The following is a 54,511-nucleotide window of genomic DNA, read 5'->3' on the forward strand; positions in this document are numbered from 1 at the left end:
TCTGTTCGTCTGTGAAACGGCTGCGCTTCATTCCCTGGTCCTCTCAATGGGCCAGAGCTTACTTCAAAATGGATTATTTCAACGGGGCAAGGTCAAAAGCTCCTCAGCTATTCAACGAAAAATACAGGTTGGACTAGATATCTCGCGGATGAAAGCCGTCCGCGACACGCTTGGGTAGCTTGGCGTCTCGTGGCAATACCAGCGGTATTCGCGTCGTTGACCGATCCCTCCTCTTGGCCTGCTGACGAACTTCGAACATCGTGCTGGGATCGAAGACCTTGAGTACGGTCATGAACGCCGACTTTTGGCCTTCCAGGATCAGAGCTTCAGCCCTGATCGCCTCAAGCCGCGCCTCCAATTCGGCCAGCTTGCCTTTCAATTCCTCGACGACCGACACCATACAAACCAACTCCGACAGAGTTGGAGGTAACAATTTTAACGAGAAATGGGCCGTCGTGACCTCTGCTCGCTTTGAGGCTGCGGCGGCTGGCCTTAGCCTAGTCACCCTGGAACCAAAATAAGCTTCATTTTGTTCGGCTTCTGTTAGAAGAGCAGGAGTTGATTGATGGTTGGCAGGCAAGCAGGCCTCGTCGTTCTGAGCGACGCGGATAGAAATTTCCTGTAATCTCAGGTGCGCCGGCATAAAGCGCCGCGCTCCTTGTCGGATCGATGCCGGATGGTCTTGTTGTGTGCGCAGGGTCTGCAAAGCAAAGACGTTGCCGAGCGTCTCGGGGTCCACGAGCATACGGTTGGCAAGTGGCGCCGCCGGTTCCTACAAGATGGTATTGAAGGGCTGACAGATGAATATCGTGCCGGTCGACCACGAACTGTCTCTGATGCCCAGGTTGCTCAGGTCGTCGAGCGTACATTGAACACCACTCCCAAGGATGCCACGCACTGGTCCATCCGTTCGATGGCAGCCTCCAGTGGACTTTCGCATACCACCATCCGTCGGATCTGGACAGCATTTGGCCTGCAGCCGCATCGCGCCGGGACATTCAAGCTTTCCTCTGATCTGCTCTTCGTCGATAAGGTGCAGGACATCGTCGGACTTTACATGTCGCCTCCGGACCGGGCGGTCGTGCTTTGCGTGGATGAGAAGTCACAAATCCAAGCCCTGGATCGCGAGCAGCCTGTGCTGCCTATGGCGCCGGGCGTCGCCGAACGGCGCACTCATACCTATGTCCGCAATGGCACGACCGCCCTGTTCGCGCTCGACGTCGCGACTGGCGCCGTGATCGGTCATTGCTACAAGCGTCACCGAGCGACCGAATTCCTCGACTTTTTGAAGCGGATTGACGCCGAAATGCCCAATGGGCCGGCTGATCTGTTCCCGGCGAGGGAGGCCATGACCTCTTTTGGATCCGCGTGAGTTCAATCAGCGCCCGTCTCCTGGGAAGACGAGCATTCTTTGTCCCCATCGCATAGGCCCGCGCATCACCGCGCTCGATAAGGGCTTTGGCAAGATCGCGCCTTTTGCGGACGATCGTTCAGCTTTTCGATGTCGATGTTATTGAAAACTTTGAGAAGCCCATACGCTCGGTAGCGATTCTGATAAATTCTACAAGACGGCTCTTTTCGGCCCGATGCCTAGAGCGCATTTCCGCCGCGGCATTCACGATTTCATCTCGTCTCGCTTTGGGAACGAGAACCTCCACCCCTACGATGTCTGATGCTCCTCCCGTCTCTCGGTACTTATTGATGCGATGATCCATCAAAGGCATGCCGGCAACTCCCACACACAGCAAATTATCCGGGATACGCATCAGGCTTCTGATGGTTGGCTTTATCTTGGTTGATTTCGCCAGCTCAAAAGCCATCGGTTCTGTTGGGCACCCCTTGCTTGTCGTGACGGTAATTCGCAGAAAGACGTTCATCCCCGCGACCAGCAAACAGGCTTCAGCGACATCAGGGGAAACAGTGGTTGGGGGAAGGCTCGAGAGGGGTCCGGAGCCTTCCCTAACGCCAATGCGCCTGTTTTCGGGAAACAAGCCTAACGAGTGTATCGTTAGATCGTTGCCATGGATACTGACACAATGTGAGTAGTCCATAGCCCCAGAAGGAGCCCTGCCTCAACAAGAGCAGACGGAGCAGCTAGGCGGCTAGTTCGAGGAATAACGGAGAAGTGCGCACCCGTTCTTCCGGCGCCAAACAAAACAAGTGGGTTCTGTTCCATGGTTATAAAATAGCCCTGCGTTAGGGCGGGCCAGAGATCCTGGCGATGCCACCCAAAGGGTTGCTCAAAACCCTTATGTATTCATCCTGAAGTTCGTGCTCATTGTTCCGTTGCGGTCTTTTAACACACTTGCCCATCTCCGGAGCCATCATCAGGGCATTCGAAGGTCGCCTCAATGAAAGATGTCGATAAACGGTTGGTCATGATCGAAATTTCCGTTGCTGGCGGCGTCGTATGAATTGATACTCCGGCCGCCGCCCCGCGTTCCGAAGGCCGTCAGCTGGACCAGGATCGCGCGAGCACGTTCTACTGCGGCCTTTTCATCGACGTTGGCGCAATCGCAAACAAGGACCGTCACTGCGTCGCCATCATGACTTCGAAACTCGATCCTCCAGCCGTTGTTCTCATGGGCAACCCTGGTGTCTGTCAGATGCATCCCATCACCCCGCTTTTCGGCCCTTGAGATCAGCTTCGACACTCTTCCGCAGAGCTTCCATGATGTTGACGACGTTCGATTTCAGTGCGGTTTCGGCCGTTTTTCCCTTTGCCGTCTTCCTCGGCTTCAGCGCTTTTTTCTTTGTCTCTATGAGCTTCAACAGGCTGGTCTGGATCGGGTCGCTGGCCATATCCGGCGACCAATGAGCCGACTTCTGTTTGATGAGCTTCTGAACGAGAGGGACAAGGTCAGGATCCGCTTTGGCGGCGATATCCTCGAAATAGCTTTCTTCCGGTCTTACTTCATCGCCGAACCGAAGCGACCAAAGCACAATGCCGTCCCCTCGGGGCTCGAGGATGACGGCGCGCTCGCGGCGGCCCATCACCAGTTTCGAGACACCCACGACCTTGTCGGCCTTCATGGCATCTCGGATGACGGCAAAGGCCTCGTTACCAACAGCGTCATCCGGCATCAGGTAGTGCGGCTTTTCCAGATAGACCCATTCGATGGTGTGGGCCGGAACGAATTTCTCGATATCGATGGTTTTCACGGTATCTAGCGCGACGCGATCGAGATCGTCGTCGGTGAGAATGACGTAGTCGTTCTCACCGCGGGCATAACCCTTGGCTTCGTTCTCATCTTTCACGGGCTTCCCGGTCACGGAGTCAACGTACTGGGAGACCACCCGGTTTCCCGTATCCTTGTTCAGCGTATGAAAGCGGACCTTCTCGCTCTCGCTCGTGGCCGGGGTCATTGCCACCGGGCAGGTGACCAGTGACAGCTTGAGGTAGCCTTTCCAATAATGACGCGGTGCCATGCCTCGATCTCCTTAACCAGTCTTGCGAAGCGCAGAAGCACCGGAAGTGGCAGTTTTTGGAGCCGACTCGCGTGTCGCGCGCTGTCGACCCGGACCTCGATTGGCGTTGGCTGCGGAGCGTTTCGGCTTGTCGGCGGCGGCAGCCTTCATCATTCCTGCGCTTTCCCGGAGGGCGGCCAGCAGGTCGTTCGGCTTCGACACCTCCACCTTCTTCGGTTTCGGGAGCGACCGGCCTTCCATCTTGGCTTTCACGAGATCGGCGAGGGCAGCCTCATAGCGATCGTCGAAAGTCGCCGGGTCGAATTCGCCCTTCTTCGTCGCGATTATGTGCTTGGCAAGATCGAGCATCTCGCCCTCAATCTTCAACCTGGGTATTTCCTCGAATGCTTTCTTGCTGGAGCGGACTTCATAGTCGTAATTGAGGGTAGTGGCGATCAGACCCTTGCCGTGTGGGCGTATAAGAACGGTCCGCATCCGACGGAAGAGGACAGCTCTGGCGATTGCTGCGACCTCAGAGTTTTTCATGGCATCGCGCAGGGCGACAAAGGCGTCCCCGCCCAACTTGTCGGGCGCGAGATAGTAGGGCTTGTCGAAATAAACATCGTCCACGTCGGAGCAGGGGATGAAACAGCCGACCTCCAGGGTCTTGTTGCTCTCGGGGATCGTGGCAGCCACCTCCTCGGGATCGATGATGAGGTATTGGCCGTTTTCGATCTCGAACCCCTTGGTCTGCTTCTCCTTTGGCACCGGGTCTTCCGTCTCGCTGTCGATGAAGATTCGGTTGACCCGGTTCCCGGATACCTTGTTGATCGTGTTGAAACTTATGCGCTCTGACGTGCTGGCCGCCGTGTAAAGCGCAACGCCGCAGCTCACTTCGCCAAATTTGAGGAAGCCCTTCCACTGGGCACGATGACCCGCTGCCATACGCTCTACTCCGAATCTCTCGACAGCGACTCAAAGCCCGTCCAAGGGATTCGTTCCGATTGGAAACGAATCATTTTCAATGTGTTATGGAGATCTCTTCAAATTTTGATTCCAGGGGCCGCGTGCGATTTGACCGAACTCGTATGTGCTATCAGCCGGAGATGCGGCCGGGGGGCACGCCTGCACCCTCCACCGCTCCCTCCGAGGTCCGCCGCCTGCGCTCAATAAGGCGTCGGTGACCATAGGCGCAAATCTACGCAAGGGGAATCCGCAACAGGAGATCTGCCGTCACGTCTTGTCGGATTGTAAGTGATCCACAGGGCGGCCACTCGGTCGGAATTCCGGGATAGGAGCGTAGATTTACAGTGTGGATAACCTGTGGGCAGGCGGTGGACGATGTGTGAAAACGTGGGCTGGCGAGATGGGTCGTTCGTGATGGGGATCTTGCGGAGCATATGCGAATCCGCTGAAATGCGTTTTGTCGGACCACGGCCTCCGCCGCAACGCTGCCGTTTACGACCTAAGGGCGCTCCGACTTGAGTTCGAGTAGCGCCCTTTTCTTTCGCTTATTCATCTGTTTCAAGGGGCATTGGCTACCCAGGGCGAATGTCTGTTCCTAATCCCGCGCGCCTTCTGCAAGGGTAAGCAACCTCTGAGGATCTCGGACCGTCATCTTTTGGCCTCCGCCTTCAACGATCCCCTTCGATCCCCACGCGCTCAGGATTCGGGAGACCGTATGGAGCGTCGTGCCGGTCGTTTCGGCAATATCCTGTCGCGAGATGGGAAAGTCGATGTGAATTCCCGGCCGCTGTCGGATCGCCCGCCGATGAACTGGGCGCCGGTAACTGTCATCATCTTCCTTTTGAAACTGCGGCGGGCACGTCTCGGCACGAGGCCAGACGGACGTTCCTCTCGCCTTGAAGGTCTGCGGCCAATACGGAGCGACCAGTACGACCTGTCTTAAGGGGAGAGCGACAAAAAGTATTACTTTTGTCGCTGTCGTGAACGCGATATCGGGCCCTTATGAGACGCGTACCAAAAGCTTGCCGAAATTGCTGCCCTTGAGCATTCCGATGAAGGCCTCAGGAGCGTTGTCGAGGCCGTCAACCACATCCTCGCGGTACTTTATTTCACCCACGGCGACGAGCGGACCAAGCTCCTGTTGAAACGCTTCATAGTGCGTGGGGACGAACTCGGTGTTGATGAAGCCCCTCAACAGGAGACTACGTCGCAGGATCGCCGACATCGTCGCAGGAAGTCGGTCCTGCTCGCCAACAACAGATCCATTGTACTGGGCGATCAACCCGCAGACGGGCACCCGGGCATAGAGGTTCAGCAGCGGAAATACAGCATCCCAGACGTGGCCGCCGACGTTTTCGAAGTAGACGTCTATGCCATTGGAGCAGTTTGCTGCCAGCTCCGAGGCGAAATCCGGCGAGCGGTGGTCGACCACGGCGTCGAAGCCGAGTTCGGTCTTGACGTAGTCGCATTTATCGCGGCCACCTGCGATACCGACGGCTCGCGCCCCGACACGCATGGCAAGTTGGCCGACAAGCGAGCCCACCGGACCGGAAGCGGCGGCAACCACAACGGTCTCGCCCGATTTGGGCTGGCCGATCACCTTCATCCCGCCATACGCGGTGAAGCCTGGCATACCTAGAACACCAAGCGCTGTGGAGGCCGGTGCTCCGTAGGTGTTTACCCGTTTGACGCGTCTCGCATCGATGACTGCATGGGTACGCCAGCCTGTCATCGCCCGGACAATGTCGCCCTCCCTGAACTCCGCGCTCCTAGACTGCATGACTTCGCAAACGGTCTCGCCTTCCATGACGCCGCCGACGGGCACCGGCTCGGCGTAGGATTTGGCGTCGCTCATGCGACCACGCATATAGGGGTCCAGCGAGAGGTAGAGCACGCGAAGGGAGACCTGGCCGTCGAGCGGTGCTCCAACGTCGATCTCCTCGGTCCGGAAGTTTTCTGGTCCGGGTGTGCCAGTGGGCCGGCTGGCCAAGACGATAGCTGTCGATTTCATGGAGTTGTCCTTTCGATGCAACGTGGCCATGCCGGCCCTTACGAAGTCGCTTATGCTCGAGCTGCGGTGAGGTAGCGCTGTGCGGGTTTGTTCAAGGAAATCTTGGGGATCAGATTCCGCCGCGCGGTGTCGTAGGCGTCCCACTCGGAAACATCCGGCAAGGACGGCAACGTGATCAATTCACCGAGATCGAGGCCGGCAAGGGCCGCATCGACGGCGTCTTCGGCGTGCATGACCGCTCGTTCCGGCAGATGGTCGAGTGATCCTCCGGATGCCTTCCAGAACGCGGTAGCGATTGCCCCCGGAAGCACCGCCTGGAAGCGAAGTCCACTCCCTGAAAGCTCCTTATCCAGGGATTGCGTCAATGCGACCACGAATGCTTTCGACGCTCCGTAAACACCGTTGAACATGCCAGGAGCCAACGCGAGAGCGGACGCGAGATTTATGACTGTGCCGCGCTTGCGTTCGACGAAAGCCGGGACGGCCGCATAGACCAAACGGGTCAAGGCCACGATGTTGATCTCGATCATTCGCTCCATGTCGTCGACGTTCGCTTTCAAAAGCGGTTCGACAGAACCTACGCCCGCATTGTTGACGAGCATGGTGATCGAGGAGTTGTCCTTCAAGACAGCCTCGACACGACGGAGGTCCTCGGGGCTACCCAGGTCGGCCTGAACGGTCGCGACCGATCGACCCGTTGCGTCGACGATTGTCCCGGCGACGGTGGCCAGGGCTTCCTTTCCCCTGGCCACCAGGATGAGGTCGAAGCCTCGCCGAGCGAGCCTGTCGGCGTAGATCGCCCCGAGGCCGGAGGAAGCGCCAGTAATCAGCGCTGTACCGTTTGCGGAAGTCATTGCACGCACTCCTTGCTGGTTCGGCCGCTCGGCCGAGATGTTTCTGTTTGAGTTGCGTTCAAACGAGCTTGATCGTGACGGCGATGTTTCCGCGCGTAGCCCTGGAATAAGGGCAAATCTGATGAGCCTCTTCGATCAGTGATTGGGCGACGTCACGCTCCACGCCGGGGATGCCAACATGCAGGCGAGCGGTCAGCGAATACCCGTCGGTGTCGGACAGATTGAGATCGACTTCTGCGTCAATCGTCACATCGCCACCGAGCGTGATGCGCTTCTTCTGCACGATGAGCCCGATGGCGCTCTCGAAGCAGGCCGACCAGCCTGCCGCGAAGAGCTGTTCCGGGTTGGTCCCTATACGCGCCGTCCCCGGTACCCCCAACCGGACATCGAGACGCCCGTCGGAACTCCGCGCGACGCCATGTTCGCGTCCGCCGGTAACGTGGGTCTTTGCAGTGTAGAGAACTTTGGAATTCGCTTTCTGGTCCATGATGCACTCCTGTTTGCTTTCGTTGCGTATGAGGGGCGAGGTTGGCTTTATTGATCCGGCGTCAGCGACGTCGATGATCGTTTTGGCGAATGCGGATGGCGCTTCCTGAGGCAGGTTATGACCGATGCCTCCACTCCTTCGTCGCGGGGTCGCCGGCCCTTTGGGAGATGGCAGAGGGCGGACGTGCCGCCCTCTGGCGCGTTTGACTATGCGGCCGGTGCCACAGTCGCCATGGCAGCGAAGGCTTTGAGGATTTCCTCCGTCGTCACGATGGCGCTGGCGTAGTTCGGCATGTTGATTTCCAGGGCCGCGTGCATCATTTCGTCGGAGTAGTCGGCGACAGCGTCCTTCACGACGGTGACGTCGTATCCGAGTTCGGCCGCGAAACGGACGGTCGCTTCGATGCAGGTGTGGGCGATGAGCCCGATGACGATCAGCCTGTGGATGCCCCGCCTTTTGAGCTGGTTGTCGAGGTCGGTGTTGGCGAAGCCGCTGGAGCACCAATGCTCTGAAGCCACAACCTCGCCCTTGGCGGGCACGAACTCCGCCCTGAACTCACCGCCCCAGGTCCCGTATTCGAACGACCGCCGGTTCCATGCCATTTTCTGGATGGGGGCAATGTACTTCCAGTTTTCGTAGTCGCCTTCGCGGTACCTGTGGTGCATCGCGAAGAACACCGGGACTTTCACCTGCCGGGCCGCCTTGAGGATTTGCTCCATGTGCGGGACGCAGTTGTTGGCTTCGGCGACATCCTTGATGCGTGGCCAGATTTTGCCGCCCTCGGAGATGAAGTCGTTGTACGGATCAACCACCAGGAGACCAGTGATGCCGTGTTCGTAGGAGAGTTCGGACATTGTTTCCTCCGCTCGCCCTCAGGCGGCCTTCGACGCTTGCTGGCTGCGAAGCGCGTGGCGTTCGATGCTGGCTGCGAACAGCGGCGTCTCGCCCTTGTTGTGGGCGATCGACATCGGCTGGCGCTGTGTGCGGAAGATTTCGAAAGGGATGCCCTGCCGATCGAGGGATGCGAGCATTTCCTGGGTCGCAAAGGACTGCACCCGGTTGGTGAATTCGCAGCGATCCTTGTCGATTGCCTTGACGCTTAGTTCCCAGGTCACGTGAATGGTTACCCGGCCCGTCGGCGTGAACACATCTGAGTCGGAATCAAGGATCAGATGATCCTTTTCGCCGAGCGTTTCGACGTAGTGCTGTACCATCAGGCTGCCGCCGATCGTTTCGACGTTGATCGACATGCGCGTTCCGTCCGGCGCGGTCGTGAAGCCGGCAGCGATATGGGCGGGCGAGCAGCCCTGGTATTCCTTCTCGGGCAGCGTGAAGCACCAGGTTGGAATATCGATCTTCTCGATCGGCGCGTTGATGATCGCGGTGAAGCTGGAATCGACGATCTGGTTGTCTGACATTGTCTTTCTCCTTCATGCATGGGGGTTGGAATGCTGAATTGACTGCGGCGCGGGGGAACGCCGCAGATCTGGTCAGATCGATTTGCGGAGCGGCTTGAAGGCGGCGCGCAGATCGGCCGTGAGAAGCATCGGCTGCTCCCAGGCTGCGAAGTGGCCACCCTTGGGAGGCCGGTTGTAGAAGATGAGCTTCGGGTAGGCCTTCTCGGCCCAGCTCTGGGGGGCCTGGTAAATTTCGTCAGGGAAGGCACTGACCGCCACCGGAAGCTTGATGCCGCGCGGGTCGAAGAAGCCACCAGACGGGAAGTGCGCGTTGTCCCAGTAGAGACGGGCGGAAGAGATCGCCGTGTTGGTCAGCCAGTAGAGCGTGACGTTGTCGAGAACATCGTCCTTGGTCAGCCCTTCTGTTTTACCGTCGAAAACGCGAGCGATCATGTCATAGCTGCGGATGTCATGGTCGAGCATCCATGAGGCAAGCCCGATCGGTGAGTCGACGATGCCGTAAAGCGTCTGCGGCCGGTTATTCATCTCGATGGCGTAGCCAAGACCATTCTTGTAGAAATCGTCGAGCTGATCCCATGCACGTTTTTCATCAGGCGAAAGGCCGGTGGGCTGGCTGCCGGCGGATAGTGCCTTGGATATGTCGGCGGGAACGGTTGCCGCCATGTTGGTATGGATGCCGAGCAATCCCGGAGGTTCCTGCACAGCCATCAGTTCGGTAACCGCATTGCCCCAGTCGCCGCCCTGCGCGACGTACTTTGCGTAGCCGAGGCGTTGCATCAGCACCGCCCAGGCCTTGGCGATACGTGGTGGATTCCATCCGGGCTCCGTCGGCTTGCCGGAGAAGCCGTAGCCGGGAAGCGATGGGATGACGACATGGAAGGCGTCTTCGGCACTGCCGCCGTGCGCGGTCGGATCGGTCAGGGGCTCGATGATTTTGAGCTGTTCGATGATGGAACCGGGCCATCCATGGGTAACAAGGATCGGCAGGGCGTTCGTGTGCTTGGATTTCACATGGATGAAGTGAATCTCCAACCCGTCGATCTTCGTGGTGAATTGCGGGTAGGAGTTCAGTTTCGTTTCGATTTTGCGCCAGTCGTAGTGCTTGGCCCAGTGGTCGGCGAGCTTCTTGATGGTAGCGAGCTGGACGCCCTGCGAGTGATCCTTGACCGTCTCAGCATCCGGCCAACGCGTGGCGAGGACGCGGCGATGAAGGTCCTTCAGCGTCTCGTCGGAGAAATGTACGTGGAATGGCGTGATTGTGTCGCCGCTTTGAGAGGCCGCGAGCAAATGAGAAGGTAGAAGAGCACCGGTGCTAGCAACTGCGACGCCGAGCGAAGCGGCAGCGAGGAACTTGCGGCGATCCTGATCGACTTCTTCGATAACCTTCGTATGCATGGTCGTCTCCTGTGTGTCCGTTTCGGCTGCACCTTTGTGCTGTCCAAAACCTACGGCAGGAGGCGGGGAAACGCCCGTTATGCGTTATTAGATGTTGTTAGGCCCGAACTCGCAGCGTGCTAACAGTTAGCTGTGTTCGCCGCATACGGTGTCTCGTAGTTTTCTATACCTTCGCGTAGTGGCGGAGCGCGACCCGGTGGACTAATGTCCGCCGGGCGTTGGAGCGTCGGCTTGAGGGATTGGTCATGGCGGCCGCAGTCGGGGATAGCACAGGAGTCCGCTTTGGGCCGTTCAAACTGGCGGTAAACGAGCGGATGCTGACCAGGGAGGGAATCCCGGTGGAACTGGGTGGACGCGCCCTCGAGATTCTCATAGCGCTGGCGACGTCTCCGAACGAAGTCCTCAGCAAGAAGGAGCTGATGGACAGGGTCTGGCCGGATGCCATCGTTGAGGAGGGAAGTCTTCGGTTCCATATGGCCGGCCTGCGCAAGGCGCTTGGAGACGGCCAGGATGGAGCGCGCTACATCGCCACGCTTGCCGGGAGAGGCTACTGTTTTGTCGCTCCCACCGAACGGGCGCTCCCCGACGAAAACGACACCTCCACGCCCAAAGAGTCGTTTCCTCATGCCAACCTTCCTCAGCGGCTCGGCCGCATGGTGGGCCGTGATGTCGACGTCATCAAACTAGGCGCGCAACTGGTGGGCTCACGGCTCGTCACGATTGTTGGCCCGGGAGGTGTCGGAAAAACGACGGTTGCAATTGCCGCTGCGCATCAGGCGGCGGACGCTTTCGCCGGACATGTGCTGTTCGTAGATTTGGGCGTTATTTCCGATCCGAAACTCGCGGCGACGACAATTGCCGCAATGCTCGGACTTCCGGTCCAAGCCGAAGACGCGACACCCGATGTCATCAGGTTTCTCAGAGAAAAACGCCTTCTTCTGATCCTCGATACCTGTGAGCACCTCGTGGAGACGATCGCCACCATTGTGTCGTCCATCCTCGACGCAGCGCCGCACGTTCACATTGTCGCGACGAGTCGGGAAGCATTGCGGATCGACAATGAACGCATCTATCGGCTGGATACGCTGGCTTGTCCGCCCGAAGCCACCGCAGCCATCGCGGAGTATCCGGCGGTCCAGCTATTCGTCGAACGTGCGATAGCGGGCGGTGCCCAACTGAATGGAAACGAGGCGGAAGCGGCGATCGTAGCCGATATTTGCCGGAAGCTTGACGGGGTAGCGCTGGCCATCGAACTGGCCGCCAGACGCGTCGAGACATATGGTCTTGAGCAGACGGCCGCCTTACTCGATCAAAGGCTGACGCACCTTTGGCAGGGATTGCGCACGGCACCGCCTCGCCATCAAACGCTGCAGGCGACGCTCGACTGGAGCTACGGACTTTTGTCCAAACCCGAGCGGGCGGTTCTGCGCAGGCTCGCAGTATTCGTAGGCAATTTCCCGCTCGATGCCGCCCTGGACGTGGTAGCGGACGAAACTCTCGAGCGCGCCTCCGTTTTTGCCGCCATCGACAGTCTGGTGGAAAAGTCGATGGTGGCCGCCCGTCCGATCGGCGCGATGATGCGTTATCGCCTTCTCGATACCACACGCGCCTATGTGATCGAACTCAGCGAGGAAGACGAGCGGGAGGAACTGGCGAGGCGGCATGCCGCCTACTGCCGCCTGTGGTTCGATCAGAACGGCAACGAATGGACATCGCTCTTGACCCCGATGGAGCGCGCGCCACACTTCAACGCTGTCAACAACGTCCGCAGTGCCTTGGAATGGTGCTTCGGAGGAAAAGGCGATGTATCGTTAGGGGTTGGCCTGGTTGCTTCGGTCGCTCCAGTCTTTCGTGCCATGGGCCTGCTTCCCGAATGCCAGCGTTGGACCGAGCGCGCCCTACAGTCGTTGGACGACACGACGCGCGGCAGCGTCGAGGAAATGCAGCTTCAGGCGACGTTCGGCGTCTCGGTTATGTTCATGAGAGGCCACAACGAAGTATCGTCTTCGGCGCTGAAGAGAAGTCTGGAGATCGCCCAAGCGCGAGGCGACCTGTTGAATGCCGCTCGGCTGCACGGCCCGATCTACTTCTTCCACTTGCGGAGCGGGGAGTTCCGCCGGTGTCTGGAATACGCCGAACGTTGCTCCGCAATTGCGAGCCAGTTCGACGATCCGGCAGCAACCATGCTTTCCAAGGCGCTACTCGGTCTCTCCTATTGTCTGGTTGGACGCCTTGAGGAGGCCCACGCGACCTTGGCACCGATTGTCGGACCAGGTTTGCCGGCAGCCAGCAAACAGATGCACTATGGTTTCGATCATTATACGTGGGCGAGGATTGGATGGTCTACGAACCTCTGGCTCCAGGGCAATGTCGATCAGGCGCGCGCGGTGATCCGACAATGCTTCAAGGATGCGGAGACAATGCGTCATCCCGTCTCGTTCGCTATCTCCCTAAGTTCGATCGCCACACTCCTCTGGATCGGTGATCTCGATGTCGCCGAAGAGCATTTGATACCTTTCATCGCCCGTGCGAAGACGCAGGCTTTCGGCCCTTATCTCTCCATAGGACACGCCTATCAGGCTGAGATTGCGATCCGCCGCGGCGACGCCGAGGCTGGGGTCGCGGCGCTACAAGAGCAGCTCGAAATTCTCCATACACAACGCTTCGAACTCTTCACGGTACGGTTCCAATTCGTCATCATTACGGGGTTGGTGGCTCTGGGACGATTTGCTGATGCCTGGTCGCTTTCGAAGGAAAGCGAACAACTGATCGAAGAGAAGGGCTATTACTCCTACCTACCGGAGCTTTTGCGGCTCAGGGGGCAAATCGTTTTCAGGGCACCCGAGTTGAGCAACATGGATACGGAGACCTACCTCGCGAAGTCGTTGGAACTAAGCCGTAGCCAAGGCGCTGGAGCCTGGGAGTTGAGGGCGGCAACTGACATGGCCACGATTTGGCAACAGCAGGGTCGCGCCGCGGAGGCTGAGGGCCTGCTCAGACCAATCTACGAACGTATGAAAGGGGGCAGGGAAGCTCCAGCCCACCGCGCGGCCGCGGCGTTGATCCAAGACCGCTTCTGATCACCTACTCCTTGCACGGAACCGTCGGTGCGACAGCGGTAGCATGGAACGTCAGATAAAGATTAAGGGACTGGTCAGCCTCAGAAGCCAGCGAGTGTTGTCGCCACTGACGACATTGCGACAGCAACTCTTCACCGCACCATCGACGGCGAAGTCAACATCCGGACGTGAAGACTGCTATCGGCACTGTCATTGAGTTTCAGTACTCTGCGATCCGATGGTGTTGGTGGTCGACGGCATGCCTCTCAAACGATACTTGTCGTCGTTCCGTCAGGAATGTCGGGAGAAATGAGAAACTGCCCAACGAAGCAAGAACTGACCCCTCGTGTCAAACGAGGAGAGTTGGATGACGAGCGAGATTTTATTGCATCTCCATTGTCGCGAACGATGCAGGGCGGGGATATGCTTCAGGTTGAGTTGGTGGCAATGTTGCGACTACATGTTCTTGGTTGGGTGCCAAGCGGCTGTCCAAGGAATTTGCGTGCGCGCGCAACACGGTTCGCCGATATTTGCGGGAAGGCGGCGTGTCGCTTTTCAAGAAACCTGTTCGGCGCAGTTCGTTTGACGGGCTGGACGATTGGTTGCGAGAACGCTTTTTCCGTCATGACGGCAATGCGGATGTAATACGCCAGGAGTTGGCGATCGAGCACGGGATTGTCATCGGCCTGCGTTCTGTAGAGCTTCGAGTTCGGCAGTGGCGACGGAAGTTGTAGGCTCAGAAGCGTGCGACAGTTCGGTTCGAAATTCCACCAGGTCGCCAGTTGCAAATCGACTTTGGCCAGACGTGCGTATGGGTCGCCGGTGAGCGGCTTCGGGTGTACGTGTTTGTCGCAGCGTTGTGTTACTCGAGACGCATACATATCCGAGCCTCGTTGCGAGAGGGGCAAACCGACCGGTTCGAAGGACTGGAAGGTGCGTTCCTTCGATTTGGTGGCGTTCCCAACGAGGTGTTGCTGGATAATGCGAAGCCGCTGGTCGAGCACCACGATGCGGTCAGCCGGGAAGTGCGGTTCAATGCGCGATTGCAAACTCCAGACACCTTGAGGACTTCCGAACGGTCCGCCATTACCATTCGGTATCGCCGATACCATCGTTCAAGTGCAATGGCGCCGGGCGACGCGCATACTCCGGCTCGTGCAGCATTCGACTGCCGAACATTGAGCGAGGAGCCGACAGATGAAGATTTTGATGGTTTTTACATCACACGACATTCTAGGAAGCACCGGCCGGAAGACGGGTTTCTGGCTGGAGGAGGGTGCTGCCCCCTACTTTGTATTCCGCGACGCGGGGATCGACCTGACCCTTGTTTCGCCTAAAGGCGGACAGCCTCCCGTCGATCCGAAGAGCGATCTTCCGGAAAACCAGACACCAGCGATGGCGCGATTCAAGAAGGATCCAGCCGCGCAACAGGTTTTCGCGACGACGAAGTTGCTGAAGGACGCGCGTTCCGATGGATTCGACGCCGTATTCTACCCGGGCGGCCACGGTCCAATGTGGGATCTGGCCGAAGATCCTGACTCAATCAAGCTAATCGAGTCCTTCTACGACTCCGGCAAGCCCGTCGCCGCCGTCTGCCACGCACCCGGTGTGCTCCACCATGTTACCTATCGGGGCGAGCCGATCGTGAAGGGAAAGCGCGTTACGGGTTTCACCAACACCGAGGAAGAAGAGGTTCAGCTCACTCACGTCGTGCCTTTCCTCGTAGAGGACGAACTGAGACGTCTGGGCGGAATCTATGAAAAAAAACCCAACTGGGAACCCTTTGCGATCACGGATGGACGTCTGATTACGGGCCAGAACCCTGCGTCATCGACTGCCGGCGCTCAAGCGTTGGTGAAGCTCCTTTCCAGCGGTGTGTCCACAGCGACATGAGCCCGTGGTGACGGATTGTGGTCGCAACATCCGAGCTTGCGGCCATTTAAATTACGTGAACCTGGAGGTTTTCACATAATAGAAGAAATTCAGACACTTATTGCCCCGCACGAGCGAGAAAACCACCATTGCAATTACCAGATAAATTTCACCGCACCGCTCTTCACCGAGGACTCCCGGGAGATGTTGTTGAACGAAGCGGCACACGCCTCTTTCAAGGCATCGACCCTGGCTGCCAAGCCGAGCGGTTGTCTTCTGAGGGATCGCGGGCTCTCTGACTGATGACCTGCAACGGGGCGATGGTTGCTACAGCATGCACGTGTTCGACGTCCTGGACAACGCAAAGGCGAGTGACCTCAAGGGCGGAGCGTTGCGACATAATGCGGACCTTCGATATCGACCGCTCTCTGAGCAAGGAATCCCACTCACTCCGGCTCGGGAGGGCTACATGCGGGGACCGCCAATTCTATTCACGGCTCTTGTCAGCTTGGCGGCGTCGAGTATTGGCGCTGACCTTCCCCCATTTCACACGTCAATCTTCTCGGCGGATTGTCTCGGTTGCCTTGTCGGTGCGATCCGTCACCGCGTTTCGGTCTCGGGAATATGACCGTGATGTCACTATCAGGCTGACCGAGCGGCTGAGTAACGGCAGGACCATTTTTATCGATCATGGAAATCATGACGCGCGGGTCAAGTGTCTGCCCGGGAAGGTTTTCGTGGGTGGCAAGGAGTACCTTCCGCTGCCAAGTCAGGCGACTCTCGACTGGAAAGAGGACCTCGTAGAATCGCTATGCACCCGCCAGGTGTCCTAGTCGGCTAACTCAAACCGACGGACCTTCGCGCCAATTAGCTGTCTTCGTCGCGCCCGGGCCGGTTTTCAGCGGCCCGGGCGCACTATTTACTTGACCTGCGTGACGGTCAGCTTGCCATCAACGCGCTCGGCAACGAACTCGATGTTCTGGCCCGCCTTGAGTTTCTCAAGTATGGCCGCATCCTTGACCCGAAAAACCATTGTCATGGCGGGCATGTCGAGGTTCTTCAGGTCCTCATGCTTTATGGTGATCTTCTGCCCTTTCGCGTCGACTTTGTTGACGACGCCCTTGGTGAACTCCTGCGCGAATGCTCCAGCAGCGGCGCTGACGGAGAGCAGGAAGGCCAAAGCGAGTTTGATTGCGATCTTCATGTTAGTCTCCTTTTTTGGGGGGCGCTTACTTGGCGGCGACGGTGACGTCGCCGTGCATGCCAGCCTCGTAGTGGCCGGGGATGAGGCAGGCAAACTTGAAGTCGCCGCCTGTGGTGAACTTCCAGATGATCTCGCCAGACTCACCCGCCGCCAGGCGAATTGCGTTGGGGTCGGCGTGCTCCATCTCAGGGAACTTCTCCATCACCTTCTTGTGCTCCAGGATTTTACCTTCTTGGTCGAGCACGAACTCGTGGTCGGTTTCCCCAGCATTCTTGATGGAGATTTTCACCGTCTGGTCCTTGCGAACCTTAATGACAGCAGGCTGGAACAGCATCTTGCCGTCTTCGGTCTCTTTCATTGTAAAGCGGATGGTCTGCGTGACCTTCGCCTTATCGCCGGGTTCACCAACCGCCATCTTTTCCCCATGCCCACCAGCGTGGTTGCCGGAGGCCAGTGCGGGGGAGGTGACGGCGGCGAGAGCCAGTGCAAGTGCGTAAATTTTCATGTCAGGTCCTTCGTTGCTGAGGATGTGCGTCAACCGTGTTTCATCGGCTTCGGCGTGATGGTGGTGTTTGCGTCTGTGGCCTCGGGAGCGTCCGGCAGTTCGCCGGTCCACTCCCAGGCTTGGGTCCCGGGCGGGTTTTCGTACCAACCCGGATCGGAGTAATCGTCGGCCGAGATGCCCTCACGGACTTTCACGACCGAGAACATGCCCCCCATCTCGATGGGCCCGTGGGGACCCCAACCGGTCATCATGGGAATGGTGTTCTCGGGGATGGGCATTTCCATTTCGCCCATGTCAGCCATGCCTTTGGTTCCCATCGGCATGTAATCGGGCTGCAGCTTGCGGATTTTTTCGGCTACCTTCGACTTGTCGGCACCAATGAAGGTCGGGATGTCGTGGCCCATTGCGTTCATGGTGTGATGCGACTTGTGGCAATGGATCGCCCAGTCCCCGAGGTACTTGGCATCGAATTCGTAAGCCCGCATCGCCCCGACGGGGATGTCGATGCTGACCTCCGGCCACCGCGCTTCCGGCCGCACCCAGCCTCCATCCGTACAGGTGACCTCAAAGTCATAGCCGTGCATGTGGATCGGGTGGTTGGTCATCGTCAGGTTGCCGACGCGGACACGCACGCGGTCGTTCTTGGAAACGACAAGCGGGCTGATGTCGGGGAAAATGCGACTGTTCCAGCACCACATGTTGAAGTCGGTCATTTCCATGACCTTGGGCACATAGGTGCCGGGATCGATGTCATAGGCGTTGAGCAGGAACACAAAGTCCCGGTCGACCCGCATGAACTTTGGGTCCTTGGGGTGGATGACGAAGAAGCCCATCATGCCCATCGCCATCTGGACCATCTCGTCCGAGTGCGGGTGGTACATGAAGGTGCCGGACTTCACGAGATCGAACTCGTAGACAAATGTCTTGCCGACCGGGATGTGCGGCTGCGTGAGACCGCCAACGCCGTCCATACCCGATGGCAGGATCATGCCGTGCCAGTGGATCGTCGTATGCTCCGGCAGTTTGTTGGTGACGAAGATACGAACACGGTCACCTTCGACGGCCTCGATGGTCGGTCCTGGAGATTGTCCGTTGTAGCCCCAGAGGTAGGCGGTCATGCCATCCGCCATCTCTCGTTCCACCGGCTCGGCGACAAGGTGAAATTCCTTGACGCCATTGTTCATCCGATGGGGAAGTGTCCAGCCGTTGAGGGTGACAACCGGCTGATAGTCAGGGCCCGAGGTCGGGTGCAGTGGAGGCTGCATATCCGCCGACGCCATTGCCGGAGCGTCCGGTAGGCCCATCGCGGACGTCTTGGTCCAGGCTCCGGCTGCCACCAGGGCTGCACCAGCGCCAAAAAGTTGTCGTCTATTGAACATCTGAGTGCCCTTTCTCAATGAGCGCCGCCGCCGCTTTCGGAGGCCGAAGCAACCTCGGTCTCGGCTGCCGCCGCAGACGAGCCGCCGCCATAGACAGCGGGGGCAAGGTTCGCGTCGGCCAGCCAAAAATCTCGCTTGGCGTTGACGGAAAGCAGGATGGAATTGATCTTGTCCCGAGTGTCGGTGAGCAATTCGAAGGTGTTGGTGATCATCCCGTTGTAGGTGAGCAGGGACTCTTCCTCGACCTTGGTACGCAGCGGCACGACGTTGTTGCGGTAGTGCCGGGCGATGTCGTAGTTGGAGCGGTAGGCCTCGTAGGCCGATCTTGCCTCCGAACGGACATTGACGGCCTTCTCCGCCAATTGGTTCGCGGCCCGCATGTAGCCAAGCTCGGCCTTGCGCATCCTTGCCTTGCCGGTGTCGAAGATGGGGATTGAGAACTCCAGCTCGCCAGCGGCAGTGGTTTCCCACTTCTTCTTCCCGTCCTCGACTTCGCGTTCGGCTTCGAAGCCTGCGAGGATTTCCAGGTCCGTGACGTAGCGGGTGGCCTCGGTCAGGCCATAGGATCGCGCGGTGGCCTCCAGCTCCAGGCGGGCGACCTGAAGGTCAATACGATTTCTGAGGGCTTCGGTCTCTATTGCGTCGCGCTTGGCAAGCGACCGTGGCAGTGCCGGGAGACTGTTTGGAACCTGGTAATCGACATCTGTGCCCCATAGGCCCATCAGTCTCGTGAGTTCCTCCTTGGCAAGACGAGCCGTCAGTCGAGCCTTCGCCGTTTCGCCAGCCAGCTCGGCAACGAAGACATGCTCACGGGCTTGGCCGCTTTTGGTCATAGCGCCTGTTTCTCCGAGCTTTTCGGCGAGTTCCGACGCTGCGTCGGCGGCTGCTTGTGCTCGTTGCAGCTGACCGACGTTTTCCCATGCGGCGACGGCGTTGATCCAGGCACGACGGGTTTCCGCTGCGAGCTGCAGGGTCCTAACGGCAGCGTTCAACTGAGCCTGCCTGAAACGGGTGTCGGCGATTTCGATGTCCCGTTTCTTCGTCATCAAGGCGAGAAGGTTTGTGGTGATCGCCCCCTCGATTGTACGAAATGCCTCAAGTTCCGGCGCACCGACCCCCGAGAAGCCTACAGAAACCGTCGGGTTCAGCAGCATCGTCGACTGCCAGGCATCTGCCGCGCTGTCGCCGAGGTCGGCGTAGGCTGCCTGCAGGCCCTTGTTGTTGATGAGCGCGACCTGAACGGCTGTCTCGGCGTCCAGCACCTTGTTCCTGCCAAGGATGGCCCTCACGCGAGAGGACGTTGCCTGTGCCTGCTGTTGGTTTTGCACCCAGACAGTCTGTTTAGACGTGACACCACCGACTTTGGCAGAGACCGTGGAAAAGCCCGCTTCCTTTCCGGCGTATTCGGCACTGCTGACGCAACCGGCCAGAACCAGTGGAATAGCTGTCAGGACTACCGCTCTCCTGATCGCGATCATGATTGGTCTCCGGTCTTCGGAGACAGCTGCTCGTTTTGTTGCCGCCACGGCTTGGGATCGACAGGCTGGCGGGCAACGAAGCCAGAGATTGGCGAACGGTATCGAATAGGACGCACCGAGTACGTCTGCTGGACGTCCGCCGACGCAATAACATCGGGAGGGGTGGATGCGCAGCCGCCAATCAAAAGGGGCAGCCCCACCACAAAAAGGGAAGGTTTCATTTTGAAAAATCCGAATAGCAGAAGTCGACCGGCAGGCGCGGCTGTCGCCACGGCATGCCTTCCGGACCCGTCAGGACGGGCTAATCGCTATTCAGATATTAGGCGGTCGATACAGAGGCGGCAGCTCGCCAACGAGACTTTGATCGTTGACGAACTGCCGGATCGAAGACACGACGGGTCCGCCGACGTCGTGAGCTTCACAAACAATGCCAAAGCCGCCGCAGAAATCCTTGCAGCACTGCTGTTTGGAGAACTGGTCGTGATCGCCCGTGGATGACCCGTGATCATGCTGCTGGGAAACATCTTGAGCCGCCGCCTGATCACCGGACATCGAATGATCGTGACCGGACATGCCGTGATGATCGTGAGACATGGCACTATGGTCGTGCCCGCTCGCGGCAATTGGTGACGGCAATTCGGGGAAAGCCGATCCATGCATGGCGGCATTTGCGTTGGACAAGGTGTATCCTGCCAGCGATACGATGATCACCAGCCGCACGAATATGAGCAGTCTGCTCAGTGCGATTCGATACATTTTGCCCATTCCCAAGAGCTACAGCCAAAGCGGCCTCGCTTCAATTGCGCTCCCGAACGTTTCAAAGATTCGCGACCATTGTGAGGCAGTCATGGGGGCGTGTACGGCTTGCCACCGTTGGAAGGTCAACATCTATTTTGCTGAACCGCCTGCAATTTCGGACGGCAACGAGTTTGAGGGAGGCGACCCCGGCTTTTTGCAAACCACCCCTCCGCTGTGGCCTCCCACTATCCTCCCAGCAGAAGAGGATAGGAAGAGACTAGGACTAACCGCTCCCCTCGCCATCGGACTTGGGTCCAACAATGCGGTTAGCGTCTGACCTGACGGTTCAGGTAACCGGCTCGTCTGTGCGGGGAAGGATTATCCGGTCGATTGTAGCGTCTCGCTTGATCAACGTATGCCAGGCAGCAGCGGTGAAGTGGATCGCGACCATCATCAGGATCACATTCGATCCGATGGCATGAAGCGGGGCGACGGAGAAGGTCAAATAGCTGGCGACGAAACCAAGTGCGGCTTGACCGATGATCGCTGTATAGAAGGCAATGTGGAGGGCTGTCGCGAGCAGGTCGGCGCGTGTTAGCGGCGTTGCTTTTGTAGGCGGCTGCATAATCCTCAGGAGAAGCCGCAGGACCATCAACCCGCCGATGACAAGCCCTGCATAGTTGTGGATCAGATGCTGCAGAACGTCGGTCGCCGACGGCTGCACGCCCATGTGCACCGCATGATGGGTCCGCTCAATACTACCTCCAGTGAGGTACTGTATCGGCAGTAGTCCAGCGATAACCCAGTGCAAGGCGATCTGGTAACCCCTGTAGCCTTTGCGCATTCGATCCCCTCCAATTGCCGTGGAGAGTGCCGTGACTCTGTAAAAATTGGGTATCCACTTCGCGCTCCTTGGTTGCTTTCCAAGCTTCCCAGCCCATATCGCCCTCAGGAACAAAATTCTGCTTTCGCAGTGGAAGCGAAAGGGAAATTCGCAGTGAGCCGTATTCGTAGCAAAATGGCCCATGCCATAATCGCCCTGGCGTTGAGCTTGATGGTGATCGCGGCGATGGCCCCGTCGGTGAACGCTGGTTCGCTGGGCGGGCAGTGCGTGCATGCCTACTCAGGCTCACATGATGAAAAGCCGGATACGATACATGTAGGCGCATGCTGCACTGACATGCATTGCTGTCCGCTTATGCCGATCGTCGTGCTCTCCGGTGCGTCGCTGCGGTTGGGAGGCATCGTTTTCCCGGGACACGCGGCAGCAAGCCCGCTCCTGTTGATCAGGCCAATCGATCCGCCGCCGAGAGACGTCGCGGTCTGACGTTTCGATCAACCCAATCTTTGGAGATTTCCGATGAAAACGAAGTACCTTTTGACGGCTTTCGCCGCGTCTTGCCTGTCATTTGCAGTGCAGCCTTCTATCGCCCAGGAAATGACCCTTCCCGAAAAATGCAAGGGGATGGACATGGCCAACATGGGCACGGCGTCCGGCGGCGGGATGAAGATGGACATGTCTTCTGGCGGTGACGTGAAGATGGATATGCCCATGGATAAAATGGGCGATTACCAGAAGGCCGTGATGGACGGCATGAAGTCGATGCACGACGACATGATGACGGGAATGATGCAGAAAGACCCCGATGTGGCTTTCGTCTGCGGGATGATCGCCCACCACATGGGCGCAATCGCCATGTCCGAGGCCGAACTGAAGTACGGCGATAACAAAGCGGCGAAGGACATGGCGAAGAAGGTCATCGCTGCGCAAAAGAAGGAGATCGCGTACATGACCAAGTGGGTCGAGAAGGAAGCCAAGTAGGAGCCGGTCATGCACCACCAATCGGAACAAATGAAGCGTTGCATCGAGACCTGCCTGGCTTGCTACCAGGAGTGCCTATCGATGGCGATGACCCACTGTTTGGAAATGGGTGGCGAACATACGAAGCCTGACCATTTCCGTCTCATGATGGCTTGCTCGGAAATGTGCCGTACATCGGCGCATTTCATGTTGCTCGGCACACCGCATCATAAGCACACCTGCCGTGAATGCGCGGAAATCTGCCGGGAATGCGCTGCTGACTGCGAGCGCATCGGCGACATGGAAAGCTGCGTTGATGCTTGCCGACGCTGCGCGGACAGCTGTGAGAAGATGGCCGCCTGAGGCCGTCGGGAGGGCCGGGTGACCGGCCTTCCATTCAGGTTCTTTTCGGAGACTGTGGGAAGTGATTGCCCGCCTCCGACGTCATTTTTGATACGCACCACCTGGCGTACGCTTTTGCCGGAACTCCGCCCAGCCAGCTACCCACCGGGCTGAGGGAATGCGAGTATTGAATTTTGACGATTACCGGGTGCCTTCCGAGATCGGCCTGATGACGAAGTCCATAGGAGTCGATGACGAGGAACTTCGGACGGCCGAGCGTTTGCCACGGCTTCCGCCACGGTGGGTGCCATTCGGTGATGATCTCCTAGACGAACAGCTCCATGCCGAGAACCTTGCCGCGCATCTTTACGATGGAGCCGACGACTTGCCCGTTCCCGGCATCGACGTCGTATCGCATGGTGGCACCCAGCATCATTAGCGAGCGCTTCTGCAAATGGGCTTCGACAACGGTTGGGTCGTCAAGGAACGCGAAGACCTGCTGGGGCGGAGCCAGTAGGTCGTTGGTGCTTATCGCAGAGTCCTCGTACGTCATCACGCGCCGTCCTTGTGGTCATGACCTCCATGGCCACCGTGTCCATGGAACAGGTGCATCAGCGGACATGCCAAAAGAAGAAGGTATGGGGCGATGCCAAGCGCGTGCGGCCACTGCTTCCGGAGCATGATGAACACGACGATAATGCCAAGTGATGCCGCAATCAAAATCAAGGTGTGCGAATAGGGAGCTGCCGACGACGCTCACGGACGACAGGGCCATGGCGGCTGCGGCAATGATGGGGGAAAGGAGGACTGCGAAGACGGGGTAGAGAACCCCCGCCGCTATTGGCACGCCAGCGGCGTTGTAAATGAAGGCGAAGAACAGGTTCTGACTGATGTTGCGCATCGTCGCCCGGCTAAGCTGCCTTGCCCTGACAATGCCTTGTAGATCGCCCGTCAGCAGGGTTACCCTCGCACTCTCGATGGCGACGCGGGTGGCCGCCAGCCGGGGCGAACGACGCCGAGGCGGCCATCGCGCTCGCCCGCCGCGCAATCGTTGCCGGCGACGAGGATGCAATGTCGCTGGCGAGGGCCGGCTTTGTGCTTGCGATGGTGGCACGCGACTATGATGTCGGTCTTCACGCAGTGCGCCGCGCCCTCGACCTCAATACCGGCGCGGGATACGTGGTTTTCACCGCCGCCGCAGCGCTGGTTTTCGGCGGAGACCCGAGCGAAGCATTTGGACTTGCCGAGCACGCCATGGCGTTGAGCCCGCTGGATTCCGGCCGTTTCATGTTTTTGACGATCGCCGCACTTGCCGCCCTCTTCAGCGGCCGCCTCGAGCAAGCCATTGGTCACAACTAACGCCCACCTCGACCGCATCGAGGAGGCTCAAGACGCGCTTTCCAAGCTTCACTCCCTGTCTCCCGGATTGACTCACGACGCTCCGACGCCTACCGCTCAGGAACCCGGTCTCAATGGACCTAATTCTGAACGGATTTCGGAAGGCGGGCCTGTCGGATTGAAGGCAGCAGCCTAGTTGCGCTTGCTCAATTCTGTTAGCGTTACGCACACAGTCGAGGAGAATCCATGTCCAGCGCGTCGCAGCAGATCATGAGGCTCGGATTCGGGTTCGCTGTGTCACAGGCACTGCGGGTCATTATCGAACTCGGCGTCCCCGATCTTTTGGCCGACGGCGAGCGGTCGGTGGATGAACTAGCGGCCGCCACTCAGTCAGACGCTGACCCGCTTTATCGTGTAATGCGACTTCTCGCGCCTGAAGGGGTTTTCAGGGAAGTAGCGCCCCGACATTTCGAGTTGACGGAGGTCGGTGCCGTGCTGCGCTCCGATCGGCCGAGTCCGCGTGACTTCGTCAGTATGATCAATAGCGAGGCATATCTTGCCTTCGAGCAACTCCTGTATTCTGTCCGTACAGGAAAGCCAGCCTTCGACAAGGTGTTCGGGAGCCCAAGGTTTGACTGGCTGTCGAAACACCCCGAGCAGGCTGCCTTGTTTCAGCGTGCTATGGTCGCTGTGAGCCAAGGCAGCAACGAGGCCGTTGCCGAAGCTTATGACTTCACCCCGTACACGAGGATCATTGACGTAGGGGGCGGACATGGTCAGCTTCTCTCGGCGATCCTAGCCCGCAACCCCCATCTGCGCGGCGTGCTTTTCGATCTGCCTTCGGGCGTCGCGGCGGCACATGACGGTACCGGAGGCGACCTGCCGCGCACCGAATTTATCGCTGGTGATTTCTTTGACGGCCTTCCCAGCGGTGACGTCTACGTCCTCAAGAAGGTCATTCACGATTGGGACGATGGGCGTGCTATGGCGATCCTGCGAAATTGCCGAAAGGCGATGCTACCGAACGCGAAGGTGCTTGTGGCAGAGACGCTGATCCCGCCGGGTGACGAACCGAACCACATTAAAGGTATCGACGTGGTCATGCTCGCCGTCACCGGCGGCTTGGAGAGGACGGAGGCACAGTATGCAAGCTTGTTCAACGCCGCCGGGCTACGGCTTGAACGGGTGATTGAGACCTCAGGACCCATTTCCATTATCGAGGGGTCTCCCGTCCACGCGTAAGGGTCTCATCGTGTGATTTAGTTTCGCCTTAGCCTAAGATGCTCGAGGAAGAAACGAACCATCTCTGCTGAGGCATCCGGTCCATAGGAGTCGGTGTAGGAGCCGCTGCCATGGCCGCCCGACCAGGCATGTCCGGCACCTTCGACGAGCCAGTGTTCCACCGTCGATACCCCATTTGGGTCGGCAACAATTGTTCTCGTATAGGTCCGCCCGCCTGCGGAACGGCCCGTTTGCGTTTGGGTTGTCGAGCCTGCCGGAGTGGCTGCCGTCACGATCCGTTTGGCGTTGGAAGGATGAACCGTCCGGTCAGCACTTCCCTGGAAGACTATGGTGCGAACCAGCTCCATCGGGCGAGCACTGCGCTCGGGCCGGGATATAAAACCTGCATCCCCGCGCATGACGGAAAATGCCGACATGACGTCGTTTGCCGATCCATAGGGCAGTCCAGAGTGGATGCCCACTGCGGCATAGAGATCGGGATAGGTCTCGCCCATGACGGCCGCCATCGCGCCGCCCGCTGAAAGGCCGGCGACGAAAACCCGGCCGCGATCGAGGTTGAATTCAGACATGAGCTCCGCGGTGATCCCCGCAATGATCGCAGGTTCTCCAGCCCCGCGCATCTGATCCGTCGGCCGGAACCAGTTCCAGCAGGACGAGGCGTTGTGCGCCCCGGTCTGGCCGGGATAGGCGACGAGCAGGCCGTGTGCCTCGGCAATATCATTCATGCGCGTGCCAACGGCAAACCCATCTGGGTCTTGCTTGCAACCGTGAAGCATCACGACAAGCCCGCGCGGCTGGTCATGCGCGGATGCCGGTATGTAGAGCTTGTACTCTCGTCGGCCGGCCGCGCCGGTAAAGGATCGGATGAGAAATTGTGCCCCGTCTGCAACCGCAGGATAGGGGCCATGTTTGGCCATGTCTGGCGGAGTTGAACCCGACATCGATCCGAACGCGCTGCTCGCCGACCGTCCTTCACGCAGGATGCGTAGAACCTCTCCGAGGGGCTTTCGCAACCTTTGCGAGGTTGCAGCCCCGCTCAGCCCTTTCGTCGGCTCGATGACCTCTGCGGCGGGATCGATCGGAAAAGGTTTTGACCGGCCTTTTGATGGAGCAGGGGTAATGTCCGGGTCTGCTGTCCCGTGAGTGCCGAACGCTGGAGGGCCCGCAAGTGCAACTTGGATCACGCGTGTCGCCTCGGCGAGGTTGAAGGCGCGTGTGGATAGTGTTGCCCGGCGCATGGATGCTAGGAAATCCTCGTTCATGGACATGTCCTTGCTGGTGTTGCCGTTGCCCTAGCGAATACGCTCGGCCAAGGCTGATTTCAGTTCTGCACTGGCGTGAAGTGCGCCCAGCACGGTGATGGATTCGATGGTTGCAAGGGCAAGCTCGGGGGAGACATCGGCTGCGATGCGGGCAAGTCCGACTATCTTGATATCGAGGCGTTCTCCGGCAGCCCTCACCGCTTCCAGATCGGCACTGGTATAGTCGCGAAGTCCCAGTTCGAGAGTGTGCCGGACGATCGATTGAGTGACCGCCTCACGCTCGATGGCAAGCTGGTTTCGGATTGCCGTGCGGATGAAATCCGTGCGATTGGAATAAAAGCCTTCCTGCACGAGAAGATCGACACGACCGAGATCGACATAGCCTAGATTAATCGTGATTTTTTCAGAGTCACCGCCCTTGTCGCGGAGCTTGTGAACATTGTCCTTCATAACGTATCTCCATCCAGATAGATGTTATATGGATGGTATATGGATGCTTTTCAAGTGCGACCGCACAGAGCGGTAATTCGAAGGCGGTTTCCATGGGATCGCGCCGGCTATCGTCGAGCGTTGGCGGGGAGAGAGGCGCCCCCCTTGTTCCTGGATTTCGGTGACGCTGAATTTGCGCTCCCTTGGCTGCCCGCAAAGGAACTCCTCTGGCCGCTGAATTACCTTCCACCGGAGCGAGTGATCGTGACGCCCGTTTTCCGGCAGAGTGTGATTGACCATCTGCTATCAGGAACGCCGATTGAGGGGTTTGCCAGGCCGATGCCGGTTCCACCGCCTAAAAACCACCATTGCCCGGGTTTCAGGCCCATCTTATGAGTGCGCGCGGGCGGCGGCCAAGGTTCGCACGCAGCTGTTAGCGGTAGAACTCGGCGACTATCGGCAGCCTCCTGTTCGTCAGCTACAGCAGATCGGCCCTCCTGATCCATCCTCGTTTCGACTCCGGATCGAGGGCCACGGTCAGAGCGGTAGGGCGCACTCTGAGCCCGGAAATACAAACCTTGGTATACCTGCTACATTGAGGACAACTATGATAACCTTGAGGCGTGAAGGACCGCCGCCCAAGGACACCCTTCTGCGGCCCGCTAATGCCCCGATCTCAGCATTTCCCTGCGATCAAATTCTCTGCATGCCGGTTCAACATAGGTTGCCAATGGATGTCTGGCTCCCGCGCGAAGATTGTCGCTATAGTCGATGACGACCGTAAATTTCGCGTCGCGTTGGAGGACATGCTTGCCTCCGCTGGCATATACGGCGAGCTGTATGCTTCAGGCGAAGATTTCATGTCCAGCAAGGGCTATCTCACGTGCGACTGCATTCTCAGCGATCTCCGGATGTCGGGAATGTCTGGAATCGAACTCCTCCGACGACTGAGGGAAGGTGGGATCGAGCAACCAGTGATCCTAATGACATCCTATCCAGACCCGGATGCTGCGTCTGTCGCTTTCGAACTGGGAGCCTGTGCATTTCTCAGCAAGCCCTTAGATAGCAGTGAATTGCTCAATCTGCTGAGGCCACCATGACCAAGGCGAGCCACCCACCGTTTACAACGGTCCACATCATTGATGACGACCTGAGAATTCGAACGTCGCTGGTCGATTTCTTCGCATCGATTGGCCTGCTGGCTACGGCTTATGCAAGGGCGAGCGACTTCATGGAGCAGGCCGACTTGTCGGGCCCCGGGTGTGTCATTCTGGATGTCCGGATGCCTGGAATGACTGGTCTGGAGCTTCAGGAAAAGCTGTCTGCTCTGGAATGCCCCTTGCCGATCATATTCATGACTGGGGACGCTTCTGTGGAGGCGAGCGTTTTGGCCATGAAGGCCGGCGCGTTTGACTTCATATTGAAACCATTGGAGCTCAAAACCCTTGCTGAACGCACGGGTTTCGCGCTTTCCCGCAATGCTGAGATGCGGTCTAAATATCTGGCGCGGTTCCGCGCGCAATCGGTTGTAGATACTCTTACGCCCCGTGAGTCTGAGGTATTTGCCCTTGTTTCGAAAGGCCTGCCCAACAAAGCGATAGCACGGGAGATGAACATCAGCGAGATAATGGTCAAGCTTCACCGTAGCCGCATGATGAAGAAGCTTCAGGCCAGATCGATCGTGGACGTCGTGCGTACCTTCGATGAAATCAACACCGCCCAGGCCAACTAGCTGCTATCATTTGCCGGCAGGCCACGATTGGCAAACCAACGTATATCGTCCGCGACCGCTACGTTGGTGTTAGACTGCTGCGCAACGTAGCCGGAACAAGTTCTGGCAGACAAGCACTCCGGCCGGGAGGTGTACCATGGCAGTTTTGAGTTCCAAAGCGGAAGCAACGGTGGAACCCATTGTCTATATCGTTGATGACGACGATCGGATGAGGGAATCGCTTCTCGACCTTTTTATGGCCACTCACAAGGAGGTATCCGCGTTTGCCAGTGGCGCTGAGTTCCTCGAAGCGGCGGACACGGGGCGACCGGGCTGCATAGTCCTCGACCTTCAAATGCCAAACAGCAGCGGCCTAGCGATACAAAAAGAACTGGCAACCTCCGGAAGCCGAATGCCTGTCATATTCCTGACGGGACACGCCGATGTTCCGTCCAGCGTCACCGCCCTGAAGGCAGGGGCGGTGGATTTCATTTTGAAGCCGTTCGCTCCTCGGAACTTGCTCGAAGCGGTGGACAAGGCAATCGAGCTAGATGACGAGCGTCATCGCGTGCTGAACGAACATAATAGGTTGTACGCACTCGCGGACACGCTTACGCGACGGGAGCGTGAGGTGATGTTCCTCATTGTAAGCGGCCTTATGAACAAGCAGGTGGCCTACGAACTCGGTATTTGCGAAATGACCGTCAAGCTGCACAGGATGAACGTCATGAGGAAGATGGAAAGCCGGTCGCTCGCCGATCTCGTCCGCAAAGTCCAAAAACTCCATGACGGCCACGAGATGACAACGGTGTAGTCCTCTAATTTACACGGGTTTGATGACGGGGTAGGGTGCCGACCGACAATAAACGCGGTTGGGGAACCGCCGAATATGGGCGAAGTTTCAGGCAATGCCGCCATATCCCGCGATCCTGCCTCTCTGGTGATCGGCGCGACAGCCGCCCAGATTATCGGCGGTCTCGTCCCTCAAATGTCGCCATTTGTTGTCGCTGGATTGATCGACGGTCTTTCGCTGCCGGAGCGCGATGCTGGTTTTATTGCCTCCGTCGAACTGTTGTCTCTCGCGACTGCCGCGATCCTGATCGCACCGTTCTTATCGCGGTTTTCCTACAAACGGGCCAGCCTGTTCGCGATTATTGTGACCCTTTCTGCGCAAGGCGCATCGATCTTTGTCGCTGGGTGGAGCGGGCTATTGCTTTTGCGGGGATTGGCAGGAACCGGGGAGGGAGTCCTCTACGCGATTTCGCTCAGTATCGTAGCTTCTCACTCGCAGAACCCTGAAAAGATTTTCGGCTACTTCCAACTTGTCTGGGCGATAGGAAGCATTGCGCTTTTCAGCATCGGCGGTGAAGTCACCGCCGCATTCGCGCATCGAGGTATATTCACTCTCCTTGCGGCAACATCCCTGGCATTCACACCACTTCTTTTGCTCGTTCCCAACGTCCGCGCGGTGAGGGACGGCAACACGATCGTTGCCATCAACAACCGGATGCTCGGAGTTTTGCTTCTTGCCGCAATCGTCCTGTACGTGGCCGTTTCCGCCGGGCTATTCGCCTTTAGCGGACCACTGGGCGAACGGGTCGGCCTTGATACCAGCGCGGTCGGATACGTACTGACTGCGTCCACACTCGTTGGTCTGGTGGGAGCGGGTACGGCCACGGTGCTGAACGTCCGCTGGGGAAGGGCAACTCCAATCACGGGCTTCTGCGTTGGTTACATCCTCGTCGTGCTGGCGCTCTGCCTCTGGCCCGACCCGTGGGCATACAGGATAGCGGTCATTGCATCGGCCGTCCTTTACTACTTTTCGCTGCCGTATCTATTCGGCCTGGCTGCTGCGCTCGATTCCAGCGGACGGTGGGCGGCGGCGGCAGGTGCTGCAAATCTCCTCGGGTTTGCAGCAGGTCCCGTTTTTGCGGGCGTAGTGATCGGGGCTTCCGGCTATGCGAGCTTGGCGGCGGTTTCCAGCGCGATGATCGCTGCAGCCTGGGTCCTGGCCATGTACGTTATAGGCCGTGGGTACAATGGTCGGAGCCTTCGCGAGCGCGTGCCAGAATCGACGGCCTAGACTTGTTCAGCCGGAAGCCCGATCGGCAAAGTGAACGCGACGGTCGCACCCACCGTCTCGTTGTTTTTCACCCAAAGATGGCCCCCGTGGGATTCGACCATTGAGCGGCAAATCGGAAGGCCCATCCCCATCCCCGCGCTCTTCGTCGTGAAGAACGGCTCGAAAACGCGGTCAGGATCGCTAAATCCACTCCCGGAATCCTCAACGGAGATGACAACGGTATTGGGACCATCCCGATCTGTTTTTATCCTCAACTTCCTCAAGGGGTTCGTGCTGTCCATCGCCTGAATTCCGTTCCGGATCAGGTTCACCAAAATCTGTTGCACTTGGATGTGATCGACCAGAACCTGTGGGAGCGCTGGATCGAGTTCGGTATCGATCCGGGTGGTCGTCGCGGCAATTTCGTCCGACATGAGGCTCAAGACCTCGTTGATCAGTTGGTTTATGTCCTCAACTGTTCGCGCCTGGGGCTTGTGCTGGAAGAGGGCGCGGATTCGAGCGATGACATCCGTGACCGCTCCAACGTCCTCGGATATACGTTCCGCAGCACGCCTGCCCCTCTCGACGTTCGGTGGGTCGGCCGACAGCCATCGCGAGCATGCCTCGGAGTCAGCGGCGATCGCTGCAAGCGGCTGATTGATTTCGTGGGCGATAGACGCCGAAAGCTGTGACAGGTTGGCCGCTTGCGTTGCCTGCGCCAGCTTTTCCGCCGATCGTCGCAGCGCCGCCGTCGCCTGTACCTGGTCCTCGATGTCGTGGCATAGGCCGAACCATTGGACGATATTGCCGTCCTGATCCCGCAAGGGTTCGGCTCGACCTGACATCCATCGATAAGCGCCGTCCGCGCGAAGTAGACGATACCTCATTGAGAATCTGTCCCCGGATGCCAGGCACCGGGTAAGCTCGACACCAACGGCCTCGACGTCATCCGGATGGAAAATGGTGTCCATAACGGACTCGAGCGAGCTCACGTTCGACACATCAAGGCCAAGAAAATCGGCCATGCGCTTGTTGACCAGGGTTGTCGTTCCATCAGGCGTCAACCGCCACAAATGGCTTGGGACCATATCGACGAGCAAGGATAGCTCGAGCGTACGCGCCTTCAGTTCCGCTTTTTGATCCTCCATGTCGACGTTCTGACCGTGCCATGCCGTTATCCGGTGGTATGTGTCCCAAGATGGCCGCCCCTCGATACGAAACCATCGATACTCGCCGTCTGCTCCTCGTAAGCGGTGCTCGCCCTTGAAAATTTCGCCTGTGTGCAGCGAATGTCGCCACTTGGCAGCTGCGGCGTCATGATCGTCGGGATGGACCCGCCACAGCCAGTCAGACTCTTCTGTCAAAGAGCCGACGCCGAAGTATTCTCGCATGCTCGGATTGATGTACGTGAACCGCCCCCCCGAGTCCGTCGACCACAAATGGCCAGGCAGCGCGTCCACTAGGTCACGCGCCAGCGCCGCAAAGTCGCGGTCGCTTCCCGATTGATCAACCTTCGACAGCGCCTTGCCTTCAGACATTGGCTCCTCCGGTCAAAAAACACTAAAGCCCACCTTTCGCTCGGTTTGGCGATCAGGCGGCTTGTTGAAGGGATGGCGCATTATACGCTGAAGAAGCCGATCTTCAAGTTACAGTAGTGCGCTATCTTTCCAGACAAAAGCTTCCATCGGGCAGGGCTTTGGGTTTCTTCAGGTTAGGTGTCGAAGCGCTCACAGGACCCCAAACTTCAGTTTACTTGTTGGCTGCGCTCCCACGCCTTACGAAGGTTTCCAATCGGTCGCTCAAAGCGGCTGAAATCGAAGCGCAATGGCGCTCCGGTAGCCAGAACCCGAGCAAGGCCACGGAGATGAACGCAAATTCCACACACTTGATCTCCCCAAATACCGAAGCCGACGGGCTCGATATATCGGGCTTCCTCGCGGAAATAGCATTGGAGGTCGAAATGACGCTGGGAGAGGATATCGTCCTGGACATCGAGGTCCCCTCAACCATCCCTCGCGTGACGGTCTTCGCGACGCAGTCATCCAACTGCTCGCGAACTCTCGCGAAGCCTTGCCAGAAGGAGGTTCGATCTCGCTCGCAGTGGCTGCGACGCGCCATGCCCCCCTCTCGGAGGTCGTAGAACTTCGAATTGTCGACAACGGCATAGGGATGGACCGCGAAACACTCCGGCGCGCCAGCGACGCGTTCTTCACGACGAAATCCACTGGCCTCGGCGGTTTCGGGCTGACGATCGTCGGCCACTTTGCCCAAGAGATCGGAGGAAATCTCCATCTGCAGAGCGAGATTGGCATCGGCACGCGCGCAACTCTGGTCCTTCCGCTGCGAAGCCGTGATGAAAAACTGGCTCTGTGAGAACGGAGAAGATTGGTCACAAGGAGGACTTTATGGAAACGTCGAAGAAGACCGTGAATTTCGGAGTTCCTTGGGAAATGACCTATGGCTACTGCCAAGCGGTCCAAGTCAAGGATGTGGTTTACCTTTCTGGGCAGCTCAGCCACGACAGCGAGGGAAATCTCGTCGCTCCTGCTGAGCTGGACGCATCTGGGCGTCCTGTGAATTTCTCGAGTATGGAAGCCCAGATGCGGCAAACCTACGCCAACGCCGTGGCGCTCCTGGAAAAATTCGGAGCTACGCTTGATGACGTGGTCGAGGAGACCTTGTTCGCTCTCGACGTCGACGCTGCCTTCGCGGTAGCAGGAAAAGTCCGGAAGGAAGTGTACAATACAGAGCTGCCTCGGTGCGCGAGTAACTTGATCGGAATTTCCCGTCTCGCCTTCCCGGAGCAGCTCATCGAAATCACGTTTCGAGCGGTTTTGGCATCGGCGTAACGAAAATCGGGGTCAATTAGTGCGCTCCACCTGCGGAGAGCCGGCCTGGTTTCTTCAGCAGGAGGGACGCTAGCAATGCAACGACGAGCGCCGCTCCCATCAGAAAGAACGTATCGCTGAACGCCATGATGTTTGCCTGCTGCCGGACCTTGAGGGCAATGGTCACGATAGCCTTGTGCGTCGCAGCGGCTTGGTCGCTGACGCCGTGGTTCATGTAGTAGGCCGCCAGCTTGGCAATACGGTTACGGGATGACTCGTCGAAAGCGCTGATGGAGTTCGTCAGGATGTTGGAATGGAACTGCTCTCGCTTGGTGAGGAATGTTTGCAACGACGCTATTCCGACCGCACCGCCGAGGTTGCGCATCATGTTGAACAGGGAGGATGCCGACCCGGCGTTTTGCTCTTCGATCCCCGCGGTGGCGACTGCCGACAACGGGGTAAAAACAAGAGCCTGGCCGACGGCACGGACGACGTTCGGCCAGAACAGCTGGTCGCTCGCATAGTCTGCCGTCATGTAGACGTTCATGAAGTTCGAGGCCGCAAACAGCGCGAAGCCGAAGACGATCAGAAGGCGGACGTCAAAAACCTTCATCAGTCGCGGAACGAGCGGTATCAGAAGAAGCTGTGGGATGCCTGTCCAGGCAAGCACCGCTCCAATCTGCTGCGAATTGTAACCCTGCACGCGGGAAAGGTAGATCGGCAGGATGAAGGCCGATCCAAAAAGCGCCATTCCAAGCAGAAAATTCGCGACGATCCCGAACCCGAAGTTTCTCCTGGCGAGAAGCCGGAGATTGAGCAATGGGTGCTTGCTTCTAAACTCAATGACGAGAAATAGCGTCAGCGCGATTGCCGCGACAATCGACAGCCGCACGATGAAGTTGGAGCCGAACCAATCTTCCTTGTTTCCTTCTTCGAGCACGGTCTGGAGGGCGGCGAGACCAATGGCCATTGTGACGATCCCGAGCCAATCGCCCTTTGCCAATAGGCAGAGGTCCATGGGCGCGCGATCGAGCGATGCCCAAAGCATGCCGACCATGATCACTCCGGGGACCAGGTTAACGTAGAAGATGAATTCCCAACCGTAGTTCTCGGTCAGGTAGCCGCCGATGGTTGGTCCTATGGCCGGCGCGAAGGTGGCTGAAAGCGCGAAAAGCGCCAACCCCGTCGGCTGCTTGGGTTTGGGAAGAAGGGTGATGATAATCGTGAAGGCCATTGGGATAAGCGCTCCGCCGGAAAAACCCTGGACGGCCCGCAACGCGATCATCTGCTGGAGATTGGTCGCGAATGCACATGCGACTGAGAAGACGAGGAAGAGGATCGCGCTGGCGAGAAGGTAGTTGCGGACGGAGAACACGCGCGCAAGCCAGGCGCTCAACGGAATGACGACGATCTCGGCGATCAGATAAGAGGTGGATATCCATCCGCCGTCGTCCTTTCCCGCACCGATCGCCCCCTGGATGTCGGCCAGCGACGCGTTGACGATCTGGATGTTCAGAACAGCCATGAACGCGCCGAGTGTCGAGGCGACGACGGCACACCAGACCCGCAACGTATCTTCGGCCTGTTTTGGAATTGCAATTTGACGGTTGCTGTTCGCGGAAATAAGAAGAGTAGCCATGACATGCCTCTCCGTAGTTACGAACGTGCGGGTGAGCTTCGTTTTCGATATTGCTATGGCGCTTCCGGCGCGTAGGCGTCTTTCGTGTCGATTTCCGGCTCCACCGACATGCCTGACCGCAGCGTGGCGGAGAGGCGCTCGTCATCGATGAGGATTTTTACCGGAATGCGCTGAACGATCTTCGTAAAATTGCCCGTAGCGTTGTCGGGTGGGAGCAGGGAAAACTCCAGGCCGCTGGCGGGAGAGATACTATCGACGTGTCCCTTGATCTTGAGCTTGGGAAAGCTGTCCACCCTGATCTCGGCTTGTTGGCCAGGGTGCATATGCGTGAGCTGGGTCTCCTTGAAGTTCGCCACGATGTAAACCGCATGCAACGGGACGACCGCCATCAATTGCGTGCCTGAGGCCACGAACTGTCCAACCCGGACCGATCGTGCGCCGACCGTCCCGTCCACGGCTGCGACAATGCGGGTATAGGAGAGATTGACGGCTGCTTGATCGACGGCAGCCGTGGCCTTGTCGCGTTGAGCTACCGCCTGATCCCGCTGCGTTCTGAGGACCTGGACCCTGCTCTGGGCGGAAACGAGAGCAGCCTGATCCCGATCGACCGCTCCGGAAGCCTGGTCCAGGATGGATTTGCTTTGCTCCGCGCGCGATAGGGTCCCCGATCCGTTCGAGGTCAGCCGAGCATTCCTTGCCGCGTCGGACTTGGCGAAGTTGTAGGAGGCTTTCGATACGTCGACTGAGGCTTTCGCCTGCTCGATAACGGAAGCTTGCAGTTCGATCTGGGCGTCGAGATTGGCAATCGCAGCTTCAGCGCTCTGCAGGTCGGCTCGGGCGGAGTTGTGGGCGATTTGAAAGTCCCTGTCGTCGATCGTCGCAAGGACTCGACCGGCATTTACGAAATCGTTGTCGTTGACCAGAACATCCTTGATGTAACCCCCCACCTTGGGGGCGATGGTCGTGTAGTCCGCCTTAACATAGGCGTCATCTGTCGATTCGATGAACCGTCCCGTCGTCCAGTAGTCGTAGCCGAAGTGAGCGACATATCCCACCACCGCAATAGCGGCGATCGCGTATCCGCTCCTTTTGAGCAAGAGTTTCGGGGATCGGGTCCGTACCTTTGAGAGGGGCTCTGCCGTTTGAGGCGCCGCATCCTCGTTCTCCCGGCCAGTCTCTATGCTTTTGCCGAATGTTTCCTGTCTGGGCAACTCGACCATGGCCCTGTCCTTTCAACACTTAGGTTGGCAGGTCTGCTTGGCCGTCGGGCACGGTTTTACGCGCCCGGCGGCCGGATTCCTCTGTGTCAGGCCGCGGCTTGTGAGCGTTGCGCGTGCCACGTCCTGAAGTCGAGAGTTCCGAGCTTGGCGGTACCTAAAGGAACCAATGCCCGGTCATCGACCAGCGTGCCGAAATACCGCGCCTGAGGATCGACAAGAACCTTCCGACTATCGCCGATGGAAGCGAGATATTCGATTACGAAGTCGCTCATCGGTTTTTTCTCGGGTCCGGCGATTTCTATCGTTCGGTTCTCGGCGGTGGCGGTCGCCGCTTCCGCGACGAAGCCTGCAACCTCGTCGGCGGCTATCGGTTGGAACGCGCCATGCGACACGTGGACAGCTCCATCGACCGTGGCACTATCAGCGATACCTCCCAGAAATTCGAGAAACTGCGTCGACCGCACGATCGTATATGGAGCGCCATCCTTCTTGATAAGCGCTTCCTGTGCGAGTTTCGCCCTGAAGTAGCCGTTCTCCGGAGATCGCTCGATCCCGACGATGGAGAGCGCGACATGGTGGCGAACTCCGGCGGCACGCTCCGCCTTGAGCAGATTGGTCGTTGACGTCTCGAAGAACAAAAGCACGGCGCTCGGTTCCCAGGAGGGGGAGTTCGTGACGTCTATTACGACGTTTGCTCCAGCCAGCGCGCCGCCGAGACCTTCGCCCGTGAGAGAGTTGACTCCAGTGGACGGAGAGGACTGAACTACCTCGTGCCCACGCGTTCGCAGGCGCTCGGCAACTTTCGTCCCGATAAGGCCTGAGCCTCCGATGATGACGATTTTCATGGTTCCATACCTTGTTTGGGGGCGGCACATCAATGTTCGGATGTGGCCGCCGAAGTTCAGAGAAGAGCCGGCTTGAGAGAGCCGTACCGCCGCAACCCTAATCGGTAGCGCCATCCGGTATCGTGAGCTTCGTTTCATCAGTGTCGACAACGAAGACCGCGAGAATTTTGGCGGGCTTCGTATCGCTGGCATTGGCGCTGACCTGGTGGTGGTCACCGGGGACTTCGATCCAGTTTTCACCGGTCTTGTAGATTGTCACCTTACCGTCGTTGAGCTGGCTCTTAATCTCGCCTTCGATGACCGTGGCGTAGATGAATGCGCTTTTGGCATGGGTATGCGACGGGTTATGGCCACCTGGCCCGTACTCGACGAGCACGCCGCGCATGCTCTTGCCTGGTACGTTGGGGAGGGGGTGGTCGAAGACCACGGAGACTTTGGCGTTGTGAGGTTTGTCCGCCGCGCCGGCCGGTACTGCAATCAGTGCCGAGCAAAACAAAAAGGTCGCGAGCTTTCGCATCATGCTTCTCCTTCGCTTTTGATCCTGCCTATGACCGGCTGGGATCGTATGCGACCTGCGAGGAAGAAAAATAGATATACCAAGGTTAGTAATCGGCCTGGCGCAAGGCCACTCGCCAAACGCCTGCCTTTGATGAAGCGAGTAGAAGGCTTTGGCAGGGAGTAGAGTCGGCGGAAAAAGCACTGCCAAGGAGGTCGCGTCGCAGCACCCCCAAACCTAAGCATACCTCGACCACATCTTGTCCCCGATCTAAGGTTCTGATCGCGACCTATGACCGACAGCTCTCAACAACCTTATCTGGAGCCTATCATGTCAACGGTAGATGCAAGACCCACCACCACGTCGATCCCTGGGCCTATACTCGGTAACCCTCAAGGCGAACTGGTCCCCTCGCGCTATGCAGTGCGCGTTGGCGACATCGACGTACTTGTGATCAGCGACGGCGTGCTGACGCCGCCGGCCGAGTCAATGGCCACCAACGCCGACCCGGCAACTCGGTCGGCCTGGCTGGACAACATGTTCTTGTCGAAAGAGGCCTTCGACTGGGCCTTAAATGCGGTCGTCGTGCACAGCGGCAGCCAGACGATACTGATAGACAGTGGTCTGGGGGAAGAGTATCCGGACTTCCCAAGGGCCGGCTTGTTTGTTCAGCGGCTGGAGGCGGCAGGCGTCGATCTCGCGGCGGTCACGGACGTAATCCTCACCCACATGCATTTCGACCACGTCGGCGGCTTGCTTGCTGACGGTGTCAAGGAACGGTTACGGCCGAACCTCAGGATTCATGTGTCTTCAGCGGAAGCCGAATTTTGGCAGTCGCCCGACTTCTCTCGGACCGCCATGCCACCGCCTCTTGTCGAACTCGCACGGCGTGCATCTTTGGAATTCTTGCGCGAATACGGCAGCCATCTTCGAACATTCGTGGATGAGGCCAAGGTAGCGCCGGGCGTCACCGTCGCTCGCACGGGCGGCCATACCCCTGGACATAGTGTTGTACGCCTTGCGTCTGGCGGCGAGCGACTGATGTTCGCAGGCGACGCCATCTTCCCCGTTTCGTTCGATCATCCGGAATGGCACAACGGCTTCGAGCACGACCCAGAGGAAGCGACGCGAGTTCGCCTTCGTCTCATGCATGAACTCGCCGCCAATGGGTCTTGGTTGGTATCGACGCACTTGCCTTTCCCCTCCGTGGGGCGTGTGGCGGCTGCCGGCGATCTGTTTCGCTGGGTTCCGGTATGGTGGGATTTCTGAGTATCGCTTGCGGCCCGAAATGAGTTGTATCGGCGCAGTCTATTTTGATGCCTGACTTTCTCAGCAGGCGCTTCTAGGACGCCCGTTTCGGCCTTTGCTTGAAGCGGGCGTCGTCCATTGCTGCTCTGCCGATGGACGCTCCACCATCGACATTCAACATCTGCCCTATCATCATGCTAGCGTCGTCGGGCAACAGATATTCGATAGCCGAGGCGACTTCATCGGCTGTCCGAAGCGTCCCATAGGCACGCCCGACATAGCAGGCCTCGCCAGGGCCGCCAACAGGATTGTTTGCCCGGAACAGGTCGTTTTACGTGGGGTCGGCGTCGATAATCTGAGCTTCGCTCAATCTGATTTCTGCGGACCCGTCAATCGTCCAGTGCGATCCCAGGCAACGGTCCTTTTGCCGGACCATTCAAATTGCTCGTGCCCGGCACGGCGTGTTCCGCGGGCCAGTTGATAAACATAGCGGGTTCTCGATCTTAGCGCTAATCGAGAGCCGCCGCACCACGTGCATGGCGATGACCGCCTATGGCGTCATGCACTTTAGGTACTTGGTTTCAGATTGCGGAGACGCGCAGCCTCCGCATCGCTGAGGTGACCAACGCTGACGGGCAGGAGCCGCTCAAGTCCGGCGCGCATTTCATCCTGGTCGACGCTTCCTTTGTGGGTCGGATCCAACACGTTCCAATGCCTATCCACGACGGCCGCGTCGTAGGGCCGGTCGTTTGCCGCGGCGAGTTCTTTGTTGCTCTGGGCGTATTCCTCCTTCGAGACCCTGCCGTCTTCATTGGTGTCGGCTGCGAAGTTTGACTGTACCAGCCTTCGGTAAAAATCGTCCACCAACTGTGCGTCGGTCTTCAGCGCCGGAATCTTGGTGGGAGTAGACGAGGGTAGTTCAAATTTCTCATCGCTGACGGACGGGGAGTTTCCCGTTTGGCGGGCTAACACACTGTAAACCGAGCTGTGAAAATCGATTTTCATAGAAACCTCCTGGGCAAAAGCCAGGAGACCATGGTCGCAACGGCTTGCCTGAAACTGGTCGTTTTCTGGAATTCAGCCACTCTGTGACAGCTGCCATCGATTTCTCGATCCCGCAGTTCTTTCGGCATCCCGAGGCAACGCGTACGAACTTTTGGCTGCCCTCGAACGCCAGGCTGGCCGGGAGCCTTAGGAACGCCCGCTGGGGCATTCCAAAAGGCCATATCGCCCCGGGTGAGACGAGCACGTTGCCGCAAGTCGCGAAGCGTTCGAGGAGGCGGGAGCCAAAGGATTGAAAGCTTGAAGGCTCGTTCTCATGTCGAGGTTCACTCGCGGAAGTGTCCTCGCTGGCCATTGACCTCCCGAGAAAGGTGTGAGGAAACAACAAAGATTTCTGACCATTCTTCGGGATTCGCCCCGCAATCGAGGGCCGAGAACCGCCCGCCCTTGACCTCCGTGACGTGGTAGCCGGCCCTCCTCGTACGACAATATCAACGGCAAATTCGGCGCGGAGCCGACGTGGGACAGGAGTTGTCCCAAAGTGATGTCCAATGTCGTCGAAACCGTCTTGATGATCGAGTCCATATGCGCTACCCCTCTGATCAATGTTTCAAGGAATATTGAATTATGGAAGAACGTCAAGCCCTTATGTCTTTCGCGGCGCTGTCGCAAGAAACCCGCTTGGGCGTCGTACGCACGCTCGTGGTCGCCGGTCCGGATGGAATGGCGGCGGGTGCGATCGCCGAGAAGATGGGTGTCTCTCCGTCGAACATCTCGTTCCATCTCAAGGAACTCGAACGGGCCGGGCTGATCGACCAGCGGAGGGAGTCCCGATCGATCGTCTACAGCGCGAACTACGAGGCACTATCGGGGCTAGTCACGTTCCTTATGCACGACTGCTGCGCGGGACATCTGCGAGTACTTGGGGTTGGCGAAGGTGAGGGAGCCTGCTGCTCTACCGAGACGTCGGAAGAGAACCAAAATGCGTGATACGAAGAACGCGATTTCGCTCGCAACGATTTTCGCGCTCGGCCTGACCCAGATCATCGGCTACGGGACGCTCTACTATTCGTTTTCAATCCTCGCGCCCGGAATGGCGAAGGACCTCGGGATCACTCTCGAGCAGGTCTTCGGCGTGTTCTCGGTGTCGCTCCTCGTCGGTGGGCTTTCGGCCCCGATGATTGGAAAACAGATGGACGGGATCGGGGCGGCGACCGTGCTGACCGTCGGCTCGCTTTTCTCGGCACTGACGCTCGCCCTTTGCGCTTGGTCACCGTCGGTCGCCGTGTTCGCGCTCGCTATCGTCCTGCTAGAGGTATCCTCCGGGATGGTCCAGTACCAGGCTGCCTTCGCGGCGCTCGTCGAAAGCGATCCAAAGACGGCCTCCCGGAGCATCACCTATCTGACGCTCATCGGCGGCTTTGCCTCCACGATCTTCTGGCCGATCTCGGCGGCGCTGATGGGATATATGTCGTGGCGGGAAATCTACCTGGTGTTCGCAGCCCTCAATCTGGTCGTTTGCATGCCCCTGCATTTCTGGATGATGCGGAAGGGTAAGGCGGCAAGCGCCAACGGAACCGCTCGCGAACGACAACGAGTGATCGGCGCAATCCCGCCGGAGGCCCGCCGGGGTGCGATGGTCGTCGTCTCGGCCGCCTTCGCGATCCTCGGGTTCACTCTGGCATCGATCCTCGCGCACATGGTTCCGATGCTCGGTGATCTCGGTCTTGGAGCGGCCGCGGTGGTCATCGGCTCGCTTTTCGGACCCGCCCAGGTTCTGAGCCGCCTGCTCAATATGATCTTCGGCACGCGCCTGTTGCCGCCCATGCTTGCGGTCATATCGGCTGCGCTCATGGTCGTCGGCATCTTGATCCTCGGCCTGAGTGGAAGCTGGCTGCCGGGAGCCGTCGCCTTCGCGATCTGCCTTGGTCTCGGCTCGGGGATCAATTCGATCGCACAGGGCAGCCTTCCGCTTTATCTGTTCGGCAGCGACGGCTACGGAGCGATCACGGGCAGGATGGCGGCCGCCCGCCTCGCATTGGGAGCTGCCGCGCCTTTCGCCTTTGCGATGGCTATGGAACTGCTTGGCATCAGTCTGTCATTGTTCGTCACGGCCGCGCTCGGGATGGTCGGCATGGCCGCATTCGTCAGCGTGGCGATGGCGACGAAACGTAGCGTTGTCGCCGCTGGCTGAGATCAGATCGACTTCAGCTGAACCCGCTGTTCGAGCTTGGCCGCGTCTTCCTTCCGCTCGCTGTAGCGGTCGGTGAGGTAGGACGAGGCGTCGCGAGTCAGCAAAGTGAACTTCACCAGTTCCTCGCAGACGTCGACGACACGGTCGTAGTAGGACGACGGCTTCATCCGCCCGTCGGCATCGAACTGCTGATATGCCTTGGCGACAGAAGACTGATTGGGGATCGTGATCATCCGCATCCAGCGGCCGAGGATGCGAAGCTGGCCGACGGCATTGAATGACTGCGAGCCGCCAGATACCTGCATTACCGCGAGCGTCTTTCCCTGCGTTGGCCGCACCGACCCGACGGCAAGGGGAATCCAGTCGATCTGGGACTTCATGACGCCGGTCATCGCGCCATGGCGCTCGGGGCTGACCCATACCTGGCCTTCGGACCATTCGGAAAGTTCACGAAGTTCCTGCACCTTGGGATGGCTGACGGGAGCTTCATCTGGCAGGGGGAGGCCCTTGGGATCGAACACCCGAACCTCGCATCCCATTCGCTCCAGCAGACGGCGTGCCTCGTGAGCGAGAAACCTGCTGTAGGAAACGTCACGGAGCGATCCGTAGAGGATCAGGATGCGCGGCTTGTGTGTCGGGAACCGCGGGCGGAGCGCTTCGAGGTCAGGCTGGCGAAGATGCCGCTCCTCGAGAGCGGGAAATTCCTCAGACAACGCGCTTCCCCTTCTCGTCGAGAACCTTCTCGCCGTCTTCCTTGGCGAAGGCACCTTTTTGAGTGTCCGGCAGGATATCGAGCACAGCTTCAGACGGCCGGCTCAACCTCGTGCCGAGCGGCGTGACGACGAACGGTCGGTTGATCAAGATCGGGTCCTTGAGCATGGCGTCGAGCAATTGGTCGTCGGTCAACGAAGGATCGTCGAGACCAAGTTCTTCGTAGGGCGTTCCCTTCTCACGGATCGCCTGACGCACGGTGAGGCCCGCGTCAGCGATCATTTTCACCAGTTCGGCTCGTGACGGCGGCGTCTTGAGGTATTCGATTACACTCGGCTCGATGCCCGCATTGCGGATCATTTCGAGCGTGTTCCGCGACGTCCCGCATGTGGGGTTGTGGTAGATTATGACATCCATGTTCATGTCCTTTCGGTTGCGGCGTTTTTGGAAACGGCGGGCGCGGCCTCGTACCAGCCCTTGGTACGGTTCACGATCCAGACGACCGACAGCATCACGGGAACCTCGATGAGGACGCCGACGACGGTCGCGAGCGCCGCTCCGGACTGGAAGCCGAACACGCTGATGGCGGCGGCGACCGCGAGCTCGAAGAAATTGCTTGCCCCAATGAGGGCTGACGGCCCGGCGACGCAATGCTGTTCGCCCGATATCCGGTTCAGCAGGTAGGCCAGTGCGGAGTTGAAGTAGACCTGGATCAGGATCGGCACCGCGAGCAAGCCGATGACGGCGGGCTGCGCGATGATTTGCTCGCCCTGGAACCCGAAGAGCAGGATCAAGGTGGCAAGGAGGGAAAGAAGCGAAAGGGGCTGCAGCCTTGCCAGCAAACTGTTCAGGGATCGCGTCGTGCCATCAGCAGTCAGGCGCTTGCGAACCATCTGGGAGATGGCGACCGGGATGAGGATATAGAGGACCACCGATATCGCCAGAGTATCCCAGGGGACCGTGATCGCCGAGAGGCCCAATAGCAGTCCGACGATCGGTGCGAAAGCGACGATCATGATGGCGTCATTGAGGGCTACCTGTGACAGGGTGAAGTGGGGCTCGCCCTTCGTGAGATTCGACCACACGAACACCATGGCGGTGCACGGCGCGGCCGCCAGAATGATCAGACCAGCAATGTATGAGTCAATCTGGTCGGCCGGGAGCAGTGGGCGGAAAAGCCATCCGACGAACAGCCAGCCGAGCAGTGCCATCGAGAAGGGCTTGACGGCCCAGTTGACGAAGAGCGTCACACCGATCCCGCGCCAATAGCTGCCGACCTTCGCCAGCGAGCCGAAGTCGATCTTCAGCAGCATCGGGATGACCATCAGCCAGATCAGCACGGCGACCGGGATGTTCACGTTGGCGACTTCGGCCGCGCCGATGCCATGGAACACGCCAGGCATGACATGGCCGAGCGCGATTCCAACCACGATGCAGAGGAAGACCCAGACGGTCAGATATCGTTCGAAGGTGGACATATCACTCGGCCTTTGCGGATTTGACAGAAGCGCCCTCAAGCGAACCGATGTGGCGGACATGCTGCTCGAGCGCCATGCGGTCGATCGAGGCGAGCGGAAGATTGATGAAGGCGGAGATGCGGTTCTTGAGGAAGCGCGCAGCCAGCGCGAAGGCGCGCTGGATTTCGACCTCGGTCCCGATGGCGGCCGCAGGGTCCTCGACGCCCCAGTGCGCCGTCATCGGGTGGCCGATCCAGACCGGGCAGGCTTCACCAGCGGCGCTGTCGCAGACGGTGAAGATGAAGTCCATCTCAGGCGCTCCGGGTTTAGCGAAGACGTCCCAGCTTTCCGATGAGAAACCCGTCGAGGGATAGCCGAGGGCGTCCAGCTCCTTGAGCGCATGCGGGTTCACTTCGCCCTTGGGCTGACTGCCGGCGGAGAATGCCCTGAAGCGACCAGCGCCTTCCTTGTTGAGGATGGACTCAGCGAGGATTGAGCGTGCGGAATTGCCCGTGCACAGGAAGAGCACGTTGTAAGTCTTGTCGGTCATGGTCGTGTTCCGTGGTTAGGTCGCAGGCCGCCTGGTCAGTTTCATGATCGTCGCCGATGCGGGACAGATGCCCGACAGCTGGCGGGTGGAAAGAATTGTCTGCGGCACCTGATCGCGTGCGACGACCTGGAAGCCGACGCGCTCGAAGAAGGATGCGGCTCTCGTGGTGACGAGATAGACCTCAGACGCCATGGGTATTCGGGCTAGTGTCATTTCTGTGAGATGCCGCCCGTATCCACGCGATCTGAATTCCGGCACGATCACCACGGATCGCAGAAGGACGGCTTCATCTGAGGCCGCTTCGATACCTGCATAGCCAAGGACCTGGTTTTCGTCGTCGACGAGCCGGAAGTACGCTCTGTCGGGTCCATCGACATCGTCTATCGGTAGCCCGGCAGCGGCCAGCGCCGTCTTCAACTGCTCGGCCGCCCATATGGGGGCGAGCGTCAGTTCATACATGGCCCGGACTCCGGGGAGCAACATGGCGTCAGATCGGCGATGAGAGGAGCGCAAAGCTCAGCGTTTCCACCGCAGCAGTCCATAAGTAGGAACAACGTGAGCGCCCGGAAACCCTCGAGGTCCGCCCGGTAGATAATAGAGCGGCTTTGCCTCTCGCTTTTCACGATGCCAGCACGCGACAGGGTGGCGAGATGCGCGGACATGGTATTCTGCGGCACGTCCAAAATGCGAGCCAGTTCTCCCGCGGGGATGCCATCTGGCTCCGCCCTCACAAGCAGGCGGAAAGTTTCGAGCCTTGTCGTCTGGGCGAGGGCAGCCAGCGCCGCGATAGCGTCCTTAGGTTCCATACATCCAGAATAATGGATATAATTTGTCTGTCAACGGGTGAATGACCGACGACGTGGCGCCGGTGGTTGAGGACGAACTATGCCATCCGCTTCACGCGGAGCCTCCACCCATGAGGCGAGGATTGGACAGCGACGCCGTTGTCGTCTTCATCCATCTGAAGGGTCGCGACGATCCAATCCGGCGGCATGATCCCCGGCAGGTCCTCTGAACGCAGGAATTCGATCAAGGCATCGACGGCATCAAGACCACCCCGCGGTTCCCGCCCGTCGCGCTCCAGTGTCCAGAGGTACCGCATGGTTATCCTGATTTCCGTCGTGCGAGCCTGCATAGCGGCTTCAGTCGTCGCTTCAAGCGGCGCGATTGGTATTCGTTATTTCGAGGGAACTACTGGAGTCGTAGCGAGTTCCTGCTGCGAACATTGATCAAGGAGGACATGCAATGGCAAAGACGCAAACATCTCGAAGCCATGCACAGGATCGCGCCCGCGTCGCCGGCGGCCAGGACCACGAGGTAACATACGAGGCAAAGAAGGAAGGCGTCTCCAACGATACCGTCAAGGAAGCGGTCAGGAATGCTGGCAATTCCCGGAAGAAAGTTGAAGCCGAAATCGGCCGTCACTGACTTCTACCAGTATGTCCTAACAGCCGTGCCTTTCGGCGGTATCTCAGGACAAAGCTAAGACTGACCACAGCATCATGTCGCAGGCTGTCAGGGAATGGTATCGATATTACAAAGTCGAGTGGGACGATCAGGCGTCGTCGTTTCCGTGCGACGCAGCTATCAACCTTCACAATCGTGGCTGCCGATCCCTAGACATGGCCAATCCCCCTCGGCTGGCGAAGCTCTCTCGATGAAGTTGCACATGATAATTTCAGCCCCGCGGGTTGCGGTGCGATTTCCCGCGGGCCTAATTTGTTGTAGGTCGTGATCAGACCGGACGTACGTTCTCGGCCTTGGATTTTCCGGTCTTGCGATCTTGACCCAGCTCGTAGCTGACATTCTGGCCATCGCGTAGCGATCCGCCCTGGACGGCAGAGATATGCACGAAGACGTCCGGGCCACCATTGACTGGCGTTATGAAGCCGAAGCCCTTGTCCTGATTGAAAAACTTTACAGTTCCGTTAGCCACGTACTTCTCCGATAGTTTAGATTCTTCCAGGTGAAGTGATAGACCTAAGGGGCAGCGCAGGCAAGTAAGGGTGCCAACTAACCCTGGACAGAAAGCGGAAAAGTGCTGGAAATACTACCTCCTCCCTCTCGGTGGCGCTCCCCTAGCGGCCGTGAAGCCCCGATTGGAACCAATGCGGGAATATCTAAGAACACCTGCGCGGGTCGAAGTCGTACGGGGTCGGGAGATTTGCTTCCTCGGAGCAGGTTGGGCCACTTTGCCGGATTGGGTCCGTGAATTCTACGAGCGTGGCCATATGGTTATCGCCACGGCTGCTGTTACGGTATTCAACGCGACTGAAGCTCTTAGGGCGCGGCCCAGCGATTTCATCGTCCGCAGCCAGGATGGTGTCCTTTCAGTTTACGCCGCGGCGGCTTTTCACCGGGATTTCCTGCCAGCGCACGCAACTGAACTTCATAAACTTCACGCGGCATAGTGCGTCGGATTTTGCGTGGAGCCGTGCCTCTTCTCGCGAGTTCTGCCGAACATTTCTCTGGTCGGTGCGTACCACTCGATTGCTGCAATGAAAGCCAAAGCTGCCAACCGTCCTGCCTCCCCTTTGAGGCTCGTACATTGAAGCACGTCGTTCCGCGCCGGCCGGTCGACGTGCGGCCGCTATGTCCGACCTACGACGAAGAGGCGGGGCCCGCGTCTCAGACCTCTGACTACCTCTCCGGACTGCAGCTATTCCGTGGGCAGAACGATGCGGATCAGGGCCTCCCGGTCCTAGCCCCCGGGGGGCGTGAGGCATTGCAAATCCCGCTACCGGGAACGAACCGTTCTACAAGCGGGCCAGAATATGAGCGTTTCGTCACCGCGGTTCGCGCTCGCGGCTATCGTTTTCCACAGCCGGAATCGCACTATCCGGGACATGCTCCTCTACCGTCGCAACCGGTTACCTCAAACGACGTGGACGTTAGTAATTAAAGTAATTATTTGGTAACCACAAAGCTCGACACGGAAAGCATACGAACACCAAATCACCTAGTTTCCGCCTCGCTTCAATGAATGAAGAGGTGATGAAACATGTTGAATACCGGCGGTGTTGCCGAGAGTATGGCTACGGATAAGTCCATTGGCGACGAGGAGATCCTAGTTGCGATCGATCACTTGAATAATGCAGTTCGAGCATCCAGCGATGCCGGTAGCCCGATTTCGCCAGATGTTCTTCGCGTCAAGCGCATCCTCGAAGAGGTCGCCACACAACGCAACCTGCTTGCCTAGCACTTCACGAATTTGAGCCCGCCATCGGCGAAGGTGGCGGGCTATGATTGCGTCGACGAGATACCGACAAACTACGCAGCTTGCATTCGGGCGGCTCACTTGCATGGGAAAACTTCGGTAGTCGCAATATTCGGCTGGCAATAAAGCGTCCGCGCCCGCTGCTTGATCCTGTTGTCATGATGGCGCAGGACATGACCTATCTCGAAAAGTGCAAGAGGATATGGGCAAGAGGGGCACGTCATCCAGTGGCGGCTCGAAGATGGATATGTCGTTGGTCGGCAACATGAAGATGGACCGATCAACATGGAAAGCTTTGTCGACGCTTGTCGACGCTGCGCCGAGAACTGCGAAATGATGCCGACGGGAGGCCCAGGAGGCCGGCCTATCCGTTATTGGCCATTGCGTGGGGATGCGAAGTGTTTCAAAGCCTCTGACGTCATTTTCGACACGCACAACCCTGCATATGCTTTCGCCGGGAACGAGCCGAGCCAGCTGCCAATCGGGCTGCGGGAATACGAGTATTGAATTTTGACGATCACCCGGGAGCCTTCTCTGATCGGCTTTATGACGAAATCCATGTGGTAGTTGTCGATGACCAGCAGTTTCGGACGGCCGAGCGTCTGCCATGATTTTCGCCACGGCGGTTGCCGTTCGGTGACGATCTCTTCAACGAACACGTCCATGCCGAGGACCCTGCCTCGCATCTTCACGATGGAGCCGACAACTTGCCCGTTCCCATGATCGACCTCGTATTCCATGGAAGCCCCCAGCATCATCAGCGAGGGCTTCTGCATATGGGCCCCGACAACGGTTGGATCATCGAGGAACGCGAAGACCTGCTGGGGCGGAGCCAGCAGGTCGATGGTGCTTATCGCAGAGTCCTCGTACGTCATCACGCGCCGTCCTTGTGGTCATGACCTCCATGACCACCGTGTCCATGCAACAGGTGCATCAGCGGACATGCCAAAAGAAGAAGGTATGGGGCGATGCCAAGCGCGTGCGGCCAATGCTCCCGGAGCATGAAGAACACGACGATAATGCCAAGTGATGCCGCCATCAAAATCCAGGTGCGCGAATTCATAGTCCGATACTCCTGAGTCTGAGGGAATTGCCGACGACGCTCACGGACGACAGGGTCATGGCGGCGGCGGCGATGATGGGGGAGAGGAGGATTCCGAAGACGGGATAGAGAGCGCCCGCCGCTATCGGTACGCCAGCAGCGTTGTAGATGAAGGCGAAGAACAGGTTCTGCCGGATGTTACGCATCGTCGCCCGGCTAAGCTGCCTTGCCCTGACAATGCCTTGTAGATCGCCCTTCAGCAGGGTTACGCCCGCACTTTCGATAGCGACATCCGTTCCGGTTCCCATGGCAATTCCGACGTCGGCCGCCGCAAGTGCAGGTGCATCATTAACGCCGTCGCCAGCCATGGCAACGATGCGGCCTTCGCCCCTCAGCCGCGAGACGATCTTGCTCTTGTCTTCTGGAAGGACTTCCGCCTCCACCGAGGTGATGCCGAGCTTGCGAGCAACTGCTGCCGCCGTCGTCTTGTTGTCGCCGGTCAGCATGACAACTTCGACGCCTTCTTCCATCAGCGCCTTCACGGCCTGCGGTGTCGTGGCCTTGATCGGATCAGCGATGGCAAAGAGACCGGCCAGCGAGCCATCGATTGCCAGGAAGATGACGGTTGCGCCTTCGTCTCGGAGTTCCTCCGCTTGAGCCGTCATTGGCAGGACGTCGACGTTAGCGTCGGCCATGATCCTGTGGCTTCCCAGGATAAGCTTTTTTCCTGAAACATTCCCCGTCACGCCTTTGCCGACCGGACTGTCGAAGTCTTGCGCGTCTTGGAGAGGGAGATTCTGATCTTGAGCAGCGACGACGATAGCATGGGCAAGCGGATGCTCGCTCGACCGTTCCAGGCTGGCGGCCAACTGCAGGACGTCATCAGCCGCCACGCCGTCGCGAGGAATGATGGCTGTCACTTTCGGACGCCCCTCGGTGAGGGTCCCGGTCTTGTCGACCACGAGGGTGTTAATCTTTTCAATCCGTTCCAGTGCCTCGGCGTTCTTGATGAGAACCCCGAGCCTTGCGCCGCGACCGACGCCCACCATGATCGACATCGGTGTCGCCAGCCCCAAGGCGCATGGGCACGCAATGATCAGGACAGCGACGGCTGCGACCAACCCATGGGCAAATCGCGGCTCCGGACCTATCAGCAGCCATGCGACAAAGGCGATGACCGCAATGACGATAACGACCGGTACGAACCAGCCCGACACCTGGTCGGCCAGGCGCTGGATCGGCGCACGAGAGCGCTGTGCCTCGGCGACCATCCGCACGATCTGGGAAAGCATCGTGTCACGGCCGACCTTTCCGGCCTCCATGACGAAACCGCCGGTCTGATTCATAGTGCCGCCGATCAGCTTCGAGCCGACTTCCTTGGAGACAGGCATGGACTCGCCTGTGATCATCGACTCGTCGACCGAGCTTCTACCTTCGAGAAGGATGCCATCGACCGGTACCTTCTCGCCGGGGCGAACACGAAGCCGGACCCCGACCACAATGACATCGAGGCCGACATCTTCGTCGGAGCCATCCGCTTTCACGCGTCGCGCCATCTTCGGAGCGAGATCGAGCAGGGCCCGGATCGCGCCGCCCGTTTGCTCGCGGGCTCGAAGCTCAAGAACCTGACCCAACAACACGAGGACCGTGATGACTGCTGCCGCCTCAAAGTAGACCGCAACCGCGCCTTCGTTTGAGCGAACCGTTTCCGGAAAGATTTCCGGGAACACGGTCGCGACCGCACTATAAATCCAGGCGACGCCGGTTCCCATGGCGATCAGGGTAAACATGTTGAGGTGACGACTGACCAGTGACTGCCACCCCCGTTGAAAGAACGGCCAGCCAGCCCAGAGCACGACAGGGGTGGCCAAAACCATCTGCACCCAGTTCGACGTCTGAGCGCCGAGAAGCATGTGCAGGTTCGTGAGGTGGCCGCCCATCTCCAGCGCCAGGACCGGCAGAGAGAGCACCAGGCCGATCCGGAACCGACGTTGCATATCGATCAGCTCGACGCTGGGGCCGGTCTCAGCTGTCACCACTTCAGGTTCGAGGGTCATGCCGCAGATTGGACAGTTACCCGGGCCGGGCTGCCGTATCTGGGGATGCATGGGACAGGTATAGATGACCGGCTCGCCGGTTATCGTAGGCGGTGGCGATGCCGCCATATGTTCATGGTCGTGATGATGTACCGTTGTCACGAGACACTCCGTGTTTTCCGTTGCCAGCTCGCGCGGCCGCGCAATGGCCACGCTCGTCAGGTCAGGCAGCGGTACGGGGCGGTCCCAGCGATGGTGGGAAAATGACACCGGTCAGGTGATCGACTGGTTGCCGGTAGGCGACGTCAATGAAACTCGGAACGTGATGGACTTCTGGCGCAACGGCCTCTGCGACAAACACCAGACACTGCAAGGCACAGCATTGGCCAGGGACAGCGTGCGGTTTTGAATCGTCGCAATCTTCGTGAGAACTCTGGTCGGCCGAAACGTGCGTTTGGGAAACAACGGAGAGGTCGGCTGTGAAGCTTGGCATCACAGGGGAAAGGAAGAGCAGGACTGCGATGAAAACCGCGACCATGACTTTCCGTCCTTGAACCTCGTCGCTAAATCGAACTGGGCTGAATCTTGCCAATGTCTGTAGATAGCTGAGACGCAAAGTAAGACATTGATCTTGATCAAATTCAAGTCGATGCCGAGCCGTGCCAGGTTCGTTCATCGATCCTGCCAGCGAAGGGATGCCATGAGGTCCGTTATTGTCGGTTCATTGATTTTTCTGGCTGTCGCGTCTGCTGCGGTTTGCGCGGGCGACATCGTGACCGTCCGGCAGGCGGATATGAAGGCAATCGCGGCTGCCACCAAGTCCATCGCGGGCATGTTCAAGGTGCCGTCGACCTATTCGTCGCCCGAGTTCAAGTGGGCAGCCGAGCTTATCCGAGACAAGGCGGGCCAGACGCTGATCGACCACTTCGCGTCGGAAGCCGCATCTCCGGCTTCGAAGGCGAAGCCAAATATCATCGAGGAACGTGACCGTTTCGACCGCCTGGCAAATGACCTCAAGTCCTATGCGGCGGCGCTGGCTGTGGCCGCCGGGAAGAATCCGGCGGTTATGACCGACAGCATGCGAATGAAGCCCGGCGAGCCGATGGGCGGCGGGCCGCTCGGGACCCATGTCAAGAGCGAGGCCGAGCTTTCATCCCTCCCTGCCGAGCATGCCTTCCACCTTATGCTGCAGACCTGCACGAGCTGTCATGTCAGGTTCCGCATGGAATAGCAGTCACCGTCGTACCGGCTGCTCAGCCCTGATACCGTTTACGCCGAATGGAGCGTTCATGGCTGGAACGTCATCCGCATCACCTGCATTTGCGAACTCCTCGATGATCGGGCAGTCCGGACGCTCGTCGCCGTGGCAGTGTGTCGCAAGATGTTTCAGGGTTTCCGTCATCGCATGGATGGCGGCTGCCTTCCGTTCCAGTTCGGCGATGTGCTCCATGGCGATGCTCTTGACGTCCGCGCTTGCGCGAGAACGGTCTCGCCAGAGCGCGAGCAGTGTCTTCATCTGCTCCACGGAAAAGCCGAGATCGCGTGCCCGGCGGATGAAGCGCAGCGTGTGGATGTCGTTGTCGGCGTAGGTTCGATAGCTCGACTCCGTCCGGTGAGCGGGCGTGATCAGCTTGATCTGTTCGTAGTAGCGGATCATTTTCGCCGAAACGCCGCTCGCCTTTGCGGCCTGTCCAATATTCATGTTCGATCTCCTTGAATGCGGGCGGCCCTTCCAGGCCAGCCCGCTTCGTAATGGGTTATGGGTTTACAGAGCGGAGGCGTAGCGCATTTCCAAGTACGAAGACGCTGGACATCGCCATGGCTGCTGCTGCGAATATCGGTGACATCAGGGTGCCGTTTACCGGGTAAAGCACGCCTGCTGCTACCGGGATCAAGCTCACGTTGTAAGCAAAGGCCCAAAACAGGTTCTGCTTGATGTTCCGGATCGTCGATTTGCTGAGGGCGATGGCCTTCGGTACACCGTTCAGGTCGCCAGACATCAGCACGACGTCCGCACTTTCGATTGCAATGTCGGTGCCCGTGCCGACAGCGAGGCCGACGTCCGCTTCGGTCAAAGCCGGAGCGTCATTGATACCATCGCCAATGAAGGCAACCTTTCTGCCACCGGCCCGCAGACGCTTCACGGCCTCTACCTTGCCGTCCGGAAGGACTTCGGCGACGACCTCGTCGATACCCAATTGGCGGGCGATTGCGTCGGCGGTGCGTTTGTTGTCTCCGGTGATCATCGCCACCTTCAGGCCGAGCGCATGGAGCGCAGCCACGGCTGCTGGGGTTGTTTCCTTTACAGGATCAGACACCGCGATAATCGCTGCGAGATTGCCGTCGATGGCCGCATAGAGTGGTGACTTCCCCTGATCGCCAAGAGCGGCGGCTTTCTCACGGAATTGGCCGATGTCGATACCCGCTTTCTCCAAGGCGCGGTCAGCACCGACCAGAACCTTTCGGCCGTTGACCGAGCCTTTAATGCCGAAGCCGGGGTTCGCCTGAAAGTCGGTGACAGGGAGAGCACGAATGCCCCGTTCCCAAGCCGCTGCCGCCAATGCCTTGGCAATCGGATGCTCCGACAGGGTCTCGACGCTGGCGACCAGTTGCAGGACTTCGATTTCCGCATATCCGTCCCGGACCTCAATATCGGTCAGTTCAGGGCGACCCTTCGTCAGGGTGCCGGTCTTGTCGAAAGCGACGATATCGGCTTCGCGAAGGCTTTGCAGAGCCTCTCCCTTCCGAAAGAGAATGCCGAGTTCGGCCGCGCGGCCGGTTCCGACCATGATCGATGTTGGCGTCGCCAGACCCATGGCGCATGGGCACGCGATGATGAGGACTGCCACCGCGTTAACCAGTGCGAAACTCAGGGCGGGCGACGGGCCAAGCGCATACCAGGCGACAAAGGTGAATGCTGCGGCGAAGATGACCGCGGGGACGAACCAGCCTGTCACCTTGTCGACCAGAGCCTGAATCGGCAGTTTCGATCCCTGCGCCGCTTCGACCATCCTGATGATCTGCGCCAGAAGGGTGTCGCTGCCCACCTTGGTCGCCTGGAAGGT

60 protein-coding genes and 4 pseudogenes (1 of these 64 cut by a window edge) are annotated in these 54,511 nt (G+C 58.7%); 21 read left to right on the forward strand and 43 right to left on the reverse strand.

Annotation, left to right across the window (positions count from 1 at the left end; all coding sequences use genetic code 11):
- Positions 1-133 precede the first annotated feature (133 nt).
- Positions 134-745: a hypothetical protein gene (locus tag FHT97_RS28125; RefSeq protein ID WP_348649653.1), complete on the reverse strand. Its 612-nt coding sequence runs from the start codon at positions 743-745 to the stop codon at positions 134-136.
- Between FHT97_RS28125 and FHT97_RS28130 the strand changes: the two are divergent.
- Positions 632-1,324: pseudogene (locus tag FHT97_RS28130) on the forward strand (IS630 family transposase); the annotation flags it as partial. The gene FHT97_RS28125 and the pseudogene FHT97_RS28130 overlap by 114 nt on opposite strands.
- A gap of 166 nt (positions 1,325-1,490) precedes the next feature.
- On the opposite strand, the gene FHT97_RS31200 reads toward FHT97_RS28130, so the two are convergent.
- From FHT97_RS31200 to FHT97_RS28155, 5 genes and pseudogenes are all read right to left on the reverse strand, one after another.
- The gene (locus FHT97_RS31200) at positions 1,491-1,877 is read right to left on the reverse strand and encodes a hypothetical protein (RefSeq protein ID WP_246712822.1); all 387 of its coding nucleotides are present in this window, start codon (positions 1,875-1,877) and stop codon (positions 1,491-1,493) included.
- A 471-nt stretch (positions 1,878-2,348) separates the two neighbouring features.
- Entirely contained in the window at positions 2,349-2,612 is a 264-nt protein-coding gene (locus FHT97_RS28140; protein ID WP_183864854.1) for a hypothetical protein, read from the reverse strand.
- A gap of 4 nt (positions 2,613-2,616) precedes the next feature.
- Complete coding sequence (locus FHT97_RS28145) at positions 2,617-3,429, reverse strand: Ku protein (protein WP_183864855.1); 813 nt, start codon at positions 3,427-3,429, stop codon at positions 2,617-2,619.
- 12 nt (positions 3,430-3,441) lie between these two features.
- Positions 3,442-4,353 carry a Ku protein gene (locus FHT97_RS28150; RefSeq protein ID WP_183864856.1) on the reverse strand — a complete coding sequence of 304 codons (912 nt, stop codon included), beginning with the start codon at positions 4,351-4,353 and terminating at the stop codon, positions 3,442-3,444.
- A 616-nt stretch (positions 4,354-4,969) separates the two neighbouring features.
- Positions 4,970-5,164: pseudogene (locus tag FHT97_RS28155) on the reverse strand (helix-turn-helix domain-containing protein); the annotation flags it as partial.
- Between FHT97_RS28155 and FHT97_RS28160 the strand changes: the two are divergent.
- Positions 5,090-5,317, forward strand: a complete 228-nt coding sequence (locus tag FHT97_RS28160; protein ID WP_183864857.1) for a hypothetical protein — start codon at positions 5,090-5,092, stop codon at positions 5,315-5,317. The pseudogene FHT97_RS28155 and the gene FHT97_RS28160 sit on opposite strands and share 75 nt — an antisense overlap.
- Positions 5,318-5,374: 57 nt before the next feature.
- On the opposite strand, the gene FHT97_RS28165 is transcribed toward FHT97_RS28160, so the two are convergent.
- The 6 genes from FHT97_RS28165 to FHT97_RS28190 all read right to left on the reverse strand — a co-directional run bounded on the left by FHT97_RS28165 (position 5,375) and on the right by FHT97_RS28190 (position 10,539).
- On the reverse strand, positions 5,375-6,385 hold the full coding sequence (locus FHT97_RS28165; protein WP_183864858.1) for an NADP-dependent oxidoreductase: 1,011 nt from the start codon (positions 6,383-6,385) through the stop codon (positions 5,375-5,377).
- A 50-nt stretch (positions 6,386-6,435) separates the two neighbouring features.
- Complete coding sequence (locus tag FHT97_RS28170) at positions 6,436-7,239, reverse strand: SDR family oxidoreductase (RefSeq protein WP_183864859.1); 804 nt, start codon at positions 7,237-7,239, stop codon at positions 6,436-6,438.
- Positions 7,240-7,297: 58 nt separating this feature from the next.
- On the reverse strand, positions 7,298-7,726 hold the full coding sequence (locus FHT97_RS28175; protein ID WP_183758231.1) for an organic hydroperoxide resistance protein: 429 nt from the start codon (positions 7,724-7,726) through the stop codon (positions 7,298-7,300).
- A 206-nt stretch (positions 7,727-7,932) separates the two neighbouring features.
- On the reverse strand, positions 7,933-8,580 hold the full coding sequence (locus tag FHT97_RS28180) for an isochorismatase family cysteine hydrolase (protein ID WP_183758233.1): 648 nt from the start codon (positions 8,578-8,580) through the stop codon (positions 7,933-7,935).
- Between the two features lie 18 nt (positions 8,581-8,598).
- Positions 8,599-9,144 (reverse strand): hypothetical protein, encoded by a 546-nt coding sequence (locus FHT97_RS28185; protein ID WP_183864860.1) that lies wholly within the window; start codon positions 9,142-9,144, stop codon positions 8,599-8,601.
- A gap of 72 nt (positions 9,145-9,216) precedes the next feature.
- Positions 9,217-10,539, reverse strand: a complete 1,323-nt coding sequence (locus tag FHT97_RS28190; RefSeq protein ID WP_183864861.1) for an epoxide hydrolase family protein — start codon at positions 10,537-10,539, stop codon at positions 9,217-9,219.
- A 245-nt stretch (positions 10,540-10,784) separates the two neighbouring features.
- Between FHT97_RS28190 and FHT97_RS28195 the strand changes: the two genes are divergently transcribed.
- The 3 genes and pseudogenes from FHT97_RS28195 to FHT97_RS28205 all read left to right on the forward strand — a co-directional run bounded on the left by FHT97_RS28195 (position 10,785) and on the right by FHT97_RS28205 (position 15,491).
- Positions 10,785-13,619 carry a winged helix-turn-helix domain-containing protein gene (locus FHT97_RS28195; RefSeq protein ID WP_183864862.1) on the forward strand — a complete coding sequence of 945 codons (2,835 nt, stop codon included), beginning with the start codon at positions 10,785-10,787 and terminating at the stop codon, positions 13,617-13,619.
- Between the two features lie 346 nt (positions 13,620-13,965).
- A pseudogene (locus FHT97_RS28200) lies at positions 13,966-14,644 on the forward strand (IS21 family transposase); the annotation flags it as partial.
- Positions 14,645-14,795: 151 nt separating this feature from the next.
- Positions 14,796-15,491, forward strand: coding sequence for a type 1 glutamine amidotransferase domain-containing protein (locus tag FHT97_RS28205; RefSeq protein WP_183864863.1), 696 nt, complete (start codon positions 14,796-14,798; stop codon positions 15,489-15,491).
- An 898-nt stretch (positions 15,492-16,389) separates the two neighbouring features.
- Here FHT97_RS28205 and FHT97_RS28210 read toward each other — a convergent pair.
- The 7 genes from FHT97_RS28210 to FHT97_RS28235 all read right to left on the reverse strand — a co-directional run bounded on the left by FHT97_RS28210 (position 16,390) and on the right by FHT97_RS28235 (position 21,618).
- Positions 16,390-16,674 carry a copper-binding protein gene (locus FHT97_RS28210; protein WP_183758242.1) on the reverse strand — a complete coding sequence of 95 codons (285 nt, stop codon included), beginning with the start codon at positions 16,672-16,674 and terminating at the stop codon, positions 16,390-16,392.
- A gap of 25 nt (positions 16,675-16,699) precedes the next feature.
- On the reverse strand, positions 16,700-17,179 hold the full coding sequence (locus FHT97_RS28215; RefSeq protein ID WP_183864864.1) for a plastocyanin/azurin family copper-binding protein: 480 nt from the start codon (positions 17,177-17,179) through the stop codon (positions 16,700-16,702).
- A gap of 29 nt (positions 17,180-17,208) precedes the next feature.
- Positions 17,209-18,558 (reverse strand): copper oxidase, encoded by a 1,350-nt coding sequence (locus FHT97_RS28220; protein WP_183864865.1) that lies wholly within the window; start codon positions 18,556-18,558, stop codon positions 17,209-17,211.
- 14 nt (positions 18,559-18,572) lie between these two features.
- The gene (locus tag FHT97_RS28225) at positions 18,573-20,036 is read right to left on the reverse strand and encodes a TolC family protein (RefSeq protein ID WP_183864866.1); all 1,464 of its coding nucleotides are present in this window, start codon (positions 20,034-20,036) and stop codon (positions 18,573-18,575) included.
- Positions 20,033-20,257, reverse strand: coding sequence for a hypothetical protein (locus FHT97_RS31205; protein ID WP_246712828.1), 225 nt, complete (start codon positions 20,255-20,257; stop codon positions 20,033-20,035). Before FHT97_RS31205 ends, FHT97_RS28225 begins: the two co-directional genes overlap by 4 nt.
- 91 nt (positions 20,258-20,348) lie before the next feature.
- Positions 20,349-20,801, reverse strand: coding sequence for a hypothetical protein (locus FHT97_RS28230; protein ID WP_183864867.1), 453 nt, complete (start codon positions 20,799-20,801; stop codon positions 20,349-20,351).
- 319 nt (positions 20,802-21,120) lie between these two features.
- Positions 21,121-21,618, reverse strand: a complete 498-nt coding sequence (locus tag FHT97_RS28235) for a cytochrome b/b6 domain-containing protein (protein WP_183864868.1) — start codon at positions 21,616-21,618, stop codon at positions 21,121-21,123.
- Positions 21,619-21,771: 153 nt separating this feature from the next.
- Between FHT97_RS28235 and FHT97_RS28240 the strand changes: the two genes are divergently transcribed.
- The 3 genes from FHT97_RS28240 to FHT97_RS28250 are packed head-to-tail and all read left to right on the forward strand — an operon-like array spanning position 21,772 to position 22,938.
- A complete protein-coding gene (locus tag FHT97_RS28240) occupies positions 21,772-22,101 on the forward strand; it encodes a hypothetical protein (protein ID WP_183864869.1) in 330 nt (109 codons plus the stop codon).
- A 33-nt stretch (positions 22,102-22,134) separates the two neighbouring features.
- Entirely contained in the window at positions 22,135-22,596 is a 462-nt protein-coding gene (locus tag FHT97_RS28245) for a DUF305 domain-containing protein (RefSeq protein WP_246712823.1), read from the forward strand.
- A 9-nt stretch (positions 22,597-22,605) separates the two neighbouring features.
- Positions 22,606-22,938 carry a four-helix bundle copper-binding protein gene (locus tag FHT97_RS28250; protein WP_183864870.1) on the forward strand — a complete coding sequence of 111 codons (333 nt, stop codon included), beginning with the start codon at positions 22,606-22,608 and terminating at the stop codon, positions 22,936-22,938.
- A gap of 304 nt (positions 22,939-23,242) precedes the next feature.
- Here FHT97_RS28250 and FHT97_RS28255 read toward each other — a convergent pair whose 3' ends face one another.
- The 3 genes and pseudogenes from FHT97_RS28255 to FHT97_RS28265 form a co-directional block, all read right to left on the reverse strand.
- On the reverse strand, positions 23,243-23,470 hold the full coding sequence (locus FHT97_RS28255) for a hypothetical protein (protein ID WP_183864871.1): 228 nt from the start codon (positions 23,468-23,470) through the stop codon (positions 23,243-23,245).
- Positions 23,470-23,637, reverse strand: a complete 168-nt coding sequence (locus FHT97_RS28260) for a DUF2933 domain-containing protein (RefSeq protein WP_348649652.1) — start codon at positions 23,635-23,637, stop codon at positions 23,470-23,472. The genes FHT97_RS28255 and FHT97_RS28260 overlap by 1 nt, the downstream gene beginning before the upstream one ends.
- Positions 23,638-23,653: 16 nt before the next feature.
- Positions 23,654-23,912, reverse strand: a pseudogene (locus FHT97_RS28265) (haloacid dehalogenase); the annotation flags it as partial.
- A gap of 76 nt (positions 23,913-23,988) precedes the next feature.
- Between FHT97_RS28265 and FHT97_RS28270 the strand changes: the two are divergent.
- Positions 23,989-24,276, forward strand: coding sequence for a hypothetical protein (locus FHT97_RS28270; protein WP_183864873.1), 288 nt, complete (start codon positions 23,989-23,991; stop codon positions 24,274-24,276).
- A gap of 225 nt (positions 24,277-24,501) precedes the next feature.
- Positions 24,502-25,497 carry a methyltransferase gene (locus FHT97_RS28275; RefSeq protein WP_183864874.1) on the forward strand — a complete coding sequence of 332 codons (996 nt, stop codon included), beginning with the start codon at positions 24,502-24,504 and terminating at the stop codon, positions 25,495-25,497.
- A gap of 17 nt (positions 25,498-25,514) precedes the next feature.
- On the opposite strand, the gene FHT97_RS28280 is transcribed toward FHT97_RS28275, so the two are convergent.
- Positions 25,515-26,759, reverse strand: coding sequence for a PHB depolymerase family esterase (locus FHT97_RS28280; RefSeq protein ID WP_183864875.1), 1,245 nt, complete (start codon positions 26,757-26,759; stop codon positions 25,515-25,517).
- A 30-nt stretch (positions 26,760-26,789) separates the two neighbouring features.
- Positions 26,790-27,209 carry a CopG family transcriptional regulator gene (locus FHT97_RS28285; protein WP_183864876.1) on the reverse strand — a complete coding sequence of 140 codons (420 nt, stop codon included), beginning with the start codon at positions 27,207-27,209 and terminating at the stop codon, positions 26,790-26,792.
- A gap of 1,075 nt (positions 27,210-28,284) precedes the next feature.
- Between FHT97_RS28285 and FHT97_RS28295 the strand changes: the two genes are divergently transcribed.
- The 3 genes from FHT97_RS28295 to FHT97_RS28305 all read left to right on the forward strand — a co-directional run bounded on the left by FHT97_RS28295 (position 28,285) and on the right by FHT97_RS28305 (position 30,982).
- Positions 28,285-28,920: a response regulator gene (locus tag FHT97_RS28295; protein ID WP_183864878.1), complete on the forward strand. Its 636-nt coding sequence runs from the start codon at positions 28,285-28,287 to the stop codon at positions 28,918-28,920.
- A gap of 136 nt (positions 28,921-29,056) precedes the next feature.
- The gene (locus FHT97_RS28300; protein WP_183864879.1) at positions 29,057-29,713 is read left to right on the forward strand and encodes a response regulator; all 657 of its coding nucleotides are present in this window, start codon (positions 29,057-29,059) and stop codon (positions 29,711-29,713) included.
- A gap of 75 nt (positions 29,714-29,788) precedes the next feature.
- Positions 29,789-30,982 carry an MFS transporter gene (locus tag FHT97_RS28305; RefSeq protein WP_183864880.1) on the forward strand — a complete coding sequence of 398 codons (1,194 nt, stop codon included), beginning with the start codon at positions 29,789-29,791 and terminating at the stop codon, positions 30,980-30,982.
- On the opposite strand, the gene FHT97_RS28310 is transcribed toward FHT97_RS28305, so the two are convergent.
- Positions 30,979-32,499, reverse strand: a complete 1,521-nt coding sequence (locus tag FHT97_RS28310) for a PAS domain-containing sensor histidine kinase (protein WP_183864881.1) — start codon at positions 32,497-32,499, stop codon at positions 30,979-30,981. The two genes, FHT97_RS28305 and FHT97_RS28310, sit on opposite strands and share 4 nt — an antisense overlap.
- Before the next feature lie 409 nt (positions 32,500-32,908).
- On the opposite strand from FHT97_RS28310, the gene FHT97_RS28315 reads away from it, so the two are divergent.
- The gene (locus FHT97_RS28315) at positions 32,909-33,334 is read left to right on the forward strand and encodes an ATP-binding protein (protein ID WP_259131701.1); all 426 of its coding nucleotides are present in this window, start codon (positions 32,909-32,911) and stop codon (positions 33,332-33,334) included.
- Between the two features lie 32 nt (positions 33,335-33,366).
- The gene (locus tag FHT97_RS28320) at positions 33,367-33,810 is read left to right on the forward strand and encodes a Rid family hydrolase (protein WP_183864882.1); all 444 of its coding nucleotides are present in this window, start codon (positions 33,367-33,369) and stop codon (positions 33,808-33,810) included.
- A gap of 16 nt (positions 33,811-33,826) precedes the next feature.
- Here FHT97_RS28320 and FHT97_RS28325 read toward each other — a convergent pair whose 3' ends face one another.
- From FHT97_RS28325 to FHT97_RS28340, 4 genes are all read right to left on the reverse strand, one after another.
- Entirely contained in the window at positions 33,827-35,428 is a 1,602-nt protein-coding gene (locus FHT97_RS28325) for a DHA2 family efflux MFS transporter permease subunit (protein WP_183864883.1), read from the reverse strand.
- A gap of 53 nt (positions 35,429-35,481) precedes the next feature.
- A complete protein-coding gene (locus FHT97_RS28330) occupies positions 35,482-36,648 on the reverse strand; it encodes an HlyD family secretion protein (protein ID WP_183864884.1) in 1,167 nt (388 codons plus the stop codon).
- Between the two features lie 86 nt (positions 36,649-36,734).
- Positions 36,735-37,493, reverse strand: a complete 759-nt coding sequence (locus tag FHT97_RS28335) for an SDR family oxidoreductase (RefSeq protein WP_183864885.1) — start codon at positions 37,491-37,493, stop codon at positions 36,735-36,737.
- Between the two features lie 97 nt (positions 37,494-37,590).
- The gene (locus tag FHT97_RS28340; RefSeq protein ID WP_183864906.1) at positions 37,591-38,010 is read right to left on the reverse strand and encodes a cupin domain-containing protein; all 420 of its coding nucleotides are present in this window, start codon (positions 38,008-38,010) and stop codon (positions 37,591-37,593) included.
- Positions 38,011-38,319: 309 nt separating this feature from the next.
- Here FHT97_RS28340 and FHT97_RS28345 point away from each other — a divergent pair, with 309 nt between their 5' ends.
- A complete protein-coding gene (locus FHT97_RS28345) occupies positions 38,320-39,258 on the forward strand; it encodes an MBL fold metallo-hydrolase (protein WP_183864886.1) in 939 nt (312 codons plus the stop codon).
- Positions 39,259-39,804: 546 nt separating this feature from the next.
- Here FHT97_RS28345 and FHT97_RS28350 read toward each other — a convergent pair.
- A complete protein-coding gene (locus FHT97_RS28350) occupies positions 39,805-40,242 on the reverse strand; it encodes an EF-hand domain-containing protein (protein WP_183864887.1) in 438 nt (145 codons plus the stop codon).
- A gap of 624 nt (positions 40,243-40,866) precedes the next feature.
- On the opposite strand from FHT97_RS28350, the gene FHT97_RS28355 reads away from it, so the two are divergent.
- Both FHT97_RS28355 and arsK read left to right on the forward strand, forming a co-directional pair.
- On the forward strand, positions 40,867-41,229 hold the full coding sequence (locus FHT97_RS28355; protein ID WP_183864888.1) for a metalloregulator ArsR/SmtB family transcription factor: 363 nt from the start codon (positions 40,867-40,869) through the stop codon (positions 41,227-41,229).
- Positions 41,222-42,433, forward strand: coding sequence for an arsenite efflux MFS transporter ArsK (gene arsK / locus FHT97_RS28360; protein ID WP_183864889.1), 1,212 nt, complete (start codon positions 41,222-41,224; stop codon positions 42,431-42,433). Before FHT97_RS28355 ends, arsK begins: the two co-directional genes overlap by 8 nt.
- Before the next feature lie 2 nt (positions 42,434-42,435).
- Here the strand turns inward: arsK and arsH are convergent, their stop codons facing one another.
- From arsH to FHT97_RS28395, 7 genes are all read right to left on the reverse strand, one after another.
- Positions 42,436-43,146: an arsenical resistance protein ArsH gene (gene arsH / locus FHT97_RS28365; RefSeq protein ID WP_183864890.1), complete on the reverse strand. Its 711-nt coding sequence runs from the start codon at positions 43,144-43,146 to the stop codon at positions 42,436-42,438.
- Positions 43,139-43,567 (reverse strand): arsenate reductase (glutaredoxin), encoded by a 429-nt coding sequence (gene arsC, locus FHT97_RS28370; RefSeq protein WP_183864891.1) that lies wholly within the window; start codon positions 43,565-43,567, stop codon positions 43,139-43,141. Before arsC ends, arsH begins: the two co-directional genes overlap by 8 nt.
- A complete protein-coding gene (gene arsB, locus FHT97_RS28375; protein ID WP_183864892.1) occupies positions 43,564-44,622 on the reverse strand; it encodes an ACR3 family arsenite efflux transporter in 1,059 nt (352 codons plus the stop codon). The genes arsC and arsB overlap by 4 nt, the downstream gene beginning before the upstream one ends.
- Before the next feature lies 1 nt (position 44,623).
- Positions 44,624-45,151 carry an arsenate reductase ArsC gene (locus tag FHT97_RS28380; RefSeq protein WP_183864893.1) on the reverse strand — a complete coding sequence of 176 codons (528 nt, stop codon included), beginning with the start codon at positions 45,149-45,151 and terminating at the stop codon, positions 44,624-44,626.
- A 15-nt stretch (positions 45,152-45,166) separates the two neighbouring features.
- Positions 45,167-45,610 (reverse strand): arsenic resistance N-acetyltransferase ArsN2, encoded by a 444-nt coding sequence (arsN2, locus tag FHT97_RS28385; RefSeq protein WP_183864894.1) that lies wholly within the window; start codon positions 45,608-45,610, stop codon positions 45,167-45,169.
- Positions 45,598-45,957, reverse strand: a complete 360-nt coding sequence (locus tag FHT97_RS28390) for a metalloregulator ArsR/SmtB family transcription factor (protein WP_183758281.1) — start codon at positions 45,955-45,957, stop codon at positions 45,598-45,600. The genes arsN2 and FHT97_RS28390 overlap by 13 nt, the downstream gene beginning before the upstream one ends.
- Positions 45,958-46,034: 77 nt before the next feature.
- Positions 46,035-46,286: a hypothetical protein gene (locus FHT97_RS28395; protein WP_210296796.1), complete on the reverse strand. Its 252-nt coding sequence runs from the start codon at positions 46,284-46,286 to the stop codon at positions 46,035-46,037.
- 110 nt (positions 46,287-46,396) lie between these two features.
- On the opposite strand from FHT97_RS28395, the gene FHT97_RS28400 reads away from it, so the two are divergent.
- The gene (locus tag FHT97_RS28400) at positions 46,397-46,579 is read left to right on the forward strand and encodes a DUF3606 domain-containing protein (RefSeq protein ID WP_183758283.1); all 183 of its coding nucleotides are present in this window, start codon (positions 46,397-46,399) and stop codon (positions 46,577-46,579) included.
- Positions 46,580-46,886: 307 nt separating this feature from the next.
- Here FHT97_RS28400 and FHT97_RS28405 read toward each other — a convergent pair whose 3' ends face one another.
- Positions 46,887-47,087 carry a cold-shock protein gene (locus FHT97_RS28405; protein WP_183758285.1) on the reverse strand — a complete coding sequence of 67 codons (201 nt, stop codon included), beginning with the start codon at positions 47,085-47,087 and terminating at the stop codon, positions 46,887-46,889.
- 1,065 nt (positions 47,088-48,152) lie between these two features.
- Here FHT97_RS28405 and FHT97_RS28410 point away from each other — a divergent pair.
- Positions 48,153-48,350, forward strand: coding sequence for a hypothetical protein (locus FHT97_RS28410; protein WP_183864895.1), 198 nt, complete (start codon positions 48,153-48,155; stop codon positions 48,348-48,350).
- Positions 48,351-48,739: 389 nt separating this feature from the next.
- Here FHT97_RS28410 and FHT97_RS28415 read toward each other — a convergent pair whose 3' ends face one another.
- From FHT97_RS28415 to FHT97_RS28425, 3 genes are read right to left on the reverse strand one after another with little or no spacing between them, the layout of a single operon-like run.
- Entirely contained in the window at positions 48,740-49,243 is a 504-nt protein-coding gene (locus tag FHT97_RS28415; protein ID WP_183864896.1) for an SRPBCC family protein, read from the reverse strand.
- Positions 49,243-49,431 carry a DUF2933 domain-containing protein gene (locus tag FHT97_RS28420; protein ID WP_183864897.1) on the reverse strand — a complete coding sequence of 63 codons (189 nt, stop codon included), beginning with the start codon at positions 49,429-49,431 and terminating at the stop codon, positions 49,243-49,245. The genes FHT97_RS28415 and FHT97_RS28420 overlap by 1 nt, the downstream gene beginning before the upstream one ends.
- Positions 49,428-51,575, reverse strand: coding sequence for a copper-translocating P-type ATPase (locus tag FHT97_RS28425; protein WP_183864908.1), 2,148 nt, complete (start codon positions 51,573-51,575; stop codon positions 49,428-49,430). Before FHT97_RS28425 ends, FHT97_RS28420 begins: the two co-directional genes overlap by 4 nt.
- A gap of 571 nt (positions 51,576-52,146) precedes the next feature.
- On the opposite strand from FHT97_RS28425, the gene FHT97_RS28430 reads away from it, so the two are divergent.
- Positions 52,147-52,677 (forward strand): cytochrome c, encoded by a 531-nt coding sequence (locus tag FHT97_RS28430; RefSeq protein ID WP_183864898.1) that lies wholly within the window; start codon positions 52,147-52,149, stop codon positions 52,675-52,677.
- 3 nt (positions 52,678-52,680) lie between these two features.
- Here FHT97_RS28430 and cueR read toward each other — a convergent pair whose 3' ends face one another.
- Both cueR and FHT97_RS28440 read right to left on the reverse strand, forming a co-directional pair.
- Complete coding sequence (gene cueR, locus FHT97_RS28435; protein WP_183758294.1) at positions 52,681-53,148, reverse strand: Cu(I)-responsive transcriptional regulator; 468 nt, start codon at positions 53,146-53,148, stop codon at positions 52,681-52,683.
- A gap of 55 nt (positions 53,149-53,203) precedes the next feature.
- Positions 53,204-54,511: the 3' portion of a heavy metal translocating P-type ATPase gene (locus FHT97_RS28440; RefSeq protein ID WP_183864899.1), read on the reverse strand. The gene runs 1,170 nt beyond the window's last position; the window shows 1,308 of its 2,478 coding nt (coding positions 1,171-2,478); its start codon lies off the right edge, out of view; its stop codon occupies positions 53,204-53,206.

Source organism: Rhizobium sp. BK399, assembly GCF_014194695.1.
Taxonomy (GTDB): domain Bacteria; phylum Pseudomonadota; class Alphaproteobacteria; order Rhizobiales; family Rhizobiaceae; genus Rhizobium.

Coding starts and splice junctions, on each gene's coding strand:
- FHT97_RS28125 (WP_348649653.1), bottom strand. CDS start 745: ATGCTCGTGGACCCCGAGACGCTCGGCAACGTCTTTGCTTTGCAGACC.
- FHT97_RS31200 (WP_246712822.1), bottom strand. CDS start 1,877: ATGAACGTCTTTCTGCGAATTACCGTCACGACAAGCAAGGGGTGCCCA.
- FHT97_RS28140 (WP_183864854.1), bottom strand. CDS start 2,612: ATGCATCTGACAGACACCAGGGTTGCCCATGAGAACAACGGCTGGAGG.
- FHT97_RS28145 (WP_183864855.1), bottom strand. CDS start 3,429: ATGGCACCGCGTCATTATTGGAAAGGCTACCTCAAGCTGTCACTGGTC.
- FHT97_RS28150 (WP_183864856.1), bottom strand. CDS start 4,353: ATGGCAGCGGGTCATCGTGCCCAGTGGAAGGGCTTCCTCAAATTTGGC.
- FHT97_RS28160 (WP_183864857.1), top strand. CDS start 5,090: ATGGAGCGTCGTGCCGGTCGTTTCGGCAATATCCTGTCGCGAGATGGG.
- FHT97_RS28165 (WP_183864858.1), bottom strand. CDS start 6,385: ATGAAATCGACAGCTATCGTCTTGGCCAGCCGGCCCACTGGCACACCC.
- FHT97_RS28170 (WP_183864859.1), bottom strand. CDS start 7,239: ATGACTTCCGCAAACGGTACAGCGCTGATTACTGGCGCTTCCTCCGGC.
- FHT97_RS28175 (WP_183758231.1), bottom strand. CDS start 7,726: ATGGACCAGAAAGCGAATTCCAAAGTTCTCTACACTGCAAAGACCCAC.
- FHT97_RS28180 (WP_183758233.1), bottom strand. CDS start 8,580: ATGTCCGAACTCTCCTACGAACACGGCATCACTGGTCTCCTGGTGGTT.
- FHT97_RS28185 (WP_183864860.1), bottom strand. CDS start 9,144: ATGTCAGACAACCAGATCGTCGATTCCAGCTTCACCGCGATCATCAAC.
- FHT97_RS28190 (WP_183864861.1), bottom strand. CDS start 10,539: ATGCATACGAAGGTTATCGAAGAAGTCGATCAGGATCGCCGCAAGTTC.
- FHT97_RS28195 (WP_183864862.1), top strand. CDS start 10,785: ATGGCGGCCGCAGTCGGGGATAGCACAGGAGTCCGCTTTGGGCCGTTC.
- FHT97_RS28205 (WP_183864863.1), top strand. CDS start 14,796: ATGAAGATTTTGATGGTTTTTACATCACACGACATTCTAGGAAGCACC.
- FHT97_RS28210 (WP_183758242.1), bottom strand. CDS start 16,674: ATGAAGATCGCAATCAAACTCGCTTTGGCCTTCCTGCTCTCCGTCAGC.
- FHT97_RS28215 (WP_183864864.1), bottom strand. CDS start 17,179: ATGAAAATTTACGCACTTGCACTGGCTCTCGCCGCCGTCACCTCCCCC.
- FHT97_RS28220 (WP_183864865.1), bottom strand. CDS start 18,558: ATGTTCAATAGACGACAACTTTTTGGCGCTGGTGCAGCCCTGGTGGCA.
- FHT97_RS28225 (WP_183864866.1), bottom strand. CDS start 20,036: ATGATCGCGATCAGGAGAGCGGTAGTCCTGACAGCTATTCCACTGGTT.
- FHT97_RS31205 (WP_246712828.1), bottom strand. CDS start 20,257: ATGAAACCTTCCCTTTTTGTGGTGGGGCTGCCCCTTTTGATTGGCGGC.
- FHT97_RS28230 (WP_183864867.1), bottom strand. CDS start 20,801: ATGGGCAAAATGTATCGAATCGCACTGAGCAGACTGCTCATATTCGTG.
- FHT97_RS28235 (WP_183864868.1), bottom strand. CDS start 21,618: ATGCGCAAAGGCTACAGGGGTTACCAGATCGCCTTGCACTGGGTTATC.
- FHT97_RS28245 (WP_246712823.1), top strand. CDS start 22,135: ATGAAAACGAAGTACCTTTTGACGGCTTTCGCCGCGTCTTGCCTGTCA.
- FHT97_RS28250 (WP_183864870.1), top strand. CDS start 22,606: ATGCACCACCAATCGGAACAAATGAAGCGTTGCATCGAGACCTGCCTG.
- FHT97_RS28255 (WP_183864871.1), bottom strand. CDS start 23,470: ATGACGTACGAGGACTCTGCGATAAGCACCAACGACCTACTGGCTCCG.
- FHT97_RS28270 (WP_183864873.1), top strand. CDS start 23,989: ATGTCGCTGGCGAGGGCCGGCTTTGTGCTTGCGATGGTGGCACGCGAC.
- FHT97_RS28275 (WP_183864874.1), top strand. CDS start 24,502: ATGTCCAGCGCGTCGCAGCAGATCATGAGGCTCGGATTCGGGTTCGCT.
- FHT97_RS28280 (WP_183864875.1), bottom strand. CDS start 26,759: ATGAACGAGGATTTCCTAGCATCCATGCGCCGGGCAACACTATCCACA.
- FHT97_RS28285 (WP_183864876.1), bottom strand. CDS start 27,209: ATGAAGGACAATGTTCACAAGCTCCGCGACAAGGGCGGTGACTCTGAA.
- FHT97_RS28295 (WP_183864878.1), top strand. CDS start 28,285: ATGACCAAGGCGAGCCACCCACCGTTTACAACGGTCCACATCATTGAT.
- FHT97_RS28300 (WP_183864879.1), top strand. CDS start 29,057: ATGGCAGTTTTGAGTTCCAAAGCGGAAGCAACGGTGGAACCCATTGTC.
- FHT97_RS28305 (WP_183864880.1), top strand. CDS start 29,789: ATGGGCGAAGTTTCAGGCAATGCCGCCATATCCCGCGATCCTGCCTCT.
- FHT97_RS28310 (WP_183864881.1), bottom strand. CDS start 32,499: ATGTCTGAAGGCAAGGCGCTGTCGAAGGTTGATCAATCGGGAAGCGAC.
- FHT97_RS28320 (WP_183864882.1), top strand. CDS start 33,367: ATGGAAACGTCGAAGAAGACCGTGAATTTCGGAGTTCCTTGGGAAATG.
- FHT97_RS28325 (WP_183864883.1), bottom strand. CDS start 35,428: ATGGCTACTCTTCTTATTTCCGCGAACAGCAACCGTCAAATTGCAATT.
- FHT97_RS28330 (WP_183864884.1), bottom strand. CDS start 36,648: ATGGTCGAGTTGCCCAGACAGGAAACATTCGGCAAAAGCATAGAGACT.
- FHT97_RS28335 (WP_183864885.1), bottom strand. CDS start 37,493: ATGAAAATCGTCATCATCGGAGGCTCAGGCCTTATCGGGACGAAAGTT.
- FHT97_RS28340 (WP_183864906.1), bottom strand. CDS start 38,010: ATGCGAAAGCTCGCGACCTTTTTGTTTTGCTCGGCACTGATTGCAGTA.
- FHT97_RS28345 (WP_183864886.1), top strand. CDS start 38,320: ATGTCAACGGTAGATGCAAGACCCACCACCACGTCGATCCCTGGGCCT.
- FHT97_RS28350 (WP_183864887.1), bottom strand. CDS start 40,242: ATGAAAATCGATTTTCACAGCTCGGTTTACAGTGTGTTAGCCCGCCAA.
- FHT97_RS28355 (WP_183864888.1), top strand. CDS start 40,867: ATGGAAGAACGTCAAGCCCTTATGTCTTTCGCGGCGCTGTCGCAAGAA.
- arsK (WP_183864889.1), top strand. CDS start 41,222: ATGCGTGATACGAAGAACGCGATTTCGCTCGCAACGATTTTCGCGCTC.
- arsC (WP_183864891.1), bottom strand. CDS start 43,567: ATGAACATGGATGTCATAATCTACCACAACCCCACATGCGGGACGTCG.
- arsB (WP_183864892.1), bottom strand. CDS start 44,622: ATGTCCACCTTCGAACGATATCTGACCGTCTGGGTCTTCCTCTGCATC.
- FHT97_RS28380 (WP_183864893.1), bottom strand. CDS start 45,151: ATGACCGACAAGACTTACAACGTGCTCTTCCTGTGCACGGGCAATTCC.
- arsN2 (WP_183864894.1), bottom strand. CDS start 45,610: ATGTATGAACTGACGCTCGCCCCCATATGGGCGGCCGAGCAGTTGAAG.
- FHT97_RS28390 (WP_183758281.1), bottom strand. CDS start 45,957: ATGGAACCTAAGGACGCTATCGCGGCGCTGGCTGCCCTCGCCCAGACG.
- FHT97_RS28395 (WP_210296796.1), bottom strand. CDS start 46,286: ATGCAGGCTCGCACGACGGAAATCAGGATAACCATGCGGTACCTCTGG.
- FHT97_RS28400 (WP_183758283.1), top strand. CDS start 46,397: ATGGCAAAGACGCAAACATCTCGAAGCCATGCACAGGATCGCGCCCGC.
- FHT97_RS28410 (WP_183864895.1), top strand. CDS start 48,153: ATGTTGAATACCGGCGGTGTTGCCGAGAGTATGGCTACGGATAAGTCC.
- FHT97_RS28415 (WP_183864896.1), bottom strand. CDS start 49,243: ATGACGTACGAGGACTCTGCGATAAGCACCATCGACCTGCTGGCTCCG.
- FHT97_RS28420 (WP_183864897.1), bottom strand. CDS start 49,431: ATGAATTCGCGCACCTGGATTTTGATGGCGGCATCACTTGGCATTATC.
- FHT97_RS28425 (WP_183864908.1), bottom strand. CDS start 51,575: ATGGCGGCATCGCCACCGCCTACGATAACCGGCGAGCCGGTCATCTAT.
- FHT97_RS28430 (WP_183864898.1), top strand. CDS start 52,147: ATGAGGTCCGTTATTGTCGGTTCATTGATTTTTCTGGCTGTCGCGTCT.
- cueR (WP_183758294.1), bottom strand. CDS start 53,148: ATGAATATTGGACAGGCCGCAAAGGCGAGCGGCGTTTCGGCGAAAATG.